This window comes from Streptomyces sp. NPDC001507, assembly GCF_042894765.1.
Classification (GTDB): Bacteria; Actinomycetota; Actinomycetes; order Streptomycetales; family Streptomycetaceae; genus Streptomyces.
Genome location: NZ_JBIAVV010000002.1, coordinates 453,949 through 510,315, shown reverse-complemented (window position 1 = coordinate 510,315; position 56,367 = coordinate 453,949). Strand labels below are relative to the sequence as shown.

Below are 56,367 nucleotides of genomic sequence, written 5' to 3'. Positions count from 1 at the left end.
CTTGCCCCGGTAGAGGCGGCCGTCGGGCGAGCGGGTGCCCTCCGGGTAGATGCCGAACAGCTCGCCGCGCTCCAGCACGTCTATGCCGCTCTGCACCGCGGCCTCGCCGGCGCCGCGCGCGCCGGAGCGGTCCACCGGGAGCTGGCCGACGCCCTTGAAGAAGGCGGCCGTGAGGCGGCCCTTCAGCCCGGGCGTGGTGAAGTACTCGGCCTTCGCGATGAAGGTGACCTTGCGGTCCAGCACCGCGGGCAGGAAGAACGAGTCCGAGAAGGACAGGTGGTTACTGGCCAGAATCGCCGGGCCCTCGGCCGGGACGTTCTCCAGGCCCTCCACCCAGGGCCTGAAGGTGACCTTCAGCGGTCCCCCGATAGCGACCTTCATCGCGCCGTACAACAACCGAGTGCCTCCTGTTTCCGTCGATCAGACCTTAACCCGGAGCGCCGGGAATGGGCCCGACGACCCTGGTCGGTGTCAGTGCCGTCGCGTACGGTGAAGCACAACTGGAGTCGTCGTCCACGGCTCCCGCAGTTCCGCCCCTCTCGAACGAACTCGAAATGAATTGGAGACCGAAGGTGCCGGTTCTCCCCGGAGCCGAGCCGTACCGCCATGCCGGCGGGGAGGCCGGCGTCCTCCTCTGCCACGGTTTCACCGGCTCGCCCCAGTCGCTGCGCCCCTGGGCGGAACACCATGCGGCACACGGCCTGACCGTGTCCCTGCCCCTGCTGCCCGGGCACGGCACGCGCTGGGAGGACATGGCGGTCACCGGCTGGCAGGACTGGTACGCGGAGGTCGACCGCGAGCTGCGGCTGCTGCGCGAGCGCTGCTCCCAGGTGTTCGTGGCGGGCCTGTCCATGGGCGGCACGCTGGCCCTGCGGCTGGCCGCGAGGAACGGTACGGGTGTGGACGGCGTGGTGATCGTCAACCCGGCGAACAAGGTACACGGTCTGTCGGCGTACGCCCTTCCGGTGGCCCGGCATCTCGTGCGGACGACGAGGGGCATCGCCAGCGACATCGCCAGGCCGGGCGCCGCCGAGGTGGGGTACGACCGGGTGCCGCTGCACAGCGCGCACTCGCTGCGGAACTTCTTCCGCCAGGTGGACAAGGAGCTGCCGCAGGTGACCCAGCCGCTGCTGCTCCTGCGCAGCGTCGAGGACCATGTGGTCCCGGCGGTGGATTCCGCCCGCATCCTGAGCCGGGTGTCCTCCACGGACGTAACGGAGGTCGTGCTGGAACAGAGTTACCACGTCGCGACGTTGGACCATGACGCGGACCGGATCTTCGAGGAGAGCCTCGCCTTCATCGGCCGGCTCGCACCCAGTGTCGGCAAGGAAGGGACGGCCGCAGTTGGCTGAGCACGACTCCGACCGCGGGGACCGCGAGCCGGACGAGACGGGGGTGCCCTTCGACGAGGAGGCCGCCTGGGCGGCGATCGTCGCGGGGTACGGCGACGAGCCGCCGGACCCCCCGGGCACGGCGCCCTACAAGCCGGTGAAGGACCTCGCGCTGCCCGCGATGGACGACGAGGACGAGACCGAAGCGGAGGCCGAGCCCGCCGGGACGGGGGCCGGGGCGGCCGGGGAGCAGCGGCCCGTGCAGCCGCTGGGCAGCTCGGTCTCCTTCGCGCCCGGGGTGGGCGGCCCGCGTGACTACACGGCGCCTGAGCCGTCCGAGGACGACTTCGACGAGGACGACGAGGGGCACTTCGTGCCGCCCGACCCGCCGCCGCTGCCGGAGTCCGACGCCACGGCCAAGTTCGCCTGGCTGGGCGTGGTGGGCGGCCCGATCCTGCTGCTGCTCGCGGTGCTGCTGGGCTGGGACATGACCTGGTGGCTGGCGACGCTGGGCATCGGCGGCTTCCTCGGCGGGTTCGTCACGCTGGTGACCCGTATGAAGACGGACGACGAGGACGACGGGGACCCGGGCCGGGGCGCCGTGGTCTGAGGCGTCGCGCCCGCTAGGACGCTGCCGGGACTCTGAGGGCGGCCAGGACCGGAAGGTGGTCCGTGGCCGCCCTCAGGTCTGCCCCGGTCACCCCGGGCAGGTGCTCGGGGACGCCGCAGCCGAGTACCTCGATGCCCTTCGTCGCGAAGATCGCGTCGATGCGCTGGTGCGGGTCGGTGGACCCGGAGGTGAACTCGCCGCCCCAGGGAGCCGCGGTACGGCAGTCCTGGTAGGCGTCGGCCAGGCGGCGGAAGGTGCGGCCGTCGGGGCGGTCGTTGAGGTCGCCGCCGGCGATGGCGTGCTCCACGCCCAGGCCGGCGACCCGGTCGAGGAGCATGCCGCCCTGCTCGTAGCGCTCGTCCTGCTGGAGGCTGAGGTGGAAGCTGGTGACGCCGAGGCGGGCGCCGCCGATGCGGACGACGGCGGTCGCGAGGCCGCGGCGGTGCAGGCCGGGGGTGAGGGGGAGGAGGACGTCCTCGGTGCGCTCGACGGTGGCGCGGAGGTCGCAGAGGATCGCCGGACCGGCCGCCGTGCCGCCCCCGGTGAGGATCACCAGCTCGGAGGCGGAGGCCAGGCGGGCGAGCTTCTTGCGCCAGCGGAAGAAGCGGGGGGCCTCCTGGACCAGGACCAGGTCGGGGGCGCAGGCCCTGATGACGCGGGCGAGGGCGTCGGTGTCGTCCCGCATGGAGCGGATGTTGTAGCTGAGGACGCGGACGACCGCGGAACCGTCGGGCTCGGTGTGCGAGTTGGGGAGCGACGCCATGGTGATCAATGTACGCCCCATGGCTCGGGGCGCGAGGTGGGTGTGCGACTGCCGGTGCGTGGTGGCTTGTCGCGCCCACGCGGCGGCAGCCGCACATGAATACAGCCCCGCGCCCCTGGGGAGTTGCGGTTGCTGCCGCATCCCGAGAAGTCCAGGGCGTTACATGATCGGGTCGGGCTCTCTCGCCAGGTCGGCGGCGCCCACCAGGCCCGCCTCGTTGCCCAGCTGGGCCGCGATGACCTCGGCCACCGGGCGCCAGTTGCCGCCCACCAGCCAGCGCTTGTAGGACTTGCGGATCGGGTCGAGGACCAGTTCGCCCTCGTCCGAGAGGCCGCCGCCGACGATGAACGCGGACGGGTCGAAGAGGGAGGCCAGGTCGGCGAGGCCGGCGCCGGCCCAGCGGGCGAGCTCGCGGTAGGAGTCGACGGCGACCGGGTCGCCCTGGCGGGCGGCCACGGAGATGTGCTTGCCCTCGATGCCCTCGGGGGTGCCGTCGCCGAGGGCGAGGAGCACCTCGGCGTTCTCGGGGGTGGCGTTGGCGCGCTGCTTGGCGTACCTGACCAGCGCACGGCCGGAGGCGTACTGCTCCCAGCAGCCCTGCGAGCCGCAGCCGCACAGCAGGCCGTCCGGGACCATCCGGATGTGCCCGAACTCGGCGGCGACGCCGAAGTGCCCGCGGCGCAGCTTGTTGCCGATGATGATGCCGCCGCCGAGGCCGGTGCCGAGGGTGATGCAGATGACGTTGCGGTGGCCCTTGCCGGCACCGAACTTGTACTCGCCCCAGGCGGCGGCGTTCGCGTCGTTCTCCACCACCACGGGGAGGCCGACGCGGGCCTCGACCTCGTCCTTCAACGGCTCCTGGCGCCAGTCGATGTTGGGCGCGAAGTAGACCGTGGAGCGCTGCCGGTTCACGTAACCGGCGGCTCCGATGCCCACGCCGACGATCTCGTGCCCGGCGCGGGCGCCCTCTACGGCGGAAGCAATGGCGTCCACGATGCCCTCGGGCGTGCCCGGGGTCGGCACCTTGTGGGTCGAGAGGATGTTGCCTTCCTCATCGACCACGCCGGCCGCGATCTTCGTGCCGCCGATGTCGACGCCGATGGTGAGTCCCATGAATCCCTCAGTTTCGGTCGAGCCCCGCTACGGCCAACGGTACCCGAGGCCCTGCCGTCGGGTTCCCGTCGTCCGCCCGGAGGGCGGGCCGGGCGGTGACGGTGGGGGTGCCCCCTCGCGCGTTTTTGTTCGAGCGTGGGGAGCGTGCAGTTGCAAGGCGCGAGGAGGGAGTCGACGCGGTGGGGGCACCGCCCGGCGGGCGGGAACCCCGCCGGCCGGGCCTTGGGGGGCTGTCAGTCGAGATCGATGCGTTCGCCCGGGCCGTCCTCGTCGCCCTTGTCGGGGCGGCCGGAGGTCCAGCGGGTCTCCTGGGTCTGGACCGCGGAGCGGTAGGCGGCGAGGAGCTCGCTGCCGGCCGCGGCCAGGTGGTCGAAAACGTCCGGGTTGCGCTCTATGACGGGCTCGACGGCGTTCTTCGCCTGCTGGACGACCTGCCGGACCACCTGCTGGGCGGCGGGTCCTGCGACCGCGCCGAGCAGCGGGGTCTGGATGCCGGAGAGCTTGTCGGCGACGGCGTCGACGAGTCTGCGCAGTTCCTCGGCGGCCGACCCGGGGGGCGGGCCGTACTGGGCACGGCGGCGGGCCTTCTCCGCCTCCAGGTCCTCGGCGCAGGCGGTGGCCCAGGCGTCGTCGTCCGTCGCCCGTACCTCGTCCGCGGCCTCGGAGGCGTCGGCTGCGGGGCGCTCTTCGCTCATGACGGACTCCTGACTACGGTTCGTCTCTCCGACGTTACCCGAACGGGCGTACCGGTTTCACCGTCAGCGCGGCCACAGCTCCGGGTCCGGCGTGAACCGCAGCCGCAGCTCGCCGTCGCGCAGGGCGGCCCCGGCGACGGTGCAGCGGCGCAGGGCCGACGGCAGGGCGACGATCCGGCGGAAGCCGCCCACGGTGATCACGACCTCGTCGCCGCGCCGGACGAGGTCGAGGTCGTCCCGTATCGCGCCGGGCAGCGGGATGTGCCAGACGAGGACGCCGTCCGCCTCGATCCGGTCGGCGACCGGCCACCCGACCGGGGCGGGCACGGTGTTGACACCGGGCACGGCGAGCACGGCGAGGTCGTCGGTGCCGCGCGGGTCGTGCCCGAGGTGGGCGACCTCGGTGACGTCGTACGCCTCCCCCCACTCCGCGAGGGCCTTGCGCTGCTGGGCGACGAGGGCGTGCAGCGGCGTGGCGTCGGGCAGCACGCGGTTGGCGACCAGGGCCGTGGCGGGCAGGCCGCGCAGGGCGAGGCCGAGCCGGGCGGTGCGGACGGCGTCGGCGCCGGCCGGGCCCGGTTCGGCGACCAGGCGTACGGCGGTGTCACGGTCGGCGAGGACGGCCTCCACGGCGGCCAGCTCGCTGTCCCAGCGGGCCGCGGTCTCGTAGAGCCAGTCGGCGGGCATGGGCACGCCGGCGAGACGGCCGAGGACGGGGCGCAGGGCGCGGGCCGCCTGCCGCTCGGGCGGGAGCAGGCGGCGCAGGTAGCGGCGGAGCTCCTCGGGGAGGGAGAGAAGGGCGAGCGCCTGCGGGGTGGGCGGCAGGTCCACGACGAGCAGTTCGCAGCGTTCGGAGAGGGCGGCGTCGCGCAGGGCGCGGAGGAAGGAGAGTTCCTCGGCGCCGGGCAGGGGGGTGAGCTCCTCGGCGTCCAGACGGGAGGCGCCGAGCAGGTCGAGGACGTTCGCGGCGCGGGTCTGGAAGGCGGTGAGATCCTCGCGGAAGCGGGCGGCGGCGTCGGGGCGCCAGGCGGTGAGGGTGGGAGTGACGCGGGTGGGCTCCGGTCCTGTCGCCGTGCCCAGGGCGGCACCGAGGGTGTCCGTGCGGTCGGCGCTCAGGACGAGGGTGGGGGTGCCCTCGCCTGCGGCGCGCAGGGCGGTGGCCGCGGCGACGGTCGTACGGCCGCTGCCGCCGGGGCCGGTGATCAGGAGGGTGCGCATGAGGGTGAACCGTAACCGAAGCGGGCCTTGCATGATCGGTGCCCGGCGCTGGGGGTGGGGGCGCTTACCGGCGCTCGCAGGGTGCCGCCGCGCCCACCCGTGCCGCCCCAGCGGCACGACTGCCCGCGGCTGAAGAAACCTGCGCGGGGAACTGCGCGACCAGCCACCGCGTACCCGCACCCGGCGTCCTACGCGTACCCCCGCGGCGCGTCCCTACCTCACTTCTCCCCCGACTCCACCCTCTTCTTCAGCCCCGCCAGCGCCCGGTCGATGATGACCTTCTCCGCCTTGCGCTTGATCATTCCGAGCATCGGGATCTTCACGTCCACCGTCAGCGAGTACGTGACCTCGGTCGAACCCGCGCCCGCCGGCTTCAGGAGGTACGAGCCGTCCAGGGAGCGGAGCATCTGGGACTTCACGAGCGTCCAGGAGACCTCGTTGTCGCCGGTCCAGGTGTACCCGAGGACCTGGTCGTCCTTGATCGCACCGGCGTCCATGACCAGGCGGACCTGCTCGGCACGGCCCTGGGCGTCGGTCTTCAGGACCTCCGCCTCCTTCACTTCGCCGGTCCAGTCCGGGTAACGCCCGAAGTCGGCGATGACCGCCATGACGTCGGCCGGGGCCGCCTCGATCGTGATGTTCGAGCTGGTGTGTTCCGCCATCGCCGTGGCTCCTCCAGATGCGGGCCGGTGGGACCGGTGGGACCGGTAAAGGGGGTCGGCGTGCGCGGGCGTGCGCACACGCGTGCCGCGTGAAGGCTACCGCGCGTCCGACCAGCCCACTTCACCCCCTGTCCGGGGTGGTCACCATTCCAGCGCCCAGGGCCTGCCGGTACCGGCGAAGTGCCCGACGTTCACGCACTCGGTGGCCCCGATCCGCATCCGCTTCACCAGCGGCTGGTGGACGTGCCCGAAGAGCGAATACCGGGGCCGGGTGCGGCGGATGGCGTCCAGCAGCGCCCGGCTGCCCCGTTCGAAACGGCGCGCCACCGTGTCGTACACCAACTCCGGCACCTCCGGCGGGATGTGCGTGCAGAGCACGTCGACCTCGCCGAGCGCCTCGATCTTCGCCGCGTACTCCTCGTCGGAGATCTCGTAGGGAGTGCGCATGGGCGTGCGCAGGCCGCCGCCGACGAAGCCGAAGACCCAGCCGCCGATCTCCACCCGCTCGCCGTCGAGGACCGTCGTGCCCGGACCGGCGTACTCCCGCCACAGCGGCGGCATGTCGACATTGCCGTACGTCGCGTACGTCGGCGTCGGGAACGCCGCGAACATCTCGGCGTACTGCTTGCGCACCGCCTTCTCGATCGCCGTGGCCCGGTCCATGCCGATCCCGCCCCACAGCCGGGCACCGAGTTCCCTGGCCTCCTCGAAACGGCGGGCGGTGCGGAGTTCGACGAGACGGTCGGCGTTCTCGACGCCGAACAGGTCGGGGAAGATGCCGCGGGAGTGGTCGGCGTAGTCGAGGAAGAGGACCAGGTCGCCGAGACAGATCAGGGCGTCCGCGCCGTCGCCGGCCCGGGCCAGGTCACGGGCGTTGCCGTGCACGTCACTGACCACGTGGACGCGGGTCCTTCGGACGCCGGAGGGTGTGGCTGCCATGGTGATCAAGGGTAGGCCTGTGCGGCAAACGTGAACAGGCGATGGCCGGGCCCGCGGTTACTGGTCAGTCACTAAAGCCGTGGACTACCGTACGCGGAGGAACACCAACCTGTGTGACGCACCGAACATCTCGCCGGACCCCCCTGTCGAAGAAGCCATACCGGCGGGTAACGTCCGGGCAGTCCAGTCGTGCTCAGGAATTCAACCAACGGATCTTCCAGCCCGTGGCGAAGCCCTGAGCACCTGCCCGAGCCTTGGACCGCACCGTCGCATCGCACAACGTCGTGGCGTCGGCGCCCTATGAGGAGCAGCAGTCTTGCGCGAGTTCAGCCTTCCGGCTTTGTACGAGGTCCCCGCGGACGGCAATCTGACCGACATCGTCCGCAGAAACGCCGCGCAGCATCCGAACGCAGCCGTGATGGCCCGCAAGGTCGGCGGTGTCTGGCAGGACGTGACCGCCACCGCCTTCCTGGCCGAGGTGCACGCGGCGGCCAAGGGCCTCATCGCCTCCGGCATCCAGCCGGGCGACCGGGTCGGCCTGATGTCCCGCACCCGCTACGAGTGGACGCTCCTCGACTTCGCGATCTGGAGCGCCGGCGCGGTGACCGTGCCGGTGTACGAGACCAGCTCGCCGGAGCAGGTGCAGTGGATCCTCAGCGACTCCGGCGCGACCGCCTGCATCGTCGAACTGGACGGCCACACGGCAGCCGTCGAGTCGGTGCGCGAGACGCTGCCCGCTCTCAAGCACGTCTGGCAGATCGAGGCCGGTGCCCTGGAGGAGCTCGGCAGACTCGGCCAGGGCGTCACCGACGCCACGGTCGACGAGCGCAGCTCGCAGGCGAAGGCGGACGACCCGGCGACGATCGTCTACACGAGCGGTACGACCGGCCGCCCCAAGGGCTGCGTCCTCACCCACCGCGCCTTCTTCGCGGAGTGCGGAAACATCGTGGAGCGGCTCCGCCCCCTGTTCCGCACCGGCGAGTGTTCCGTCCTCCTCTTCCTCCCGCTCGCGCACGTCTTCGGCCGCCTCGTCCAGATCGCCCCGATGATGGCGCCGATCAAGCTGGGCTGCGTCCCGGACATCAAGAACCTCACCGACGAACTGGCCGCCTTCCGGCCGACGCTGATCCTCGGCGTCCCGCGCGTCTTCGAGAAGGTCTACAACTCGGCGCGCGCCAAGGCGCAGGCGGACGGCAAGGGCAAGATCTTCGACAAGGCCGCGGACACCGCCATCGCGTACAGCAAGGCGCTGGACACGCCGTCCGGCCCGGCGCTCGGCCTGAAGATCAAGCACAAGACCTTCGACAAGCTCGTCTACAGCAAGCTGCGCGCGGTGCTCGGCGGCCGGGGCGAGTACGCGATCTCCGGCGGCGCCCCGCTCGGCGAGCGGCTCGGCCACTTCTTCCGCGGCATCGGCTTCACGGTCCTGGAGGGCTACGGCCTGACCGAGTCCTGCGCGGCGACCGCGTTCAACCCCTGGGACCGGACCAAGATCGGCACGGTCGGGCAGCCGCTGCCCGGCTCGGTGATCCGCATCGCGGACGACGGGGAGGTGCTGCTGCACGGCGAGCACCTGTTCAAGGAGTACTGGAACAACCCGGCCGCGACCGCCGAGGCGCTGGCCGACGGCTGGTTCCACACCGGGGACATCGGCACCCTGGACGAGGACGGCTACCTCAGGATCACCGGCCGCAAGAAGGAGATCATCGTCACCGCGGGCGGCAAGAACGTCGCCCCGGCCGTGATCGAGGACCGGATCCGCGCGCACGCGCTGGTCGCGGAGTGCATGGTGGTGGGCGACGGGCGGCCGTTCGTGGGCGCGCTGGTCACCATCGACGAGGAGTTCCTGGGCCGCTGGGCGGCCGACCACGGCAAGCCGGCGGGTGCCACCGCGGCGTCGCTGCGTGACGACCCGGATCTGATCGCTGCGATCCAGGACGCCGTCGACGACGGCAACGCCGCGGTGTCGAAGGCGGAATCGGTGCGGAAGTTCCGCATTCTGTCCTCCCAGTTCTCGGAGGAGTCGGGCCACCTGACGCCGTCCCTGAAGCTCAAGCGCAACGTGGTGGCGAAGGACTACGCGGACGAGATCGAGGCCATCTACCAGAAGTAGAGGGCCGCTCGGGGTTGCTCAGAAGTCCTCGGCGAGAACCCGTTCCATGGCCCGCTCGGCGAGCGCGGTGATGGTGACGAACGGGTTCACGCCGATGTTCCCGGGCACCAGCGAGCCGTCCGTGACGTACAGCTTCGAATACCCCTTCACCCGCCCGTAGTCGTCGGTGGCCTTGCCCAGCACGCAGCCGCCCAGCGGGTGGTAGCAGAAATCGTCGGCGAACACCTTGCCGGTCGAGCCGAACAGGTCGTACCGGTAGATCGTGGCGTTGGCCAGGTTGATCCGGTCGAACAGTTTCTTCGCCATGGCGACCGAGACCGCGCTCTGCGCCGCGGTCCAGCCCAGTTTCACCCCGTCGCTCGCCGCGTCGTAGCTGAACGAGGCCCGTTGCGGGTTCTTGGTGATCGCCAGGTACAGGCTCACCCAGGTCTCGAACCCGATGGGCAGCGGGGCGATCTCCGCGAAGACCGGGTTGGCGGTGTTGGCCCAGTCGTCGATGCCCATGACCGGCATGGTCGCCTGGTTGGCGCCGGTGGTGTCCCAGATGTGGTTGGCGCGCCCCAGCATGGTGTTGCCGTTGGTGCTCCAGCCCGCCCCCACACTGGAGTCGAGCGCGGGCAGCGCCCCGGTGTCCCGGGCCCGGACGAGCAGTTCGGTGGTCCCGAGGCTGCCGCCCCCCAGGAACAGATAGGTACAGCTGTACTGCTTGGTCTCGACGACGTTCCCGCTCGTGTCGATCCGGTCCACGCTCAGCACGTACGACCCGTCGCCCGCCCTGGTGACGGCCTTCACCTTCTCCAGGGTGTGGATGGTGACGTTCCCGGTGCCGAGGGCGGCGGCCAGGTAGGTCTTGTCGAGGCTCTTCTTGCCGTGGTTGTTGCCGTAGATGACCTCCTGGGCGAGCGCGGATCTGGTGGCGGTACCGGCGGCCTCCTGCTGCATGTACCCGAAGTCGTAGACGTTGGGTACGAAGGTGGTCCTGAGCCCGGTGTTGGCGGCGGCCTTCCTGGACGTCCGGGTGAACTGGTACCACTCGGTCGACTCGAACCAGGTGGCGTCGACGGTGTTGACGCCCAGCATGGTGCGGGCACGCGGGAAGTACGTGCCGTACATCGCGGTCGCGTCCACGGTCGGGAACTGCTCGGTGAAGTACGACTGGAGCGGGGTGACCGCCATCCCCCCGTTGACCAGCGACCCGCCGCCGACACCGCGCCCCACGTACACGGACATGTTGTCGAAGTGCACCCGGTCGAGGACTCCCGCATAGGAGTCGATGTCCTTGTTGACGACGTCCAGCCAGAGGAAGGTGGCGAGCGGGGCCTCGGTGCGGGTCTTGAACCACATGGACCGCTTGTCCGGGGCGGCGGTGGAGCAGAAGATCTTGCCGTCGGAGCCGGCCGTGTTCCACAGCTGCCCCATCTCGATCATGAGGGTCCGGACCCCGGCCTGCCCGAGCCGGAGTGCGGCCACGGCCCCGCCGTACCCCGAACCGACCACGATCGCGGGCGCGTTGTCGACGTCGGCCGCTTCCTCGGCGGCCTGCGCCGACTGGAGCCCGACCCGGGTGAGACCGGCCGCCGCGGCGGTCTGGAGGGCGATCATGCCCAAAATATGACGTCTCGTCAGCTGACGCTGCATCAGTTTTGCTGTCATGCGCGCAGCATGTGCGGATTTTCCGGTTCCGCCTAGAGGTAAAACAGAGTTGGTGACAGGCGCCCGGTAAGGGGCGCGGGGCTGTACTGGATATGCGGCTGCCGCCGCGTGGGCGCGATCAGCCCCCACCGGCCCGCAGCCGAAACTCGACCCAACCCTCTACAGCAACGCCTTCAACCTCTCCGCAAGGAGATCCCACCGCCACCGCTCCTCGACCCACAGCCGCCCCCGCTCCCCCATCCGCTGCCGCAGCTCGGCGTCTCCCAGGAGCGCCACGATCCGCTCGGCGGCCTCCTCGGGGGAGCCGCCCCGCACCACCCACCCGGTCTCCCCGTCGAGCACCGCGTCCGGCGCCCCGCCCGAATCCCCGGCCACCACCGGCAGACCCGTCGCCGAGGCCTCCAGGTACACGATCCCGAGCCCCTCCACGTCCAGCCCGCCCCGCCGGGTCCGGCACGGCATGGCGAACACGTCACCGGCGCCGTAGTGCGCGGGCAGCTCCGCCCACGGCACGGCGCCCGTGAAACGCACGGAGGCCTCGACGCCGGTCTCCTTCGCGAGGCGCCGCAGCTCCTTCTCGTACGGCCCCCCGCCCACGATCAGCAGCACCGCGTCCGGCTCGGCGGCCAGGATCAGCGGCATCGCGAGGATCAGCGTGTCCTGCCCCTTGCGCGGCACCAGCCGGGACACGCACACGACCACCGGCCGCTCGCTCAGCCCCAGCCGCGCCCGCACCTCGGCACCCCCCGACCCGGGGTGGAAGGTCTTCTCGTCCACCCCCGGCGGCAACTGCACCATCCGCCCCGCGGCCTCCGCACCGAGCGCGCCGGCGATCCGGGACCGCGTGTACTCGCCGAGATAGGTGATCGTGTCGGTCGCGTCCCCGATCCGCCGGAGCAGCTGCCGCGCGGCGGGCAGCTGGGCCCAGCCGGCCTCGTGCCCGTGGGTGGTGGCGACCAGCCGCTCGGCGCCCGCCTTCCGCAGCGCCGGCGCCATCAGCCCCAGCGGAGCCGCCGCCCCGAACCACACCGACGTGCACCCGTGCTCCCGCAGCAGCCCGACCGCCGTCCGGGTCGCCGCCGGCGTCGGCAGCAGCATCGTCGTACGGTCGCGCACGACGGTGAAGGGCTGCTCCGCGTCGAACGCGGCGGTGGCCTCGGCGCCCTCCCGGCCCCGCTTCCAGGTGGACGCGTAGACGACCAGCCGCTCGGGGTCCAGACGCAGCGCCATGTTGTGCAGGAAGGCCTGGATACCGCCGGGCCGGGGCGGGAAGTCATTGGTCACGACGAGGGTCTTGTTCATCGGCGCCGACCCTACCCGCACAGGGTGTCCGGCCGTGCTTCATGGCCCCCGCACAGGACGCCGGGAGATCATGTGGCCCACTCGACACGGCGATGCCGACGGACAGGGGCTCAGGTGGACAGGACGGGCGTGCGGCGTGCCCTGGCGTTGTTGCTGGTCACGTGGGGTGCCACCCGGCTGGTACTGCTGCTTTTCGTCCTGAAGGTGTTCGTCTTCCCCGGCGCGGACGTCACCAGCGACGTCTCCGTGATCTACCAGGGCTGGTACGAGGTCCTGCGGCACGGAACGTTTCCCCTGGACGACGTCACCTGGCAGTACCCGCCCGCCGCCGCCCTGCCGATCCTCTCCCCCGGCCTCCTTCCCTTCCTGGACTACCCGACCGCCTTCTTCGTCCTGGCCTGCCTCGCCGACCTGGGGGTCCTCGCCCTCCTCCTCTACACCGGCCCGCGCCCCGGCCGGACCCTGCGCGGCGCCTGGGTCTGGGTGCTGGGCGTCCCACTGCTCGGCCCGACCGTCTACGCCCGCTACGACCTGATGGTCACCGCCGTCGCCGTCGCCGCGCTGCTCGCCGGGGCCCGGCACCCCCGGCTCATGGGTGCGCTGGCGGGCTTCGGCGCGATGGTCAAGGTGTGGCCGGCGCTGCTCCTCGTGGGTGCCGTACGGCGGCGGGCCTGGGGGGCCGCGGCCGTCACTGCGGGCGCGGTCGGCACCCTGTTCGCGGTGGCCATGCCGGGCGCGTTCTCGTTCCTGGCCTTCCAGCGGGACCGGGGCACCGAGGTGGAGTCCCTCGGCGCGCTGGTCCTCCACATCGCCCGGCACTTCGGCTGGCACGGCGAGGTGCTGCTCAACTACGGCTCGATCGAATTCCTCGGCCCGCACGTGAAGGCGGTGAGCACGGCGGCGCTGCTGCTCACCGCGCTCGCCTTCGGCTGGCTGCTGCTGTGGCGGCTGTCGGCGGTCCGCTTCCGCTCCCACACGCTCGCGGACGCGGCCTTCACCGCCGTGCTGATGTTCACGGTCACCAGCCGGGTGATCAGCCCCCAGTACATGGTGTGGCTGGTGGGCCTGGCCGCCGTCTGCCTCTGCTTCCGCGCCAGCCGGATGACCTTCCCGGCCGTCCTGCTCCTGCTGGCGGCCTTCGTGACCGTCCTGGAGTTCCCGGTCGGCTTCTCGCACGTCGTGGTCAGCGACTGGTACGGCATCACCCTGCTCCTCCTGCGCAACGGCCTGCTGGTGGCGGCCACGGTCACGGCGGCCCGCGCCCTGTGGCGCTCCACGGTGACCGGGGACACCGCCGCCCCGTTCCCGTCTTTGGCGGCCCGGGCGAAGGGGACCGCGGTGTCCTCCTGAACCCGGCTACGCGGCTCAGCCGCCCAGCTGAGCCCGCACGTAGTCGCGCCAGCGGGTGGTGAAGGCCGGGAGGGTCGTGCCGAGTTGTGTCCTCAGGGCGTCCTCCACGGCGCCCGGGCGTGACGTGTGGGCGCCGACGGCGCGGTAGAAGGCGCCGAGCCTGTCCTCGCCCCAGTGGGCGGCGATCATCCGGCAGGCCAGCCAGCCGCCCTCGTAGGCCTGGGCCAGTCTGGTGGGGTCGTCGGTGAAGCCGAAGTCCTGGTCGGCGGGGAGGTCTTCGGGGGTGTCCCCGGCCTCGACGGCGCGGGCGAGTTCGGGAGCTACCTCGGTGGGCGTGCGGTCGGTGCCGAGGTAGCCGATCCAGTCGGCGTAGCCCTCGGAGAGCCAGAGCGGGGTGGCGGCCGTGGTGTGGGCGCGGGTGGCCACGTGCGTCGTCTCGTGGGTGAGGACGACCTGTCTGCCGACCGTGCCGAGGATCGCGTACGCCTCCGGGTTGAGGATGACCCGGTCCGCGGGTGCCTGGCCGGAGCCGCCCGCCTCGCCGGTGGTCACGGCGGCGATGCCCTTGTAGTTGGAGGCGGGGGCGCCCAGCAGGCCCGCCATGCCGTTCAGCGACCCGGGTACCAGCAGGACCACCCGCTGCGTCCAGCCCGTGCCCCAGGCCTTGGAGACCTCGGGGACGGCGGTGTCGGCGAGCCGGGCGTAGTCGCGCAGCGTGGCCGCGGGCTGGCCGACGCCGAGGACGAGGGCGTGGGCGGTCTTGACGGCGGTCACCTTGCCCTGGTCCCAGAGCTGCTGTCCGGACTTTCTGGCGGGCTTGTCGTATGTGACATACCACTGTCCGTCGGCCGTGCGGCTGAGGGTCAGTGCCCGGTCCGTCGTCACCGGTGCCTTGTCGTACCCCTGTATCCGGTAGCTGAGCTGTGCGTCGGCGGTGGCCCCGGCGCCGTCGGGGTGCAGGGCGGTGAGCCGGTAGCTCCAGGCCGCGAGCGGTACGGCCCGCAGGTCGGCGTACGAGCTCCGGGTGCCGGTCTCGGCGTACGCCTGCTCGTCGTGGCCGAGGACCGCGGCCGAGCGGCGGTCCAGGACCTGCTGCACCTCGGCCATCGCCGTGCCGGTCGGCGACGGCCCGCCGCCGCATCCGGCCAGCGGCAGGAGCAGCAGACACAGCCCCACCGCTCCTGAGCGCCACACCCGTCCACGACCAGCCACTTTCCGATCGTAAGGGCAGGAGCCCGGAAGTCAGGGCCGGGTGACGGAGGAGACCGGCATCATGCCGACCGGGTCGTAGCGGACCGGGGCGCCGGGGTAGGGGGCGTGGATGACCTGGCCGTTGCCGACGTACATGCCCACATGGCTGGCGTCGGAGCGGTAGACGACCAGGTCACCGGGTTGCGCCTGGGAGAGCGGGACCTGGTGGCCGGCGTAGCGCTGCTCCTGCGAGGTGCGCGGGAGCTGGATCCCGGCGTGGGCGTAGGACCACTGCATCAGGCCCGAGCAGTCGAAGCCGGAGGGGCCGTTGGCGCCCCAGACGTAGGGCTTGCCGAGGGCGGAGCGGGCGGCGGCGATCGCGGCGGCGGCACGGGCGTCGGGGACGGCGGCGCCGGAGAGGCCGGGCAGGTCGGCGCGGTCGTCGCCGCGGGAGGCGTGCTCGAAGGCGACGCGGTCGGCGGCGGGCATCGCGTTGAGCAGCCGCCGGGCCTTGGCGAGCTTGCGCTCCACCACGGCCTTGTGCAGCGCGACGGCCTTGCGGCTCTTCTCCAGCTCGGCGAGGTTCCCGGCGGCCTCGGTGCGCTCCTGGGCGAGTTCGCGCATCGCCGTCCGGAGCCGCCTGAGCTGCGCGGCCTGGCGGGCGTCCACGCGGTCGAGGAGGGAGGCCCGGTCGAGGTAGTCCTGCGGGTCGTCGGAGAACAGCAGGGCCACGGTGGGGTCGAGGCCGCCGGAGCGGTACTGGGCGCCGGCGAGCGACCCGAGCGCCTCCCGCATGGTGTTGATGCGCTGCTGCTGGCGGGCGATGCGGTCCTGGGACTCGTTGACCTCGCGGCGCAGCGCGCCGGCCCGCTCGTCGGCCTTGTCGTAGGCCTGGGTCGCCTCCTCGGCCTGCTGGTACAGCCGGTCCACCTCGGCACGGGCGTCGGCGTGCGGGGCGGCGCTCGCCGGTACGGCACCTAGTGCGGCGGCGGCGGCCGAAAGCACGCAGATTGCGGTACCGGCGCCCCGGTTGAACCCGGACGACGGTGCGAGACGGCGATGAGACCCCACGGCGGTCCTTCTGCTGGCGGACGGGAACCGCTTCCCCCGGCGCGGGGGACGGGGATGCCCCGGCGCCGGAGGAAACGCGCCGACAGTAGCCGCGCGACCGCGCCCCGGCCAAAGACCTCGGCGGCCACGGAACGTGACGCCCCGCCGCTGACGCAGGTCACCGGCGGGGCGTGGAGTCAGTTTCGGTTGCCGCGATTCGCCCGTTCGGGCGCCTCAGCGAGTTGATCTTCGGCCGTACGGGTGCCGCCGTAACCCGGTGGGGTCAGATCCGGACGCCGAACTCGAAGGTCATGTCGCTGATCGACTCGTAGCGCACGACGGCACCGGTGTGCGGGGCGTGCAGAACCTGGCCGTTGCCGGCGTAGAGGCCGACGTGGTGGTAGTCGCCGTAGAAGATGACCAGGTCGCCGACCTTGAGGTCGCTCTCGCTGTAGATGCGGGTGCCGGCGTTGGCCTGCGCCTCGGAGGTGCGCGGGATGGTGACGCCGGCCTGGGCGTAGGCCCAGGAGGTCAGGCCCGAGCAGTCGAAGGAGGACGGGCCGGAGGCGCCGTAGACGTACGGGGAGCCGATCACGGACTGGGCGGCGGCGAAGGCGGCGGCGGCCCGGCCGGAGGCGGAGCCCGTGTTGCCGAGGTCCACGCGGGAGGAGGCGCGGCTGGCGGCCTGGGCCTGCTCGGCGTCGAGGGCGGCCTTCTCCTTGGCCGTCAGCGTGTTGAGCAGCTTCTGCGCGTCGGCGAGCTTGGCCTGGACGGCCTTCTTCTGCTTGGCCAGCTCGGTGCGGGTGGCGGAGAGGTCCTTGAGCTTGTCGGAGGCCTCTGCCCGCTCCTGGGCGAGTTCGCGCTGTTTGTCCTGAATCTTCTTCAGGGCCTCGACCTGCTGGCTGCTCAACTGGTCGAGCGTGGACGCCTTGTCGAGGTAGTCGTCCGGGTTGGAGGAGAGGAAGAGCTGGACCGACGGGTCGATGCCGCCGGAGCGGTACTGCGCGGTGGCCAGCGAACCGAGGCTGTCCCGCAGCTTGTTGAGGTCCTCCTGCCCACGAGCCACGTTGTCCTGGATCGTGGATATCTCCTTCTGCAGCTTCTGCTGCTTGTCCTTGGCGCCGTCCAGCTTCTCGGTGGCCTGCTCGGCCTCCTGGTAGAGCTTGTCGACCTTCGCCTTGACCTCGTCCTTGGTCAGCTTCTCGCTGGGCGCCGCGTTGGCGGCGTTGGCGCTGAGGACTACGGCGGCGGCCGCTGCGGTGGTGAGCACGGTCACGCGCGCACGGCTCGGCTGCTTGGGTCGACGATGGGACGCCACGGAGACGGGCTCCTTCGTTTGAGTGATCACCCGTGTGGAGGTTCGAGGCCAGACAGTAGTGACCTACCTGTGATCAGTTCAAACCCAGCAGCCAAAAAAGTGGTCACGCAACGCACTCTTTGCACATAACTCACGAGCGGTAATGCTCGATTGACGCTACGTTGCGTGACGGTTCGGTCAATTCGGGCATTGCATATGCGGGTTGCACGTTCAGGACAGTCGCTTCAGAAGCATCGCAGAAGCGACCGGACGGGCCCCCGCCTTCGCGACCCCGTCGGCGACCTCGCGGTCGGTCGAGGCGACGATCACCGGGCGGCCCGGCGGCTCGGCGCGCACCAGCTGGCGGATCAACTCGTCGGCGGTGACGCCGGGCTTGGAGAAGAGGACCCGGACCCCGCGCGGCGGGGCGAGCAGCACCGGCGCGGCCAGTTCGGCGCCGTCGAAGACACAGGTGACCTCGGCGCCGGTCTGGGCGGCGAGCTGGGAGAGCTGGCCGAGCAGCCGCAGCCGCTGCTTCTCCAGGGGCATCTGCGGATAGCCGGTCTTGGTCACGTTGTAGCCGTCGACGACCAAGTGCGCCTGGGGCAGGGCGAGCAGCTGGTTGAGGATGGCGGGGTCGTGCTCGGACAGGGCGCGCGCCGCGATGTCCTTCGGGGTCATTCGTCCCGGTTCGACCGCGTCCACGGTCTCGGCGGGCCGCACCGACACCGGCGGCAACGCCAGCTCCCGGCGCAGCCCCTGGGCCGCGTCGAGGACGGTGTCGAGCAGCAGCCGCAGCCGCATGTCCTCGACGCTGCGCCCCTCACGGGCGGCCCGCCGGCTGGCCTCCAGGGCCGCCTCGGCCTCGCCGAGCCGGGCCTTGAGCCGCCGGCCCTCGCTCTCCGCGGCGGACAGCAGGGACTGCCCCTCGGCCCGCCCGGCCTCCAGCTCGCCCTGCAGCTTGCGCAGCGCCGCCTCGCCGCGCTTCACGTCGCTGAGAGCCGCCCGCAGCTTGCGGTGAAGCGATTCGGCTTCCTTCTTCGCCGCGTCCAGTTCGGCGCGCAGCCGCTCCGTCTCGGACCGGGTCTGCTCCCGGGCCCGGTCCAGCTCCTCGCGCAGCCGCTCCAGTTCGGCCCGGCTCTCCTCGTCGGCCCGCTCGGCGTCCGCCCGCTGGGCCTCCTCGCCGGCCGCCGCCACGAGCTTCACCCAGCCCGCGGGGCGCAGTACATAGGCCGCGGCCGCCACGTCGAGCGGGTCCGCGGCCGGGGGCGGGGAGCCGGAGTCCAGGGCGCCGGCCAGTTCCGGCTGGGCCTCTCTCAGCTTCTCCCCGATCCGCTGCCGGAAGAGGGTGTCCGTCTCCAGCGCGGCCGCCATGGCGTTCCCCGCGAACTTGGCCCGGCGATTCGGGGCGAAACGGGCGTACTGCCTTAGCTGTGCGGGCAGTTCGCCGAGGGTCAGGCCGCCGAACCCGTCCGACACGATCTGTACGACACGCCGTCGCACACCGTCGGGCAACGGACGGTCAAGCACCTCGGCGGTGCCGTCGCCCGGCCCCCCGCCTGTGGTCTCCACCATCCGTCACACCCCATCACCTGTACGGGGCCGGCTCCCGGCATCAGGAGTCGGCGCCCGGCCTGTCCACGAGTTCCACCTGGTCCACCGCGTTGCACCAGCGGCAGCGCACCGACTCGATGGTCTCACTGACCACCTCGCGCTCCTCGACCTTGGGCTCACCGGCCAGGTCGAGGTGGACGTACTCGACCACCTTCGACGAGCGGGTCACGTCGAAGCGCGTGAGGTTGCCGCAGAGGGTGCAGCGCCACCGCGTCGTGGCGGTCGGCAGGGGAACCGTCATCGTGGCTTGTTCGCTTCCTTCTAGTGTCCGTGACGCGCCGTCCCGACGCGTGTGGCTCGTAACCCTACGGCCTGGCGGGTACTCGACGCCGCCCTGTCCGCGGCGGCGAGGCGATCTGCACCAGTGCGTCCCGTTACGCCATGCTCTATGTCCATGATCGGCAACTGGAACACCACGGCGGCCCGGACCCTGCGGAGCCTGCGGGGCACGTCCGCACCCATGACGTACACCCTGATCGCCGTGTGCTGCCTGATCTTCGTGCTCGGCCCCGCCTCCGGCTTCACCCCCTCCTACGGCACCGGAGAGGCCCTCGCGGCCGCGCAGCGGGCGTATTTCCGGCACTGGGGGGTGGTCCCCGCCGACCTGTTCGACGGTCCGGCGCGGGAGGCGCTGACCCCGGCCACGGCGCTGTTCATCCACGGCAGCTGGGTGCACCTGCTCGGCAACATGCTCTTCCTCTTCGTCTTCGGGGCGATGACCGAGGAACGGATGGGCCGCGTGGAGTTCACTCTCTTCTACGTCTGCTGCGGCTATCTCGCGCTGCTCGGCTACGCGGTCGCCAACGCCACGTCCCCGCAGTCGCTGGTGGGTGCGTCCGGGGCGATCTCGGCGGTCCTCGGAGCGTTCCTGTACCTGTTCCCCAGCGCCCGCGTGACCAGTCTCCTCCCCTTCCTCTTCTTCCTTCCGCTCCGGTTCCCGGCCTGGGTCGTCCTCCCGTTCTGGGCGGCCCTCCAGTGGCTGGCCCTCGACCAGGCCCCCTCCGGTCCCGGCGTGGCCTACCTCGCGCACCTGGTCGGGTTCGGACTCGGGTTCGGCTACGCGTGGGTGCGGTACGGCCGTACCACTAAAGTGAAGGTCGCCCCAGCTCCGGCACCCGAGGGAGAGAACCAGCCGTGATCACCGCGATCGTCCTCATCAAGACCAGCGTGGACCGGATCCCCGAGATCGCGGAACAGATCGCCGCGCTGGAGAGCGTCAGCGAGGTCTTCTCCGTCACCGGTACGTACGACCTGATCGCCATGGTCCGGGTGCGCGAGCACGAGGATCTGGCGGAGGTGATCCCGGGCCGCATCAGCAAGATCCAGGGCGTGGAGGGCACGGACACGCACGTCGCGTTCCGCACGTACTCCCAGCACGACCTGGAGGCGGCGTTCGCGATCGGCCTGGACAGCTGAGCGCCCCGTAAGGGGCGCTGGGGGTACCCCCGGCCGAAGGCTGGGGGAGGAACTGCGCGACCAGCCCCCACCGGCCGGCAGCCGGGCACGAAGCGCCGTGGCCCCCCGCGGGTCCGTCGTGGCTGGTCGCGCAGTTCCCCGCGCCCCTGAAAACAGGTAAGTCAGCCCACCGCCGGGACGCAGCGGCCGTCCTCCGTGCGGTACGCCCACTTCGCGCCGTCGGTCACCAGTTCCCGTACCGCGTTCACGAAGCGCTCCACGTGCTCGTCCGGCGTCCCCGCCCCGAAGCTCACCCGGATGGCGTTGAGGGACTTCTCGCCCGGTGCCGCCTCCGGCGCCCCGCACTCGCCCTGGGTCTGGGGGTCGGAGCCCAGCAGGGTCCTGACCAGCGGGTGGGCGCAGAAGAGGCCGTCGCGGACGCCGATGCCGTACTCGGCGGAGAGGGCGGCGGCGAAGTGGGAGCTGTTCCAGCCGTCCACCACGAAGCTGATCACGCCGACGCGGGGGGCGTCGTCGCCGAAGAGCGAGAGGACCCGGACCTCGGGGACCTCGGCCAGCCCCGCCCGCACCTTCTCGATCAGGTACCGCTCGCGGGCGACCAGCGTGTCGAAGCCCGCCTCGGTGAGCGCCTTGCAGGCGGCGGCGATGGAGTAGGCACCGATGACGTTGGGCGACCCCGCCTCGTGCCGCGCGGCGCTCTCGTGCCACTCCACGGCCACTCCCCCGTCCTCGCGCCGGGTGACCTTGCGGCTGGCGCCGCCGCCCGCGAGGTAGGGCTCGGCGGCCTGCAGCCAGTCGGCGCGGCCGGCCAGGACGCCGGAGCCGAAGGGGGCGTACAGCTTGTGGCCGGAGAAGGCGACCCAGTCGACGTCCAGGTCGCGGACGGAGACGGGGTGGTGCGGGGCCAGCTGGGCGGCGTCCAGGACGATCCGGGCGCCGTGCGCGTGCGCTGCGGCCGCGAGCTCCCGGACGGGCCACAGCTCGCCGGTGACGTTGGAGGCACCGGTGACGCAGACCAGGGCCGGGCCGTACGGGTCGCGGTCGGCGAGGGCGCGTTCCAGGGTCTCGACGGCCTGGCGCGGGGTGCGGGGGGCGTCGAGGTAGGTGACGCGGGCGTCCTGCCAGGGCAGCAGGGAGGCGTGGTGCTCGGTCTCGAAGACGAAGACCTGGCAGCCGGCGGGGAGGGCACGGGCCAGCAGGTTCAGGGAGTCCGTCGTCGAGCGGGTGAAGACCAGCTGGTCGTCGGGGCGGCAGTCGAGGAACTCGGCGACGGTCCGGCGGGCGTTCTCGAAGAGGTCGGTGGAGAGCTGGGAGAGGTAGCCGGCGCCGCGGTGGACGCTGCCGTAGTAAGGCGCGTAGGCGGCGACGTCGTCCCAGACCCGCTGGAGGGCGGGGGCGCTGGCCGCGTAGTCGAGGGCGGCGTAGGTGACCTCGCCGCCGGTGACGAGCGGGACGGTGACATCCCGCCCCAGAACGGGCAGCGGGGCACAAACGGACTGGGCGGCGGCAGCGGTGGAGACGGACATGGGTGAACTCCCGTGTGAGCAGGTGAGATCCGCCGTGCGAGCGGATGCGCTCAAGCAGCGGCAGGGGAAAAGGGGGATGCGGAGGCGGGGCTCTGCGGCCCTATCGCATTCGCTTGCTCACGGGAGACTCCTCGACGACCAGGACCCCTGGTGTACGAGGGGTCCGCGCTTGCCGCAGACCTCGCTGCCTGCGGCCTGGTCTTCACCCGGGGCACCCCGCCACGGACGGAGGGTTGCCGGACAGTCGGCCGGGGCCTCATGACTGTCACTCATGACCTGGGAAGAAACGTAGGTGAAGTGATCGCAGCCGCGCAACTCCTGTCCGGATGACGGGACACCGCCAGGGGCCGAGGCCGGTCCCTTGGCATCGGCGCCGGTGCCGAAATCCTCTTTCCGCCGCAACGGCGATCAGCCGTCACGGCGATCAGCCGCGACGGTGGAGCCCGGCGGTGCCGGACTCCACCTCGGCCGGCTGGACCGGCCCCCTACTTGTTCGTCGCCGCCGCCCAGCGCTCCAGGACCCGCTTGGCCGCACCCGAGTCGATCGACTCGGCCGCCCTGGCCATGCCGGCGCGGAGCTGCTCGGCCAGGGTCCCGGCGGCCGGGTCGAGGGCCACCAGGGCCGCCGCGGAGTTCAGCAGCACCGCGTCCCGCACCGGGCCCTGCTCGCCGTCCAGCAGCCTGCGGGCGACCTCCGCGTTGTACGACGGGTCGCCGCCCCGCAGCGCCTCCACGGGGACCAGGTCGATGCCGACGTCACGGGGGTCGAAGGTCTCCTCGGTCACCTTGCCGTCGCGGACGATCCAGACGCGGGACGTGGCGGTCGTCGTCAGTTCGTCGAGGCCGTCGTCGCCGCGGAAGACGAGGGAGGAGTGGCCGCGTTCGGCGAAGACGCCCGCGACGACGGGGGCCATGCGGGGGTCGGCCACGCCGACCGCCTGCGCCCGCACCCGCGCGGGGTTGGTCAGCGGGCCGAGGATGTTGAAGACCGTGCGGATGCCCAGCTGGCCGCGCGCCGCGCCCGCGTGCCGCAGCGCCGGGTGGAACTTGATCGCGAAGCAGAAGGTGATGCCGGCCTCCTCGGCGACCTCGGCGACCCGCTGCGGGGTCAGGTCGAGGTTGACGCCGAGCTTCTCCAGGACGTCAGAGGCCCCGGACGCGGAGGACGCGGCCCGGTTGCCGTGCTTGACGACCTTCGCGCCCGTGCCGGCCACCACGAGCGCCGACATCGTGGAGATGTTCACCGTCTTCGCGCCGTCGCCGCCGGTGCCGACGATGTCGACGGTGCGGCCCGGTACCTCGATGACGTTGGCGTGCGCGTACATGGTGCGGACCAGGCCGTTGATCTCGTCGACCGTCTCGCCCTTGGCCCGCAGGGCCACGACGAAGCCCGCGATCTGGGCGTCGGTGGCCTGGCCGCGCATGATCTGGTCCATCGCCCAGGCCGTCGCGTCGGAGCTCTGGTCCTGTCCGTACAGCAGCGCGTTCAGTACCCCGGGCCAGGAACGGCCCGCCGCGGTGTCGCCTCCAGCGGGGGTCACAGCGCTCATAAAGCCGCTCCTGATCGTCGTACGGGCAACAGGGGTTCTCAGGGCTACCCTATCCAGCTCCGAGCACGGCGAAGGGCCCCCGTCCGTACCCCGGACGGGGGCCCTTCGCCGTGGCGTGGCGACGCGGTCGATCAGTGGTGGCCGTGGCCGCTCGTGATCTCCTTGTACTCCTCGACAGTCGGCTTCGGGATCTGGTTGTCCTCGCCGTAGTAGGCGTTGCTCAGCTTGGCGCGGAGCTTCTCGGAGCCCTTGATCTTGCGCTCGACACCGTTCTCGTCGACCGCCGGGCCGACCTGGGCCGGCTCGTACTGGTGGTGCGCCGTGAGGGTGTGCAGCTGCTCCTGCGAGAGCGGCTCGTGGACCTCGATGAACTCACCGTGCGGCAGCCGCTTGATGATGCCGGTCTCGCGACCGTGCAGCACCTTGTCGCGGTCCCGGCGCTGCAGGCCGAGGCAGATGCGCTTGGTCACGATGAACGCGATCACCGGTCCGGCGAAGAAGAAGATCCGGACGAACCAGGTCACGTCGTTGATCGACAGGTGGAAGTGGGTGGCGATGAGGTCGTTGCCACCACCGATCAGGCCCACCATGTACACGGTCACCCAGGCGACACCGAACCCGGTACGGGTCGGGGCGTTGCGCGGCCGGTCCAGGATGTGGTGCTCGCTCTTGTCACCGGTGACCCAGGACTCGATGAACGGGTAGACCGCGATCGCGCCCAGGACCAGACCGAACAGGACCAGCGGGATGAAGACGCCCAGGACCAGGGTGTGGCCCCAGAAGTTGATCTCCCAGCCGGGCATGTAGCGGATCAGGCCCTCGGCGAAGCCCATGTACCAGTCGGGCTGGGCGCCGGTGGACACCTGGTCCGGACGGTAGGGGCCCATGGCCCAGATCGGGTTGATCTGGGTGGTCGCCGCGATGGCCGCGATGACACCGAAGACCAGGAAGAAGAAGCCTCCGGCCTTGGCCATGTAGACCGGCAGCAGCGGCATGCCGACGACGTTCTTCTCGGTCTTTCCGGGGCCCGCGAACTGCGTGTGCTTGTGGTAGAAGACCAGGATCAGGTGGCCCACCATCAGGCCGAGCATGATGCCCGGCAGCAGCAGGATGTGGATCGAGTAGAACCGCCCCACGAAGTCGTGGCCGGGGAACTCGCCGCCGAAGAGGAAGTACGAGATGTACGTGCCGACGATCGGCATCGACAGGATGGCGCCCTCGGTGAAGCGGACACCGGTGCCGGAGAGCAGGTCGTCCGGGAGCGAGTAACCGGTGAAGCCGGTGAACATGCCCAGGACGAACAGCAGGAAGCCGAACAGCCAGTTGATCTCACGCGGCTTGCGGAACGCGCCGGTGAAGAACACGCGCATCATGTGCACGAACATGCCGGCGAGGAAGATCAGCGCGGCCCAGTGGTGGATCTGCCGGATGAGCAGGCCACCGCGCACGTCGAAGGAGATGTGCAGGGTCGAGTTGAACGCCTCGGACATCATCTGTCCCTGGAGCGGGACGTAGCTGCCGTGGTACACCACCTCGTTCATCGAGGGGTGGAAGAACAGCGTCAGGTACACACCCGTCAGGATGATGATGATGAAGCTGTACATGCACACTTCGCCCAACATGAACGACCAGTGGTCGGGGAAGATCTTGCGCATGTTGGACTTGGCCAGGGAGTAGATCCCGAGCCGTCCGTCGGCCCAGTCGGCGACGCGCTCGCCGGCCGGTGCCTTCCCGCGCTCGCGGGACTCGGTGTTCTCTGTAGTGCTCATCCGCGCTCCCAGAAGGCAGGACCGACGGGCTCGTCGAAGTCGCCGAGCGCCTGGAGGTAGCCCTCCTCGCTCACGCCGATGCGCAGCTGCGGCAGGGCGTGGCCGGCCGGGCCGAAGATCACTCGGGCTCCGTCGGAGAGGTCGAAGGTGGACTGGTGGCACGGGCAGAGCACGTGGTGGGTCTGCTGCTCGTACAGCGAGATCGGGCAGCCCACGTGGGTGCAGATCTTCGAGAAGGCGACGATGCCCTCGTGCGACCACTCGAGCTCGCGCTTGTCCTTGATGTTGTCCGGCTGCAGCCGGATGATCATCAGGGCCGCCTTCGCCATCACGTTCTGGAAGTCCTCCTGGGACTCCTCGACGCCCTCGGGCTTGGCGAAGGTCAGCGAGCCGACGGCGACGTCGGAGGGACGCAGCGGCTCGTTGGTGTTCATGTTGACGAGCAGCTTGCCCTTCGACCACGCCGTGTGACGCAGCGAGGTGCCGGGCAGCGGGCCGAGGTCGCGCAGCAGCACGACGCCGGAGAGCGGGACCAGGGTCAGCGCGCCGAACATCGTGGTGCGGATCAGCTTGCGCCGGCCGATCGCCGACTCCTTCGCGCCCTGCTTGAAGTCGGCCAGGACCTTGGCCTTGACCTCCGGCGGGGCCGAGATGGCGTGCCGCTCGTCGGCGACCTCCACGTCGGACATCAGGGTGCGGGCCCAGTGGACCGCGCCCGCGCCGATGCAGAACAGCGCCGCGCCGAGGGTGAGGCCCAGGGCGAAGTTCAGCGCGCTGATGTGACCGATCGGGAAGACGAAGATCGACTTGTCTTTGGGGATCGTCACGTAGGAGGCGATGAAGCCGACGGTGGCCAGCATCGACACCGTGAACAGCATGGCCACGACGCGCTCGGACCGCTTGGCGGCCCGCTCGTCGATGTCCTGGATCCGGTGCTCGTGCGGCGGCAGACCCGGGTCCGAGAAGGGGTCCTTCTCGTCCGCGACGCTCACGGCTCCGTGCGCGTGGTGGTCCTGCTCAGCAGGCAGGTTCTCTTCTGGAATGTCTTGGCTACTCATGACTTCTTGGCCTTTGCGGTCCGAGCGGCGACCCAGACGGCGACCGCGATCAGTGCACCGAGACCGAAGATCCAGGCGAACAGACCCTCGCTGACCGGCCCGAGGCCGCCCAGGTTGAGACCGCCGGGGTTCTCCGTGTTGCTGCTGTTGACCGCGTTCAGGTACGCGATGATGTCCTTCTTGTTCTTCTCCGTCAGCGTGGTGTCGGGGAAGGACGGCATGTTCTGCGGGCCCGTCTGCATGGCCTCGTAGATGTGCTTCGGGGCGACGTTCTCAAGAGTCGGAGCGAACTTGCCCTTGGTCAGCGCACCGCCCGAGCCCACGAAGTTGTGGCACTGCGCGCAGTTCGTGCGGAAGAGCTCGCCACCCTTGGCGATGTCGGCACCGTCCGGGCCGTACTGCTCCGAGGTCGGGACCTCGGGACCGGCGCCCAGCGAGGCGACGTACGCCGCGAGCTGGTCGATCTGGGCCTGGGTGTAGATGTTCTTCTTCTTGACGACCTGCGGGCCCTGCGAGGTGGCGGCCGGCATACGGCCGGTGCCGACCTGGAAGTCGACGGCCGCGGCGCCCACGCCCACCAGGCTGGGGCCGTCGGACGAACCCTGACCGCCGGTGCCGTGGCAGCTGGCGCAACCGACCGAGTAGAGCTTCTTGCCCTCCTCGATGGTCAGGGACTGGGATGTTTCATCGGCCTGCGCCTTGCCCGCGGGTGCGAACGCGGCGTACAGCCCCCCTGTGCATGCCAGCGCGAGGAGTAGGACGACGACCGCCGCCAGCGGATGGCGTCGTCGTGCGGAGAGCTTTTTCACGGATTACCCCGGTGTCAGGATCTTCTGCGTCGATGCTTCTGGAAAGTGCGCTTCTGCGGCGCGTGGTGCCGGCCCGGCTACTTGATCAGGTAGATCGTGGCGAAGAGGCCGATCCACACGACATCGACGAAGTGCCAGTAGTAGGACACGACGATGGCCGCGGTCGCCTGCTCGTGCGTGAACCTCTTCGCCGCGTAGGTGCGCCCCAGGACGAACAGGAAGGCGATGAGGCCGCCCGTCACGTGCATGCCGTGGAAGCCGGTGGTCAGGTAGAACACCGAGCCGTACGGGTCGGACGAGAGCGAGATCCCGTCCTTCTTGACCAGCTCGGTGTACTCGTAGATCTGACCGCCGATGAAGATCGCACCCATGATGAAGGTGACGATGAACCAGCCCCGGAGCTTCTTCACGTCCCCGCGCTCGGCGGCGAACACACCGAGCTGGCAGGTGAGGGAGGAGAGCACCAGGATCGTGGTGTTGGTCGCGGAGAACGGAATGTTGAGATGGCTCGCCATCTCCTTCCAGTGCGCCGGACCGGTCACCGATCGCAGGGTGAAGTACATCGCGAAGAGGGCCGCGAAGAACATCAGCTCGGAACTCAGCCAGATGATGGTTCCGACGCTGGTGAGGTTCGGCCTGTTGACCGACGGGTGCGCGTGCCCGGTATCTACTGTCGTTGCTGTCGCCACGACCGACATTATGTCGGTCGCTTATCTCGCGCTCACTCCGGGGGGTGCCGTTCGGAGTGTTCGCCCCGTGTGTAGTGCCCGGATGGCCCATCGAAGCGGTGTTCCAACAGGTGTTGACGAGGTGTTCAGGGGAGTAGCATCCGGCGCATCGGTCCTGTCCGTACGACGCTGACGTCTCGGAGGAACAATGCAGCCGACCGCCACGGTGCTGGTCTACAGCGACGACTCCAACACCCGCGAGCAGGTGCGGCTCGCCGCCGGCCGGCGGCCGGCTCCCGATGTGCCGTTCGTCGAGTTCGTGGAGTGCGCGACGCCCGCCGCGGTCCTCGCCGAGCTGGACAAGGGCGGGATCGACGTGTGCGTCCTGGACGGCGAGGCCGTGCCGATGGGGGGCATGGGCATGTGCCGGCAGATCAAGGACGAGGTGTTCAACTGCCCGCCGGTGCTGCTGCTGATCGGACGGCCGCAGGATGCGTGGCTGGCCACGTGGAGCCGGGCGGACGCGGCTGTGACGCTGCCTGTGGAGCCGGTGGAGTTCGCGGGGGCGCTGGCGTCCTTGTTGCGGCAGAAGAGGCTGCTGAGCGCCTAGGAGGGGGCGGGGCGCGGTGCGTGCGCGAGCGCGGGCCGGTGGGGGCCGTTCGCGCAGTTCCCCGCGCCCCTGACGGGGCGCTTGCCGCTGGGGGCGGTTCACAGTGCTGCCGGCTGCACCCTCGCCGCGTCCTCCGGCCTCGGGCCGTCCTGGGTGCCGCCCGTGAGGGCGCTGCCCTTGCGCCAGTTCTGCCAGGTGATGTTCCAGTCGCCGAAGCCGTTGCCGAAGTTCTCCATCGTCTTGCCGTTGGAGTTGACGACCTTCACCAGGTCGCCCGGGTGGATGGTGTCGAAGAACCACTCGGCGTTCGAGGTGCTCATGCCGGTGCAGCCATGGCTGACGTTCGCGTAGCCCTGGGAGCCCACCGACCAGGGCGCGGCGTGCACGTACTCGCCCGACCAGGTGACCCGGGTGGCGTAGTAGACCGGCAGGTCGTACGAGTCCGAGGTGCCCTCGGCGATGCCGACCGTGGTGCCGCGCATGCGTACGAAGTACTCCTTCTCCAGGACGACCTTGACGCCGTTGCGGGTCTCGAAGCCCGGTTTGCCGGTGGTGACGGGGATCTGGTTGATCTCCTTGTCGTCCTTGTAGACCGTCATCTGGTGGGCGGCGGCGTCCGTGACGGCGAGGAGCTTGTCGCCCGTCGTGAGCTTGAGGGGGGCGGCCGGGCCGCCCCACAGGCGGTCGCTGATCCGGATGCCGTCCAGGTTGCTGTGCACCTGGATGGTGGCGTGGGCGGGCCAGTAGTCCTTGGGCCGGTAGTGGAGTTCCTTGTCGCTCACCCAGTACCAGGAGCCCTCCACGGCCGGGACGGAGTCGACCCTGAGGGCGCGTTCGACGATGGCGCGCTGGGCCTTGTCCTTGATCGGGTGGTCGAGTTGGGCGGTGACCGGCTGGCCCACGCCGTACTCTCCCGCCTTGGGGCCGAAGGTGATCTTCAGCCGCTGCCGGGTGGTGGGCGTGCTGGTGTCGAAGGTGAGGGTCTTGCGGCCGGGTGCGCCGTTCTCGTCCTCTGTGCTGACCTGGACCGTGTAGTGGGCGTTGGCGGCCAGCGGGGAGGTGCTGTGCCAGCGGCGGCCGTCGGCGTCGAGTTCGCCCGCCACGAAGCGGCCGGTGGCGTCCTGGGCCGTGACGTCCGTGATGCGGTCCTCGTCGCTCTTGGCGACGACCTCCAGGGGCTTGTCGGGGTCGGCCCGCTTCCCCGTCCCGGTGGGCGTGTTGAAGGAGATCTGGTCCGCCGCGTCGTACGGCTTGTCCGCGAGGGGGTTGCCGTCCGAACCGCAGGCGGTGACGCCCGCTCCGAGGGCGATCACCAGCAGGGTGCAGCTGACGACGTTACGGGCGCACGGAGAGTGACTCATATTGTCACGCTATGAGATGTTTTCCGGACCGGCGCGGCGGTGGGCCCGAACGGGTGACGGGCGCTGCGCCGAAGGCGCGACGGGCCGGAAACGACGGGAGCCCGGACCCTCCTGACGGAGGGTCCGGGCTCCCGTGGTGTGCGGCGCGCGCTTACTGGGTGCGGTTCTCACCGCGGTAGTACTCGAACACCCAGCCGAAGAGGCCGATCATGATGATGGGCGCCGAGAAGTACAGCAGCCACCAGCCGACGGCAACACCGAGGAAGGCCAGCGCGCCACCGACGCCCAGGGCGAGCGGCTGCCAGCTGTGCGGGCTGAAGAAGCCGATCTCGCCGGCCTCGTCCGCGACGTCGGCCTCCTTGTTGTCCTGGGCGCCCGCGTCGACGCGCGAGGCGGTGAAGCCCAGGTAGAAGCCGATCATGATGCACAGGCCGAAGGCCAGGAAGAGCGCCGTGGTACCGGCCGGTTCCTTCGACCACACGCCATAGACGATCGCGATGACGAGGACGAAGACACTCAGCCACACGAACATGCGGCCCTGGATCTTCACTTGCCGGCCTCCTTGCTGCCCGCGACAGCGGCGACGGCCTGGCCGTGCTCCAGCTGCTCCAGGGCGGCGATCTCAGGGTGGTGCAGGTCGAACGCCGGCGATTCGCTGCGGATCCGCGGCAGGGTGACGAAGTTGTGCCGCGGCGGCGGGCAGGAGGTCGCCCACTCCAGCGAACGGCCGTAACCCCACGGGTCGTCGACGCCGACCGGCTTGCCGTACTTGGCCGTCTTCCACACGTTGTAGAGGAACGGCAGGATCGACAGGCCGAGCAGGAAGGAGCTGATCGACGAGATCGTGTTCAGGGTGGTGAAGCCGTCGGCCGCCAGGTAGTCGGCGTAACGACGGGGCATGCCCTCGGCACCGAGCCAGTGCTGGACCAGGAAGGTGCCGTGGAAGCCGATGAACAGCGTCCAGAAGGTGATCTTGCCGAGCCGCTCGTCGAGCATCTTGCCGGTCATCTTCGGCCACCAGAAGTGGAAGCCGGAGAACATCGCGAAGACGACCGTACCGAAGACCACGTAGTGGAAGTGGGCCACCACGAAGTACGAGTCGGAGACGTGGAAGTCCATCGGCGGCGAGGCCAGGATGACACCGGTCAGACCACCGAAGGTGAAGGTGATCAGGAAGCCGGTGGCCCACAGCATCGGTGTCTCGAAGGACAGCGAGCCCTTCCACATGGTGCCGATCCAGTTGAAGAACTTCACACCGGTCGGGACCGCGATCAGGAAGGTCATGAAGGAGAAGAACGGCAGCAGCACACCGCCGGTGACGTACATGTGGTGCGCCCACACGGTCACGGACAGACCGGCGATCGAGATGGTCGCCGCCACCAGACCCATGTAGCCGAACATCGGCTTGCGGGAGAAGACCGGGATGACCTCGGAGATGATGCCGAAGAACGGCAGCGCGATGATGTACACCTCTGGGTGTCCGAAGAACCAGAAGAGGTGTTGCCAGAGCAGCGCTCCGCCGTTCGCGGCGTCGAATACATGTGCCCCGAATTTTCGGTCCGCCTCAAGGGCGAACAGCGCCGCGGCGAGCACCGGGAAGGCGAGCAGGACCAGCACGGCGGTCAGCAGCACGTTCCACACGAAGATCGGCATGCGGAACATGGTCATGCCGGGCGCACGCATGCAGATGATCGTGGTGATGAAGTTGACCGCGCCGAGGATGGTGCCGAAGCCGGAGAAGGCCAGACCCATGATCCACATGTCGGCGCCGATGCCCGGCGAGCGGACCGCGTCCGACAGCGGGGAGTAGGCGAACCAGCCGAAGTCCGCGGCACCCTGCGGGGTGAGGAAGCCGCCGACCGCGATGGTCGAGCCGAACAGGTAGAGCCAGTAGGCGAACATGTTCAGCCGCGGGAACGCGACGTCGGGCGCACCGATCTGGAGCGGCATGATCCAGTTCGTGAAGCCGGCGAACAGCGGCGTCGCGAACATCAGCAGCATGATCGTGCCGTGCATCGTGAACGCCTGGTTGAACTGCTCGTTCGACATGATCTGCAGACCGGGGCGAGCGAGCTCGGCGCGCATCAGCAGCGCCATCACACCGCCGATCAGGAAGAACGCGAACGACGTGACCAGATACAGCGTTCCGATGGTCTTGTGGTCGGTGGTGGTGAGCCACTTGATGACCACGTTGCCGGGCTGCTTGCGCCTGACCGGCAGCTCATCTGCGTAAGTGCCTTCAGCTGCCGCGGCACCCTGGGGTTCGTTGAGGATGCTCACAGGTTGTTCGTCTCCCGGTTCTTCTCGTGGCTCGTCTGCGCGATGCCGGCGGGAATGTAACCGGTCTGCCCCTTCTTGGCGAGGTCCTTGAGGTGCTGCTGGTAGCGCTCGGGCGAGACGACCTTCACGTTGAACAGCATCCGGGAGTGGTCGACGCCGCAGAGCTCGGCGCACTTGCCGAGGAAGGTGCCCTCCTGGTTCGGAGTCACCTGGAACGCGTTGGTGTGACCCGGGATGACGTCCATCTTCATCAGGAACGGCACCACCCAGAAGGAGTGGATGACGTCACGCGAGGTGAGGACGAAGCGGACGGTCTCGCCCTTGGGGAGCCACAGCGTCGGACCGGGGTTGTGGGTCTCCGGGTTCTTCGTGCCCGGCGTACCGACGTCGTAGACGCCACCGGCGGCGGCCGGGAATTCGTTCTTGAACCGGTCCGGGATGGCGGCCAGGTTCGCGTCGGTCTTCGCGTCGCCGGTGACACCGTCGACGGGCGTGATGTAGTTGAAGCCCCAGCTCCACTGGAAGCCGACCACGTTGACCGTGACGTCCGGCTTCTTGTCGGTGAGGCTGAGCAGCTTCGTCTCGTCGCGCGCCGTGAAGTAGAACAGCACGGAGACGATGATGAGCGGCACGACCGTGTACAGCGCCTCGATCGGCATGTTGTACCGGGTCTGGGCCGGGACTTCGATCTTGGTGCGGCTGCGCCGGTGGAAGATGGCGCTCCAGATGATCAGACCCCACACCAGCACGCCGACGGCGAGCGCGGCGGCCCAGGAGCCCTGCCACAGGGAGAGGATCCGCGGAGCCTCTTCCGTGGTCGGGGTGGGCATACCAAGGCGGGGGAAGTCCTTGTATGTGCATCCGGTAGCGGATACCAGGACCAGGCCCGCGGTCATTGCCTGCAGCAGCTTCCGCCGCATCGGGCGCCGCGGCGAGCGGTCGGAGCCGTTGGGACTCACGTAGCGCCTTCCCGAGAGTCTCGCCCGCGCGGTCGGCTGCGGCCTTCTCGCTGGTCGGTCGCCGCCCTGCGTCGGGCAGGGGTTTGGATGTTTATGCGGACCAAACCCTAGCCGACGCGATTCGGGGGGTCGCGGGGAGGGGGGCATACGCGCCGCGGGTCACTCCGTAGGGGTGGGAATGGGCGCCTAATAGCTCGGGTTGGTGCGGTTTGCGTTGCGAGTGCGGGTGCGTGGGGGCTGGTCGCGCCCACGCGGCGGAGCCGCATATCGGCACAGCCCCGCGCCCCCGGGTTGGCTGTCCCTGAGGACGTTTTAACGTAGCTGCGTGTCCTACTTTGACGCTGCGTCCGCCGCTCCCCTTCATCCCGTCGCCCGTCAGGCGTTGTTGGCCGCTCTGGACGACGGGTGGGCCGATCCGTCCCGGCTGTACCGAGAAGGGCGCAAGGCGCGCATGCTGCTGGACGCCGCTCGGGAGGCGGCTGCCGAGGCCGTCGGCTGCCGGCCGGACGAGCTGACGTTCACTCCATCGGGCACACGGGCCGTCCATACGGGCGTCGCCGGGGCGTTGGCCGGTCGTCGTCGCGTCGGACGTCACCTGATCGTGTCGGCCGTCGAACACTCCTCGGTGCTCCATTCGGCCGAGGTGTTCGAGGCGGAGGGTGGACAGGTGACCCGGGTGCCGGTGGCGCGGACGGGAGCAGTTGACGTCAGCTCCTATGAGGCCGTTTTGCGGCCCGACACCGCGCTCGCCTGCCTGCAGTCGGCCAACCACGAGGTGGGGACCGTACAGCCGGTGGCGGCGGTGGCCGAGGTGTGCCGGGCGGCCGGGGTGCCGTTGCTGGTGGACGCGGCGCAGTCGCTGGGGTGGGAACGGGTGGCGGGCGACTGGTCGCTGCTGACGGCGAGTGCGCACAAGTGGGGCGGGCCGAGCGGGGTCGGGCTGCTGGTCGTGCGCAAGGGGGTGCGGTTCGCCGTCCAAGGGGCGTCGGACGAGCGGGAGTCGGGGAGGGCACCCGGCTTCGAGAACCTGCCGGCGGTCGTCGCGGCGGCCGCCTCGCTGCGGGCCGTGCGGGCGGAGGCCGAGCGGGAGGCGGAACGGCTGCGGTCGCTGACGGCACGGATCCGGGCGCGGGTACCGGAGTTGGTGCCGGACGTGGAGGTGGTGGGCGACGCGGAGCGGCGGCTACCCGGGATCGTCACCTTCTCCTGTCTCTATGTCGATGGAGAGACATTGCTGCACGAGCTGGACCGGGAGGGCTTTTCGGTGTCCTCGGGGTCGTCCTGCACGAGCAGCACGCTGACGCCGAGCCATGTGCTCAAGGCGATGGGCGTACTGAGCGAGGGGAACGTGCGGGTGTCACTGCCGGCGGGAGCGGCAGAGGGGGACGTGGAGCGGTTCCTGGGGGTGCTGCCGCGGGTGGTGGCCGGGGTGCGGGAGAAGCTGGGAGCGCCTACGCCGTCGGCGGCCGTACAGGAGGACGTACTCGTCGTGGACGCCCTCGGCAAACGCTGCCCGATCCCCGTCATCGAACTGGCGAAGGTCATCGGCAACGTGCCGGTGGGCGGCAGGGTGCGGGTCCTGTCCGACGACGAGGCGGCACGGCTGGACATCCCGGCCTGGTGCGAGATGCGCGGCCAGGAGTACGAGGGCGAGGAGAAGGCGGACAAAGGAACGGCTTACCTGGTCCGCCGGATCAGCTGAATTACTCAGGGGCGCGGGGAACTGCGCGACCAGCCCCCCACGCGCCCGCAGCCGGGACTCAGACCAGATGACCCCGGACTTCCTCGGCCGCCTCGTCCCCGTACGCCTTGGTGAACCGCTCCATGAAGTGGCCCCGGCGCAGCTGGTACTCCTGCGTGCCCACCGTCTCGATGACGAGAGTCGCCAGCATGCAGCCCACCTGGGCCGCCCGCTCCAGCGAGACCCCCCACGCGAGGCCGGAGAGGAACCCGGCGCGGAACGCGTCGCCGACGCCCGTCGGGTCGGCCTTGCGCTCCTCGTCGGGGCAGCCGACCTCGATCGGGTCCTCGCCCACCCGCTCGATACGGACGCCGCGCGCACCCAGCGTCGTGACCCGGTGGCCTACCTTCGCGAGGATCTCCTCGTCGCTCCAGCCGGTCTTCGTCTCGATGAGCCCCTTCTCGTACTCGTTGGAGAAGAGGTACGCCGCACCCTCCAGCAGTATCCCGATCTCGTCGCCGTTCATCCGGGCGATCTGCTGGGAGAAGTCGGCGGCGAAGGGGATGGACCGGGTCCGGCACTCCTCCGTGTGGCGGAGCATGCCCTCCGGGTCGTCCGCGCCGATCAGGACCAGGTCGAGTCCGCCGACCCGGTCGGCCACGGTCTTGAGCTCGATCAGGCGGGCCTCGCTCATCGCGCCCGTGTAGAAGGAGCCGATCTGGTTGTGGTCGGCGTCGGTCGTGCACACGAAACGCGCGGTGTGCAGGGTCTCGGAGACGCGGACGGAGTCCGTGTCCACGCCGTGCCGGTCGAGCCAGGCCCGGTACTCGTCGAAGTCGAAGCCCGCCGCGCCGACCAGGATAGGCCGGGTGCCGAGCTGTCCCATGCCGAACGCGATGTTCGCGCCGACGCCGCCGCGCCGCACGTCCAGGTTGTCGACCAGGAAGGACAGCGAGACCGTGTGCAGCTGGTCCGCGACCAGCTGGTCCGCGAAGCGGCCGGGGAACGTCATGAGGTGGTCGGTGGCGATGGAGCCGGTGACTGCGATGCGCACGGCTGGGACTCTCCTGAGGGGAGGCGTTATTGACAGTTAACGCTACCGGGTCCGTACGGGCGCCCTGAAGGTGCCAAAACTACCCGATAGTAGATCTTTCTTCGCGGCCCACGGCGTGCTTACCGTTCCGTCATGACGAACCTCAAGGTCCACGCCCCCGCTCCGGCCGACCTCGACGGCGACCTCGCGTCGCTGCGCGGGGACTGCGCCCGGATGGCTCCGCACTGGGCTGTTCCCGACCACAGCGATGCCCGTCCGGTGCCGCCTTCACTCATCCACGGGGTGACCGTGCCGAAGAAGTCCGCCAGACTCCTGGACGCGATGTCCGACTACGGCGACTGAGTTCCGCCCGGCGCGTTCCCCGGGAACCGTGCGCTCCCCTCCCGCGTCCCATCGCCGTCCCCCGTGAAGGGGAGGCGGGATACGACACGGCAAGGAGCGATGCGGTGAAGAGCGAGCGACCCGAGAACGACGACGACGCGGCCGCGGGCGGCACCGGGGAGTCCCCCGAGGCCCGGCAGGCCGCGGAGTCGCCGAAGGCTGCCGAGCCCGAGGTGGCCGCCGACGCCGATTCCGACGCCGACGCCGATGCCGACCTGCAGGTCACCGCGGAGGGCGGTGAGTCCACCGCGGGCGCCGAGGGCGCCGAGGCGCAGGTGCCGGAGCCGGAGCCGGAGGAGGCTCCGGAGCCGGAGGAGGCTCCCGTGACACCCGGGGCCGAAGCCGAAGCGGGCACCCGGGCCGGCACCCCGGCCGACGCCGACGCCGACGCCGACGCCGACGCCGGCACCGATGCCCCCGCCCCCCGCCGCCGCTCCCCCGCACTCGTCATCGCCTCCGTGGCCGCCGCCGTGCTCCTGGTCGGCGGCGGCAGTGCCTACCTCGCCGCGAACTCCGGCTCCGGCTCCGGCGGCGGTACGGCCGCGGGCGCGTCCGGCGGTGCCACTCCCCCGCCCCTCGCCCTGGACGGCTACTCCTCCGGCGGCGGCAACGGGATTGCCCCGGGCGAGCCCAACCCGTACGGGGTGACGTACAAGGCGAGCGGCACGCTCCCCGCCGGCCCCGGCTCGGCCGCCGTGTACCAGCCCTCCGGCGAGGTCTCCAAGGACCGGGTCGCCGTGCTGGCGAAGGCGCTCGGGATCGAGGGTGCCCCGGTCGCCGAGGGCCAGGTCTGGAAGGTGGGCACCGGCAACGACGGCTCGGGCGGGAGCCTCCAGGTGAACCGGACGGCCCCCGGCATCTGGACGTACAGCCGCTACGCCCCGGGCACCGACAACTGCAAGCGCGGCCTGGTGTGCACCCAGGACCCGGCGGCCCCGGCCGGTGACCCGGTGAGCGTCGGCGACGCCGAGCAGGCGGCGGCGCCGGTGCTGAAGGCACTCGGCCAGGACGAGGCGAAGCTCGACGCGAGCCAGGTGATGGGCGCCCAGCGGGTGGTGAACGCCGATCCGGTGGTCGGCGGGCTGCCGACGTACGGCTGGACGACCGGGCTGACCGTGAGCAGGCAGGGCGAGGTGGTCGGCGGCAACGGGATGCTCGCGACGCCCGCGAAGGGCGACACGTATCCGGTGCTGACCGCCGCGAAGACGCTGGAGCTGATGAACGCGGCGCCGCGCTCCGGCCACCGGATGGGCATCGGCGGCTGCGCCAGTCCGGTACCGCTGAAGGACCGGCTGGAGCAGCCGTGCGGTGCGTCGTCGGCGTCGTCGGCGTCGGCGTCGGCGTCGGCCGCGACCTCGGCCGTGGTCGAGAAGGCGGTGTTCGGGCTGGCCGCGCAGTCCGTCGCCGGGCGGCAGGCGCTGGTGCCGTCCTGGCTGTTCCAGGTGCGCGGGGCGGCGGACTCGTACACCGTGACCCGTCCGGCGGTGGACCCGACGTACCTGGCCTCCGCCTCGGCGAGCCCCAGCCCGTCCCCCGGTACCACGAAGAACGTGAAGGTGGACGGCTACACGGCGGACGGCCGTGATCTGACCGTCGCCTTCACCGGCGGGGTGTGCGCCGACTACAAGGCCACGGCGGACGAGGGTTCGGAGCAGGTGGTGGTGAAGGTGACCGCGACGCCCTGGCCGGACAAGATCTGCGTCATGATCGCCAAGCAGTACCACCAGACGATCCGCCTCGACGCGCCGCTGGACGGCCGGAAGGTGGTCGGCACCGACGGCGCCGCCGTCCCGAAGGAGAAGGCGACGACGCTGAACCCGCAGGTGGGCTGAGCACGCACACACGAAGGCGGCGGCCCCTCACCACGAGGGGCCGCCGCCTTCCTGCCGTGTGCCCTTCGGTTCAGCTGAAGGAGTCGCCGCAGGCGCAGGAGCCGGTCGCGTTCGGGTTGTCGATCGTGAAGCCCTGCTTCTCGATGGTGTCGACGAAGTCGATCGACGCGCCGCCCAGGTACGGGGCGCTCATGCGGTCGGTGACGACCTTGACGCCGCCGAAGTCCTTCACGACGTCGCCGTCGAGGGAACGCTCGTCGAAGAAGAGCTGGTAGCGCAGGCCGGAGCAGCCACCGGGCTGGACGGCGACGCGCAGGGCGAGGTCGTCACGGCCTTCCTGGTCGAGCAGGGCCTTGACCTTGGCCGCGGCGGCGTCGCTCAGAATGATGCCGTCGGTGGCGGTGCTGGTCTCGTCCGATACGGACATCTACATCTCTCCCGGGTTGTACGGAGACTGCTTGCCGACGAGTGCAACCGGCGGGTCCGCTGATTCATTCCGGGCCGGCATGCGCGTTCTCGCGTTTTCCTACCTCTTCATGCTCGCACATGCCCGAAGTGACGCACAGCAGTCGCCGTGGCCACCCACGGCGACCTGCGCACACGGGGACCACCCGGCGTCCACCCGGCGGTCACCCTCCCGTTCGGCGCCGGGATTGATGTCACATCGACGCTATGGCCATCGTCAAAGTGACGTGAAGCAGTTATGATAGATAACGTCAGAACGACGAAAAGTAGAAAGGGTGCGTGTCGTGACCACCGCCCAGACCACGGAGCTCGACGTACAGCCGACTCCGCTCGCCCTGCTGCTGCTCGGCCGTGAGGCCGACCCGAAGAGCGAGCGGGGTGTCGAGTGTCCCGGCGACCTGCCCTCGCCGTCCGACCCGGACCTGGTCGCGCGCGCCCGCGCGGCCAAGGAGAAGCTCGGCGACAAGGTCTTCGTCCTCGGCCACCACTACCAGCGCGACGAGGTCATCCAGTTCGCCGATGTCACGGGCGACTCCTTCAAGCTGGCCCGGGACGCCGCGGCCCGCCCGGAGGCCGAGTACATCGTGTTCTGCGGTGTGCACTTCATGGCCGAGTCCGCCGACATCCTGACCTCGGACGACCAGAAGGTGGTCCTTCCCGACCTCGCGGCCGGCTGCTCCATGGCCGACATGGCCACGGCCGAGCAGGTCGCCGAGTGCTGGGACGTGCTGACCGAGGCCGGGATAGCCGAACAGGTGGTTCCCGTCTCGTACATGAACTCGTCCGCGGACATCAAGGCGTTCACGGGCAAGCACGGCGGCACCATCTGCACCTCGTCCAACGCGCAGCGCGCGCTGGAGTGGGCCTTCGAACAAGGCGAGAAGGTTCTCTTCCTCCCCGACCAGCACCTCGGCCGCAACACCGCCGTCCGGGACATGGGCATGTCCCTGGACGACTGCGTGGTCTACAACCCGCACAAGCCGAACGGCGGCCTCACGGCCGACCAGTTGCGCGACGCGAAGATGATCCTGTGGCGCGGCCACTGCTCGGTGCACGGCCGCTTCAGCCTGGACTCCGTCAACGACGTGCGCGAGCGCATCCCGGGCGTGAACGTCCTCGTCCACCCCGAGTGCAGGCACGAGGTCGTGGCCGCCGCCGACTACGTCGGCTCGACGGAGTACATCATCAAGGCCCTGGAGGCCGCTCCCGCCGGCTCCAAGTGGGCCATCGGCACCGAGCTGAACCTGGTCCGCCGCCTCGCGAACCGTTTCGCCCCCGAGGGCAAGGAGATCGTCTTCCTCGACAAGACGGTCTGCTTCTGCTCCACCATGAACCGCATCGACCTCCCCCACCTGGTCTGGACCCTGGAGTCGCTGGCCGAGGGCAACCTGGTCAACCGGATCGAGGTCGACAAGGAGACCGAGGCGTTCGCCAAGCTGGCCCTGGAGCGGATGCTGGCGCTGCCGTAGCCGTACGGCGCCCGTGTCACCCCGGGTCGACGGGTTTGCGCTCGGGGTGCGCGGGGTCGAGGGTGAAGATCGTGCCGTCGGAGGTCGAGAGGACCAGCGCGCCGCGGTTGAACCAGACCGTGGGCAGCAGGCCGCTGTTGCCGAGCACCTCGGCGCGCGCGGCGGACTCCCACAGGACGGTGCCCTTCGCCGCGTCGAGCGCGACCACCCGTCCGCTCATGCCCGCCATGTACACCGTGCGCCCCTGGGCGTCCACCGAGGCCTGGCCCGGCGACTCCAGGGTCGTGTGGCTCTCCCACAGCCGGGCCCCGGTCGTGGGCGAGAACGCGGTGACCAGGCCGCTGGAGGTGGCAAGGTAGAGCGTGCCGTGGGCCAGGGTGGGCAGCCCGCCCCGGTACTTCTCGGGCAGCGGGGTCAGGGTGCGCTTCCCGGTGCCGGGGTCGACGCGCACGATGCGGTGGTAGATCAGGTCGGGGCCGTTCTCGACGTCCTGGTCGTCCGACTCCAGGAAGAGCAGCTGACCGGAGAGGATGCCGACGAAACTGGCCGTCTGGGCGGGCGAGTCCAGGGTGCGCACCGAGCCGTCGGCGGGGTGGACGACGTAGAACCTCGTGGCGTGGGAGCCGTCCGTCTGGTCGCCGCAGTCCACGTAGGGGAAGTCGCCCGCGGAGAGCATCGAGCAGAGCCAGCCACGGGGCACCGGGACGGTGCTGCGCACGCTGCCGTCGCGCGCCGAGCGGACGGTGAACGTGCTGCCGTCGCCCTCCTGGGTCAGGGTCACCCCGTCGCCGTAGGCCGCCCCCAGGCTGTCGGTGCGGACCGCGTGGGACCAGACACTGCTGCCGTCCTTGCCGTCGAGCGCCATGACGGACTGGGCCTTGCCCGCGCCGTTCTCGTCGGTGATCTGGAGTTCGACGAGGACCAGGCCGTCGTCCACGCCGAGGACGGTCGTGATGTAGCGGTCGGCCGGTACGCCCGCGGGGGCTATGCCGGCCCGCCAGAGCGTCCGGCCGGTGGTGGCGTCGACCCGGGTGGGCAGGAGGGCGGTGCCGCCGCAGTAGACGGACGAGCCGTCCGAGACGCAGGAGGGCGAGGTGTCGCCCTCGTAGCCGGGCGCCTTCTTCACCCCTTGTCCGGCGGTCGCGGACACCGTTGTCTGCCAGGGCTTCCAGCCGGTGGGGAGGGCGCCCCAGCGGGACGCCGAGGACGTCGAGGAGCCGGTGCGGGCCTCGCCGTCGCCGTTCCAGGGGCCCAGCAGGAAGTAGCCGGTCAGGGCCAGGGCGGTCACCGCGGCGGCGGCGAGCAGCACGCGGGGGGTGCGGCGGGGGCGGCGGCCGGTGACCGGCGCGGTGGCGGCGTCGGGGGCCTGGGCGTGGCGGCCGGGGTGCGTGGCGGGCAGCCGCAGGGTCATGGTCTGCGGTTCGGCGGCGGACGGCTCCGGCAGGGCCGCCCCGAACTGGCGGGCCAGGTCGTCGAGTGAGGGCCGGGCGTCGGGGTCCTTGGCCAGGCAGCGCTCCAGGACCGCGCGCAGCGGGCCGGTGACGCCGTCCAGGACGGGCTCGTTGTGGACCACCCGGTAGCCGGTGAGGTAGGGGCTGTCGGCGTCGAAGGGGCCGCGTCCGGTGACGCAGTACACCAGGAGCGCGCCGAGCGAGAAGACGTCGGAGGCGGGGCCCACGGTACGGGCGTCGGTGAACTGCTCCGGGGACATGAAGGGCGGGGTGCCGACCATCTGCCCTGTCTCGGTGAGGGTGTTGTGGTTCTCGGCGGCCCGGGAGATGCCGAAGTCGATGACGCGGGGCCCGTCCTCGGCCATCAGGACGTTGGCCGGTTTCAGGTCGCGGTGCACCACCCCCGCCCGGTGGATGTCCCGCAGCGCCTCCACCAGGCCGAGGGCCAGTGGCCGCAACTCGGTGACACGGAGGGCGCCGTGGGCCCGGATGCGGGCGGCGAGGGAGGGTCCTGGCACGTACTGGGTGGCCATCCAGGGCGCCGGCGCGTCCGGGTCGGCGTCCAGGACGGGGGCGGTGAAGGCGCCGCTGACCCGGCGGGCGGCCTCGATCTCCTGCCGGAACCTGGCGCGGAAGACGGGGTTTTCGGCGTACTGGGCGTGCACCACCTTGACGGCGACCTCGCGCCCGGAGCGCGACCGGCCCCGGTAGACGATGCCCATCCCGCCGGCCCCGAGCCGGTCGGCCAGCTTGTAGCCGCCGAGGGACCGCGGGTCGTCCTTGTGCAGCGGCACGCCGAAACTCCCCTTCCCCGCCGTGCAGTTCGCGGCGCCAGCATACGGAACCGGTACGCGCGGGCGGCCGGTTCCCGGTGGTGTTCCGGAAACCGGCCGCCGTTCGCGGGACCGTCACACGGCCGCGGGCTGCGGCTCCTCGGTGACGGGGGCGGACTCCGTGTCCCCCCGGCCGTTCTTCGCGGCCCGCTTCCCGGCCCGGCGCTCCTTGCGGAGTTCGACCATCGCGTACAGCGTCGGCACGAGCAGCAGGGTGAGCAGGGTGGAGCTGATCAGGCCGCCGATCACGACCACCGCGAGCGGCTGGGCGATGAACCCGCCCTCGCCGGTGACGCCGAGCGCCATCGGGAGGAGGGCGAAGATCGTCGCCAGGGCCGTCATGAGGATCGGGCGCAGCCGGTGCCGGCCGCCCTCGATCACGGCCTCGACGACGCCGTACCCCTGGCCGCGGTACTGGTTGACGAGGTCGATCAGGACGATCGCGTTCGTCACCACGATGCCGATCAGCATCAGCATGCCGATCATCGCGGGGACGCCCATCGGGGTGCCGGTGACGACCAGCAGGCCGAGCGCGCCGGTCGCGGCGAACGGGATGGAGACCAGCAGGATCAGCGGCTGGACCAGGGACCGGAAGGTCGCGACCAGCAGCATGAAGACGATCGCGATCGCCGCGAGCATCGCGAGGCCCAGGTTCTTGAACGCGCTGTCCTGGTCCGAGGTGACGCCGCCGATCGAGGCCGTCGCGCCCGCCGGGAGCTTCAACGCCTTGATCTTGGACTGGAGTTGAGTGCTGACCGCGCCGGTGTTGTCACCGGTGGGCTTGGCGCTGATGGTCGCGGCGCGCTGGCCGTCGATCCGGGTCATGGACACCGGCGCGTCCACCAGCTTCACGGTGGCGATGTCGCCCAGCTTCACCGGGCCCAGCCTGAGCGCGCGCAGCTGGGCCAGGGTCTCGGCCGGCTTGGCGGACTTCACGACGACGTCCCGCTCGGTGTCGTCGAGGGTCGCCTTCGCGGCCGTGGTGCCCTTCACCGCCTGGGTGACGGCGGCGCCCAGCGTCTGGTCGTCGAACCCGGCGGCCGCGGCCTTGGAGTTGGCCTTCACCGAGATCCGCGGCACGCTCTGCGCGAGGTCGCTGGTGACGTCGGTGACGTCGTCCAGCTTCGCGACCGTGGCCCGGACCTGCTCGGATGCCTTGCGCAGCACGTCGCCGTCGGCCGCCTTCACGACGACGCTCAGGTCCTGGCTGCCGAAGCCGTCACCGGCCGACACCGTGGTGGTACCGATGCCGGACAGCTTGTGCAGGCCGTCCTCGATGGCGTTCTGCACCCGGTCGTACGACTTCGCGTCGTCCAGCATGACCGAGTACGACGCCTGGTTGGTGTCGGTGCCGCCGCCGAAGGCCGCCATGAAGCCGGACGAGCCGACGGTGACCTGGTAGTCCTTGACGCCGTCGATCGAGGCGAGGAGCTTCTCGACCTTCTTCGCCTGGGCGTCGGTCGCGGCCAGGCTGGTGCCGGGCTTCAGCTCCTGCTTGACGGTGAGGACCTCCTGGTCGCCCTGGTCGAAGAAGTTGGTCTTCAGCAGCCCGGACATGCCGAACGTGACGACCAGTACGACGATCGCGATCAGCACGCTGGTGAGGCGGCGCCGGGTCGCGAAGCGCAGGACGGGGACGTACAGGCGCTGCAGGCGGCTGTTCGCCTCCTTCTCCTCGGCCTTGCGGCGGGCCTCCTCGGCATCCTCGGGGGTGCTCTTCGGGGCGCGCAGGAACCAGTACGAGAGGACGGGTACGACCGTCAGGGAGACCAGGAGGGACGCCAGCAGGGCCGCGGTGACCGTGAGGCTGAAGGGGCCGAACAGCTGGCCCACCATGCCGCCGACCAGGCCGATCGGGAGGAAGACGGCGACCGTGGTGAGGGTGGAGGAGGTGACCGCGCCGGCCACCTCGCGGACCGCGCCGAGGATGGCGGCCTTGCGCTCCTCGCCGTAGCCGAGGTGGCGCTTGATGTTCTCCAGGACCACGATCGAGTCGTCGACGACCCGGCCGATCGCGATGGTGAGCGCGCCCAGGGTCAGCATGTTCAGGGAGAGGCCGCGGGTCCACAGCACGATCAGCGTGAGGACCACGGAGAGCGGGATGGACACCGCCGTCACCAGGGTCGAGCGGACCGAGGCCAGGAAGACCAGGATGACGAGGACCGCGAAGAGCAGGCCGAGGGCGCCCTCGGTGGTCAGGCCCTTGATGGACTTGGAGACCGCCGGGCCCTGGTCGCTGACGACGGTGAGGGTGGCGCCGGAGCCGAGGTCCCGGCGCAGCTTCGGCAGCTTGTCCTTGACCGCGTTCGAGATGGAGACCGCGCTGCCGTCGTGGTCCATGGTGACGTTGACGGCGAGGCTGGGCCGGCCGTCGGTGCGGGTGATGGAGTCGGCCGGGGCCTCCTGCTCCTGCACCGTGGCCACGTCGCCGAGGCGCACGGGCTTCCCGGCGCCCTGCCCGGTGACCATCAGGTCCCTGATCTGCTGCAGCGAGGTGAGGCCGCCGCCGACCTGGACGGTGCGGTTGGCACCGTCCTCGTCGAAGGAGCCCGCCGGGACGGTCGCGCCGGCCGCCTGGAGCGACTGGGCGAGGGCGGCGGAGGTGAGACCGGCCTTCGCCAGCCCGGCGTCGTCGGGGGTGACGTCGACCTGGAGGTCCCGGACGCCGGTGACCTGGACGCGGCCGACGCCGTCGATGTCCTTGAGGGCCGGGACGACCGTCTTGTCGAGCTGGTCGGCGAGGGCCTGCTGGTCCTTGTCGGAGGTGACGGCGAGGACCACGGTCGGCATGTCGTCCGTGGAGCCGGAGATGACCTGCGGGTCGACGTCCTGCGGCAGCCGGGCGCGGTTGACGGCCAGCTGGACGTCGGCCACCAGCTGCTTGGTGTCGTTGCCGTAGTCGAAGGACGCCATGATCACGGCGTTGCCCTCGCTCGCGGTGGAGGTGACGCCGGTGACGCCGTCGACGCCTTCGAGGTTGTTCTCGATCGGCTCGACGATCTGCTTCTCGACGACGTCCGGCGAGGCGCCCTGGTACGGGGCGATGACCGACACCATGGGCAGGGAGATGGTCGGCAGCAGCTGCTGCTTGATCTGGGGGATGGCGATCGCCCCGAAGACGAGCGCGATCAGGGAGATGAGGCCTATCAGGGCCCGCTGCGCGAGGCTGAATCTGGACAGCCAGGACATGGGTCAGGGTCTCTTTTCGGTGAGCTGCTGTGAGCGGTGCCGCTGCGAGCGGAGGCTGCTGTGAGCGGCGGATGAACGGCACAGGGGGCGCCTGTGAGCGCCCACCGCACCACTCTCGCCCATGCGCGGACCCGCCCGGGTAGCCCCAGGGTGCCGTTCCCTTATCCGGCTCCTACTCCGCCCGCAGTACGCCCGGGTGGAGATCAGTCCATCCTCGGGCGGACCAGCCCCGACTCGTACGCGATCACCACGAGCTGCGCCCGGTCCCGCGCGCCCAGCTTCGCCATGGCCCGGTTGACGTGCGTCTTCACGGTCAGCGGGCTGACCTCCAGGCGCTCGGCGATCTCGTCGTTGGAGTGCCCGCCGGCGACCTGGACGAGGACCTCGCGCTCCCGTGAGGTGAGCGCGTCGAGCCGCTCGCCGCGGGCCGGGGCGCGGCCGTCGTCACCGAGGTCGCCCTGGGCGAGGAAGCGGGCGATCAGGCCCTTGGTGGCCGTCGGGGAGAGCAGCGCCTCACCGCCGGCGGCGAGGCGGATGGCGTTCAGCAGTTCTTCGGGCTCGCTGCCCTTGCCGAGGAAGCCGGAGGCGCCCGCGCGCAGTGCCTGGACCACGTAGTCGTCCACCTCGAAGGTCGTGAGGATCACCACCCGGACGTGGGCGAGGGCGGGGTCGGCGCAGATCAGCCGGGTGGCGGCCAGTCCGTCCGTGCCCGGCATCCGGATGTCCATCAGGACGACGTCGGCCTCGCGCTCCCCGGTCAGCCGCACCGCCTCGGCGCCGTCGGAGGCCTCGCCGACCACCTCCATGTCGGACTCGGAGTCGACGAGCACCCGGAACGCGCTGCGCAGCAGTGCCTGGTCGTCGGCGAGCAGGACACGGATCGTCATACGGAATCCCCCAGGGCGGCCGCACGGCCCTTGGCACGGCCGGTCGTACGGTCGCCCGTACGGTCGTCGGTGTCGGTCTTGACCGGCAGGATCGCATGGACGCGGAAGCCGCCGCCGTAGCGGGGGCCGGTGGTGAGGGTGCCGCGCAGCGCGGTGACGCGCTCCCGCATGCCGAGCAGGCCGTGGCCGCCGCCCTCCTCGGGGGCGGTGTCCTCGCCGGAGCCGTCGTCGAGGACGGTGACCTCGATGCGCGGTCCGACGCGTACGACGCTGACCTCGGCCTTGGCGGCGGGTCCCGCGTGCTTCTGCACGTTGGTCAGGGCCTCCTGGATGATCCGGTAGGCGGCGAGGTCGACGGCGGCCGGCAGGGTGGTGCCCTGGTCGGCGCGGGCGACCTCGACCTGGAGGCCGGCGTTGCGGAACGTGTCGGCGAGTTCGTCCAGGACGTGCAGGCCGGGAGCGGGCTCGGTCGGCGCCTCGGGGTCGCCGGACTGGCGGAGCAGGCCGACGGTGGCCCGCAGTTCGTTCAGTGCGGAGCGGCTGGCCTCGCGGACGTGGCCGAGGGCCTCCTTGGCCTGGTCGGGCCGCTTGTCCATGACGTGCGCGGCGACCCCGGCCTGCACGTTGACCAGGGCGATGTGGTGGGCGACGACGTCGTGCAGGTCCCGGGCGATGCGCAGGCGCTCCTCGGCGACCCGGCGGCGGGCCTCCTCCTCGCGGGTCCGCTCGGCGCGCTCGGCCCGCTCGCGGATGGCCTGGAAGACCGCGCGCCGGCTGCGGACGGCGTCCCCGGCGGTGGCGCCGATGCCGGTCCAGGCGAAGATCGCGAGGTTCTCCTGGGCGTACCACGGCAGGGGTCCGGCGGCCATCGCGGCGGCGGTGAGCACGGTCATGGTGAGCAGCCCGGCCCGCAGGGTGGTGCGGCGGTCGGTGGTGGCGGCGACGGTGAACAGGGCGACCACGGCCGCCATCGCGACGGGGGCGCGCGGGTCGCCGGTGACGCACTCGACGACGGAGGCGGCGCCGGTGACGGCCAGGACCGTCTTCGGGGCGTGCCTGCGGAAGACCAGGGCCGCGGCGGCGAGCGTCATGAGCAGCAGGCTGAGGGGGTCCGGGACGCGGATGCCCCAGGCGACGCCGTGCCCGCCGTGCGGTACGGCGAAAGAGCTCACGACCATGCAGACGAGGGCGCCCGCGGCGATGACCGCGTCCACGGCGAGTGGATGGGCGCCGGCTCTGCAGCGGGCTCTTTCGAGAGTGCTCACGCTGTGAACAGTACGGCTGGTTCGTGCGGGCCGGAACTGCCGGTTCGCACCGGTGCGCGCAGCCCGCGTCTCCCACCCGCACCCGACTCGGTCCGCTGAGAAGTTCAGCCCGGAATCAGGCCGTCGTCCCGGAGCAGCGCCCTGACCTGCTCCAGCGTCGCGTCCGGGGACGGCAGGATGAGGTCCGAGGGCTCCAGGGCGTCGTCCGGGAGTGGTGTGCCCAGCTCCCGGACCTTGTCCAGGAGGGCGGTCAGGGTGCGGCGGAAGGCTGTCTCGTCGCCGGACTCGGTCTCCGCGAGGAGCTCGTCGTCCAGCTTGTTCAGTTCGGCGAGGTGGCTGTCGGCCAGCCTCACCTGGCCCTCCCCCATGATCCTCACGACCATGTCGGCCATGTCGCCCTCCAGGCGTCGGCTACTGCTTGTCGAAGCGCGGGGTGTCCTGCGGCTGCTGCGACTGCTGGCCCTGGCCGGTGCCGCCCTCGATCGCCTGCTGGGGCGATCCTCCGGCGAGCTCGGCCTTCATGCGCTGCAGTTCCAGCTCCACATCCGTACCACCCGAGAGCCGGTCCAGCTCGGCGGCGATGTCGTCCTTGGCCGTGCCGGTCGGGTCGTCGAGGGCGCCGGAGGCGAGGAGCTCGTCGATGGCGCCGGCGCGGGCCTGGAGCTGCTGCGTCTTGTCCTCGGCGCGCTGGATCGCGAGGCCGACGTCGCCCATCTCCTCGGAGATGCCGGTGAAGGCCTCGCCGATGCGGGTCTGGGCCTGGGCGGCGGTGTAGGTGGCCTTGATGGTCTCCTTCTTGGTGCGGAAGGCGTCCACCTTGGCCTGCAGGCGCTGCGCCGCGAGGGTGAGCTTCTCCTCCTCGCCCTGGAGGGTGGCGTGCTGCGTCTCCAGGTCGGTCACCTGCTGCTGGAGGGCGGCGCGGCGGGAGAGCGCCTCGCGGGCGAGGTCCTCGCGGCCGAGGGCGAGTGCCTTGCGGCCCTGGTCCTCCAGCTTGGTGGACTGCTGCTGGAGCTGGTTCAGCTGGAGTTCGAGCCGCTTGCGGCTGGTCGCCACGTCGGCGACGCCGCGACGGACCTTCTGCAGCAGCTCGAGCTGTTTCTGGTACGAGTAGTCGAGGGTCTCGCGCGGGTCCTCGGCCCTGTCCAGGGCCTTGTTCGCCTTCGCGCGGAAGATCATCCCCATACGCTTCATGACACCGCTCATGGGCTTCGCGCGCCCCCTTCTGACGGACTCCAGCTCACAGATCCTGCGACAGAACCCACAGTACGGGCCCTGCCTCCATTACCGCACTGTTCGGGGACCGATGCGCTCATCCCCAAGGACGACTACCGACAGCTCCGCTCCGGCACAGGTAGTAGGTGTCCCCCCTGAGCGAAGCGCCTGCAACGTCCCCTCTGTCCCCCCATGGAGACGACTGGCGTTGCGGGATCGTTCCCCGCCGGACTAGGGCCCACACCCCGTGACCCCGTACCCTTGGGTTTTGTGTTCCGTAGCCGTGCCAAGGATGAGAAGGCCCCCGCCGACAAGGCGGTCGTGACCGACTCCAAGCAGACCCGTGACCCGCAGGCCCCGAAGGGCAGGCCCACGCCCAAGCGCAGTGAGGCCCAGTCCCAGCGGCGCAGCGTGGCCCACACGCCCACGACGCGCAAGGACGCCGCCAAGCGCCAGCGCGACGACCGGCGCGCCGCCATGGAGCGGCAGCGCCAGGCGCTGGCCACCGGCGACGAGCGGTACCTGCCGGCCCGTGACAAGGGCCCGGTCCGCAGGTTCGCCCGTGACTGGGTCGACTCGCGTTTCAACGTGGCGGAGTTCTTCCTGCCGCTGGCCGTGGTCATCCTGGTCATGAGCGTCGTCAACAACACGGCGATCAAGAACATCGCGCTGCTGCTGTGGCTGGTCGTGATCGTGCTGATCGTGCTCGACGCGGTGATCAGCGGGCTGCGGCTGCGCAAGCGCCTGGCCGAGCGCTTCCCCGACCAGAACAAGAAGGGCGCCGTCGCCTACGCCCTGATGCGCTCCCTCCAGATGCGCCGGCTCCGGCTGCCCAAGCCGCAGGTCAAGCGCGGAGAGCGGCCCTGAGCACAGAGCCGTTCTCCGGGGGTGCGGCGCAGGCGTGGCTGGACAAGCTGGGCGGGCTTCGTGATGTGGTACGGCAGCGGTTGGTGGCCCGTCAGCTCGACGAGCAGATAACCGGGCGTTTCCCGGTCGGGCAGCGGCTGCGGGTGCTCGACGTGGGGATGGGCCAGGGCACGCAGGCCCTGCGGCTGGCCCGGGCCGGGCACCAGGTGACCGGTGTCGAGCGGGAACCGACGATGATCGCGGCCGCGCGTGAGGCCCTGGCCGCCGAGCCGGACGGCATCCGCGAGCGGGTGCGGATCGTCCAGGGGGACGGGCAGGACACGGGCGTCCACTTCCTTCCGGGCAGCTTCGACGTGGTGCTCTGCCACGGGGTGCTGATGTACGTCCGGGAGCCGGACGCGCTGCTCGCCGGGCTGGGCCGGATGCTGGCCCCGGGCGGGCTGCTGTCGCTGCTGGTGCGCAACGCCGACGCGCTGGCGATGCGGCCGGGGCTGAGCGGTGACTGGGCGGGCGCCCTGGAGTCCTTCGACACCGTCTCCTACCGCAACCGGCTGGGCCTGGACGTCCGGGCCGACCGGCTGAGCACCCTGACCGGCGCCCTCGCCGGCATCGGCGCGCCGCTGCAGTCCTGGTACGGCGTAAGGGTGTTCACGGACACCGCCGCGGACGGCGCCGGGGCGCCGGCCGACCTGGAGACGCTGCTCGCAGCGGAGGAGCGGGCCGGGCGGACGGATCCGTACCGGTCGGTCGCGGCGCTGCTGCACCTGTGCGGGGTCCGCGGCTGACGCCGCCTCACCCGGTGCCGCTCGTTCGGGCCAGCAGCGCGAGCCGGAGCGTCACCGCGGCGGCGAGACTCGGGGCATGGACGCTTCCCCCGCCCGCCGGACCCTGCGTTCGGCCGCCGTGCTCGGTTCCTGCTGCCTCGTGCTGGCCTCAGGATGTTCCGCCTTCGACGGCGACGCGGCCGAGGACGCCTCGGCCGCCCGCGCCACGAAGGCGGCGGTCGTTCCCCTGGCGGCGACGGAGCTGCAGGACCGGTACCAGAAGGTGATCAAGGACGTCCTGCCGTCGGTCGTACAGATCCAGGCCAGCAGCGACCTGGGGTCGGGCGTGGTCTACGACGGCAACGGACACATCGTCACCAACGCGCACGTCGTGGGGAACGAGAAGAGGTTCAAGGTGACGACGGCCCACACCGAGGAACCGCTGACCGCGACGCTGGTGTACTCCTACCCCGAGCAGGACCTGGCGGTGATCAGGCTCGACAGGATCCCGGACGGGCTGAAGGCGGCCACCTTCGGCGACACCGAGAAGGTGTCGGTCGGGCAGATCACGCTGGCCATGGGCTCGCCGCTCGGGCTGTCGTCCAGCGTGACCGAGGGCATCGTGTCGGCGACCGGACGGACCGTCAGCGAGAACCCGGCGGGCGGCGGTACGGGCGCCACCATCCCCAACATGGTGCAGACCTCGGCGGCCATCAACCCCGGCAACAGCGGGGGCGCCCTGGTCGACCTGAGCGGCCAGGTCATCGGCATCCCGACGCTCGCCGCGAGCGACCCCGACCTCGGCGGCAGTGCGGCGCCGGGGATCGGGTTCGCCATCCCGGGGTCGATGGTGAAGACGGTCGCCGACCAGATCATCAAGCAGGGCAAGGTCACCGACTCGGGCCGGGCCGCGCTGGGCATCGCCGGGCGCACGGTGGTCGACGCGAACTACCAGCCGGCCGGGGTGGCCGTGGTGACCGTGAAGCGCGGCGACGCGGCCGACAAGGCGGGCATCCGGCCCGGGGACATCATCACCAGGCTGGGTGGCGACAGAATCACCACCATCACCTCACTGGCCGAGTCCCTCGCCGCGGACCGGCCGGGGCAGAAGACGACGGTGACCTACAGCCGGGACGGCATCGGCAGGACGGTGGACGTGACGCTGAGCGAGCAGTGAACCGGTGACCGGCGGGGCGGCCGGTGAGGGCCGCCCCGGACCGGCACGTCTCAGGACTCGTCCGCGTGCAGACTCATCGGCCCGTAGATCTCGGTGGCGTCCTCGTAGAGCCGCACCTGGTCGGCGCCGCCGGCCAGCAGTGCCTTCCACTGCTCGCCGATCCACGACTCGGCGTCGCCCTGGGTGGTGAACTCCTCGGGCTCCACCGCGGGCTGGACCTCCGTCCCGTCGGCCTTCTCGAACCGCCATGTCCATGCCGCCATGTAGGCCTCCTTTGATCCAACTGGTGCATCGTATAAGGGCGCCGACGAAAACTCCGCTGGTTGTGGGCTCGTGTGCGGGCCGGTGGGGGTTGAGCGCGCAGCAGGGGGCGTCGGCTGGAGCGAGAACCGTCAGGACGGGTGAGAATCGGTCCGTGGAAGTGACTTTGCTCGGTACCGGTGCTCCTGCGGGGCTGCCTCAGCCCGGCTGTTCCTGTGCGGCCTGTGCGACTGCCGTCGGGGAGGATGCGCGGGCCGCCACCGCGGTGCTCGTCGACGGGACGCTGCTGCTCGATCTGACGCCGGGGGCGGCGTTCGCGGCGGCCCGGTCCGGGCTGTCCCTCGGCGGAGTCCGGCAGGTGCTGCTGTCGCACCCGCACGACGGGCCCGCCGTCGAGGTGCCGCCCGGGCTGCCGCAGCCGGGGCGGGTGCCGGACGGGCGCGAGCTGGCGCTGCTGACGGGGCATCGGGTGCGGGCGGTGGCGATGGACGCGGGCGGCACCGGGTACGCGGTGACCGGGCCCGACGGGCAGCGGCTGCTGTACCTGCCGCCGGGCGGGGCGCAGGCCGGGCTGGAGAACGGGAACGGGGACGCGGACCCGTACCACCTGGTGCTCCTCGACGTCGTGGGGCGCCCGGACGCGCTGGCACGCCTCCGGGCGGTCGGCGCGGTCGGGCCGACCACGGACGTCGTCGCCGTCCATCTCGGCCACGACGTGCCGCCCGGCCCCGAGTTGCGCCGCCGGCTGGCCGCGGCCGGGGCGCGGGCGGTACCGGACGGGACGACGCTGACGGTCGGGGTGTACGAGGACGTGCCCGACGTACCGCGCCGGACGCTGGTGCTGGGCGGTGCCCGGTCGGGGAAGTCCGTGGAGGCCGAGCGGCGGCTGGAGTCCTTCCCCGACGTGCTGTACGTCGCCACCGGCGGTACGCGCGGCGGGGACACCGAGTGGGCGGCACGGGTGGCCGCGCACCGTGACCGGCGGCCGGGTTCCTGGCGTACGACGGAGACGTGCGACCTCGTGCCGTTGCTGGCGCAGGACGGGCCGGCGCTGCTCGTCGACTGCCTGTCGCTGTGGCTGACGGACGCGATGGACGCCGTCGGGGCGTGGGACGACACGGAGTGGGCGTCGGGCGGGGAGAAGGCCCTGCGGGAGCGGGTGCGGGAACTGACGGAGGCGGTGCGGGGGACGCGGCGGACGGTGGTGGCCGTGTCGAACGAGGTGGGGTCGGGGATCGTACCGGCGACCGCGTCCGGGCGCCGGTACCGGGATGAACTGGGGCGCCTGAACGCGGCGTTCGCGAGCGAGTGCGAGCAGGTGGTGCTGGTGGTGGCGGGGCAGGCGGTGGTGCTGAGGTAGTGCGGCGCCCCGTAGGGGGCGCGCGACCGGCCGTCAGCTTCCCTTCCTCGCGACGATCCGGTACGCGTTCGAGAACGGCGTCCGCCGCAGCAGCGGAGCCAGGGCGTGGTCGGCGAGCCTCGCGACGGCGACCAGCGGCGCCGCCCCGCGCAGCCACCGTTTCGGCAGGACCCGGCCCAGGAACAGGCCGAGCGCGGCCGAGATGTCGTACGGCGTGTGCGGCGACTTCCGGTCGGTTCGGAGGATCTGGCAGCCCTGCGACTCCAGCTCCGCCCGGAGGTTGGCCATCGGCATGAGGTGCAGGTGGCGGGGCTGGCCGTACGGGATCCACCACTTGCCGAGGAGCCGGGCGAACGCGCTGCGCGGGTTCGGGACGTCGATGAGGACGTGGCCGCCGGGGCGCAGCGCGGTGAGGGCGGCACGGAGTTCGGCTCGCGGGTCGGGCGTGTGCTGCAGGTGGTGGAGCATGCTGACGACGTCGTAGCGGCCGCGCAGCTGGGCCAGCACCTCCGGCATGGCCAGGTAGCCGCAGTGGGCCTCCTCGATGTGGCCCTCGACCTGGGCGCGCCCCACGCGCAGGGTCGGGTCGAGGCCGTCGAACGACGTGTAGGCGAAGAGTTCCTGCGCCGTGCGCGGGAAGTGGGCGTGGCCCGTGCCGACGTCCAGCCAGCTCTCCGGCTCCGGCAGCGCCTGCATCACGCGGGCGGCGGCGCGGTGCCGGCGGCGGCCCGCGCGGGTGGTGTGGAGGCGGTCGGTGTAGTCCTCCAGGCGGCCGTCGTAGAAGTCCCGGTGGTAGAGGGCGAGACCGGCCGGGGAGAGCCGGGGGTTCTGGAAGGTGTGGGCGCAGTCCCGGCACACGTCGACGGTGAAGGTGCCCGGCCGGTGGTGGAGGAGGTCGGGCGTGCGCAGGCGGGTGCGCAGCCGCCTGGAGCCGCACCAGGGGCAGTCCTCGCGGCGCGGCTCGTGGAACCGGTCGGGGCCCGCGGCGAGTTCGGGCGTGCGCGGCGGCATGGGCGGCTCCCTGTGCTCCCAGTACTCCCTGAACGCAATCCACTGCAAACCGGAACGTATGGGATACCGATCTTGCCTGCCAAGGCGCCGTGCGGGTGTGCTGGCGATCTGGCACCTGACTGTTGGTTCGGTGCCGGTACTGTTCGGCGAATGAGCTCGCTTAATCTCGACGACTTCACCGATCTGATCGAGCGCCCCGACGGCGGTGTGCGCCGTGACGCCGAGGCGCGCCGGGAGCGGCTGGCCGTGCCGCCCGGGTCGCTGGGCCGCCTCGACGACCTGGGTGAGTGGCTGGCCGCCGCGCAGGGTTCGGTGCCGGTACGGCCGGTGGAACGGCCGCGGGTGCTGCTCTTCGCCGGCGACCACGGCGTCGCCGAACTCGGCGTCTCCGCCCGGCCCGCGGGCAGCGCGGAGCTGCTGGTGCGGGCGGTCCTCGAGGGCGGCAGCCCCGTGGCGGTCCTCGCCCGGCGGCTCGGGGTGCCGGTGCGGATCGTGGACATGGCGCTGGACTGCGCCCCGGACACGCTGCCCGAGGAGGTCGTACGGCACCGGGTGCGGCGGGGCAGCGGCCGTATCGACATCGAGGACGCGCTGACCCTGGAGGAGGCGGAGGCGGCCTTCCGGGCGGGCGTCGCGCTGGCCGACGAGGAGGCCGACTCCGGGACCGATCTGGTGGTTCTCGGCGACGTCAGCGTCGGCGGCACGACGGCGGCCTCCACCCTGGTCGCGGCGCTGTGCGGGACGGATGCGTCGGTGGTGACCGGGCGGGGCGGGCTCGCCATCGACGACCTCGCGTGGATGCGGAAGTGCGCGGCGATCCGGGACGCGCTGCGGCGGGCGCGGCCGGTGCTCGGGGACCAGTTGCAGTTGCTGGCGACGGTCGGCGGGGCCGACCTCGCGGCGATGACCGGGTTCCTGCTGCAGTCGGCGGTGCGGAAGCTGCCGGTGGTATTGGACGGCGTGGTCGTGGCCGCGTGTGCGCTGGTCGCGCAGCGGATCGCGTTCCGGGCACCGGACTGGTGGCTGGCCGGCCACGACAGCGGGGAGCCGGGGCAGGCGAAGGCCCTGGACCGGATGGCCCTGGAGCCCCTCCTCGAGCAGGGCGTGAAGGTCGGCGAGGGCGCGGGCGCCCTACTGGCCCTGCCCCTGGTCCAGGCCGCGGCGGCCTTGGCGGCGGAGTTGCCGGAAAAGCCGGAGGCCGAGGAGAAGCCGGAAGACTAGCGGAGCCATTCGCCACGGCCGGGACGGCACCGCCGGTCTGCGCCGACCCGGCCGACCGCCGTCGCGGCGGAAAGAGGAGACCGGCGGAGGTGCAATGCCGACGCCAAAGAGGAACCGGCAAGAGGACGGCAACCGCAGCGCCCCGCCAGGGGCGCGAGGAACTGCGCGAGCAACCGTCACGACACGACACCCGACACGCGACCGCCACCGCCACCGCCACGGCCACCGCCACCGCCACCGGGCCTAGCGCCCCGCCAGGGGCGCGGGGAACTGCGCGAGCGACCGTCGCGCCGCGGCACCCGACACGCGACCGCCGCCGGCAACGGCGAGGCCCGCAGTCCGCGTAGGCGTCCTAGGGGTCAGGTGCGCGGTTGGCCGTTCCGGTGCGCGGTCGGTGTCGGCGGTGGGGTCTGCGGCCTGCGTGGGCGTCCGGCGGAAAAAGGGGGCGTGCGGCGGGGTTTGGGGTGAGGGCGCCCATATGATCGCTCTCCATGGGAGATGTCCGAATTGCCGTGGAGCGGTGTGAGGGACGTGGGCCGGGGCGGTGGGGTGGCGGGGTTTCCCGGCGGGCCGCCGCCTTCGCCGTCTGGTATTTGCGGGCCGTCGCCTTCGTCAATTTCCTCAGCGCGGTGTGGCTGTCGCTGGGTCAGGACGTGCGGCGGCACAACCAGGAGAACTTCTTCACCCCGTACCTCCTGACGGCCGGCTTCGCCTCCGGTGTGTTCACCGCGTTCCTCGCGATCACGATGCGGCGGCGGAAGCGGGCCGCGTGGATCCTGAACCTGGTGCTGAGCGGGCTCTTCCTCGCGCTGTTCGCGTTCGCCATGGCGTTCCCGGAGATCCGGCGGTACGCGCAGAACTGGATCTCGATCGTGCTGACCGCCGCCTTCGTCGTCGCCCTGCTCGTGGGGCGGCGGGAGTTCTACGCGAAGGGCGACCGGTCCAACCCGCGCCTCGCCGCCACCGTCGCGGTCGGCGGCGGTCTCGTCGCCTCACTGCTCGCCGCCCTCCTCGTGACCGTCACCGACCAGGCGCCGCACGCCGCGCGTTCGACGTTCCTGGAGCGCTGGCACTACGGCA

Annotated in this window: 51 protein-coding genes and 1 riboswitch (2 of these 52 cut by a window edge); of the genes, 17 read left to right on the top strand and 34 right to left on the bottom strand. The window is 71.1% G+C overall.

Annotation, left to right across the window (positions count from 1 at the left end):
- Positions 1–381, bottom strand: partial view of a lysophospholipid acyltransferase family protein gene (locus ACFY0K_RS08455; protein WP_390639174.1) — the 5' portion only. It extends 342 nt beyond the left edge of the window; only the first 381 of its 723 coding nucleotides appear in the window; it begins with the start codon at positions 379–381; its stop codon lies beyond the left edge, outside the window.
- Positions 382–572: 191 nt separating this feature from the next.
- Here ACFY0K_RS08455 and ACFY0K_RS08450 point away from each other — a divergent pair, with 191 nt between their 5' ends.
- Positions 573–1,352, top strand: a complete 780-nt coding sequence (locus ACFY0K_RS08450) for an alpha/beta fold hydrolase (protein ID WP_351954509.1) — start codon at positions 573–575, stop codon at positions 1,350–1,352.
- Positions 1,345–1,941, top strand: a complete 597-nt coding sequence (locus ACFY0K_RS08445) for a hypothetical protein (protein ID WP_390639173.1) — start codon at positions 1,345–1,347, stop codon at positions 1,939–1,941. The genes ACFY0K_RS08450 and ACFY0K_RS08445 overlap by 8 nt, the downstream gene beginning before the upstream one ends.
- Before the next feature lie 13 nt (positions 1,942–1,954).
- Here ACFY0K_RS08445 and ACFY0K_RS08440 read toward each other — a convergent pair whose 3' ends face one another.
- From ACFY0K_RS08440 to ACFY0K_RS08415, 6 genes are all read right to left on the bottom strand, one after another.
- A complete protein-coding gene (locus ACFY0K_RS08440; RefSeq protein ID WP_390639172.1) occupies positions 1,955–2,704 on the bottom strand; it encodes an endonuclease/exonuclease/phosphatase family protein in 750 nt (249 codons plus the stop codon).
- Between the two features lie 159 nt (positions 2,705–2,863).
- The gene (locus ACFY0K_RS08435) at positions 2,864–3,817 is read right to left on the bottom strand and encodes an ROK family glucokinase (protein ID WP_093504006.1); all 954 of its coding nucleotides are present in this window, start codon (positions 3,815–3,817) and stop codon (positions 2,864–2,866) included.
- Positions 3,818–4,050: 233 nt separating this feature from the next.
- The gene (locus ACFY0K_RS08430; RefSeq protein WP_390639171.1) at positions 4,051–4,512 is read right to left on the bottom strand and encodes a DUF5304 domain-containing protein; all 462 of its coding nucleotides are present in this window, start codon (positions 4,510–4,512) and stop codon (positions 4,051–4,053) included.
- Positions 4,513–4,575: 63 nt separating this feature from the next.
- Complete coding sequence (locus ACFY0K_RS08425; protein ID WP_390639170.1) at positions 4,576–5,730, bottom strand: ArsA family ATPase; 1,155 nt, start codon at positions 5,728–5,730, stop codon at positions 4,576–4,578.
- Positions 5,731–5,948: 218 nt separating this feature from the next.
- Positions 5,949–6,392 carry an SRPBCC family protein gene (locus ACFY0K_RS08420; protein ID WP_093503999.1) on the bottom strand — a complete coding sequence of 148 codons (444 nt, stop codon included), beginning with the start codon at positions 6,390–6,392 and terminating at the stop codon, positions 5,949–5,951.
- 141 nt (positions 6,393–6,533) lie between these two features.
- The gene (locus tag ACFY0K_RS08415; protein ID WP_382725374.1) at positions 6,534–7,331 is read right to left on the bottom strand and encodes a metallophosphoesterase; all 798 of its coding nucleotides are present in this window, start codon (positions 7,329–7,331) and stop codon (positions 6,534–6,536) included.
- 316 nt (positions 7,332–7,647) lie between these two features.
- Between ACFY0K_RS08415 and ACFY0K_RS08410 the strand changes: the two genes are divergently transcribed.
- Complete coding sequence (locus tag ACFY0K_RS08410; RefSeq protein WP_390639169.1) at positions 7,648–9,444, top strand: AMP-dependent synthetase/ligase; 1,797 nt, start codon at positions 7,648–7,650, stop codon at positions 9,442–9,444.
- 18 nt (positions 9,445–9,462) lie between these two features.
- Here the strand turns inward: ACFY0K_RS08410 and ACFY0K_RS08405 are convergent, their stop codons facing one another.
- Positions 9,463–11,046, bottom strand: coding sequence for a GMC oxidoreductase (locus tag ACFY0K_RS08405; protein ID WP_390639466.1), 1,584 nt, complete (start codon positions 11,044–11,046; stop codon positions 9,463–9,465).
- Positions 11,047–11,256: 210 nt separating this feature from the next.
- Positions 11,257–12,399: a glycosyltransferase family 4 protein gene (locus ACFY0K_RS08400; RefSeq protein WP_390639168.1), complete on the bottom strand. Its 1,143-nt coding sequence runs from the start codon at positions 12,397–12,399 to the stop codon at positions 11,257–11,259.
- Between the two features lie 114 nt (positions 12,400–12,513).
- Here ACFY0K_RS08400 and ACFY0K_RS08395 point away from each other — a divergent pair, with 114 nt between their 5' ends.
- A complete protein-coding gene (locus ACFY0K_RS08395; RefSeq protein WP_390639167.1) occupies positions 12,514–13,749 on the top strand; it encodes a glycosyltransferase 87 family protein in 1,236 nt (411 codons plus the stop codon).
- Between the two features lie 15 nt (positions 13,750–13,764).
- On the opposite strand, the gene ACFY0K_RS08390 is transcribed toward ACFY0K_RS08395, so the two are convergent.
- From ACFY0K_RS08390 to ACFY0K_RS08370, 5 genes are all read right to left on the bottom strand, one after another.
- The gene (locus tag ACFY0K_RS08390) at positions 13,765–14,961 is read right to left on the bottom strand and encodes a hypothetical protein (protein WP_390639166.1); all 1,197 of its coding nucleotides are present in this window, start codon (positions 14,959–14,961) and stop codon (positions 13,765–13,767) included.
- 30 nt (positions 14,962–14,991) lie between these two features.
- Positions 14,992–16,011, bottom strand: coding sequence for an NlpC/P60 family protein (locus ACFY0K_RS08385; protein ID WP_390639165.1), 1,020 nt, complete (start codon positions 16,009–16,011; stop codon positions 14,992–14,994).
- 262 nt (positions 16,012–16,273) lie between these two features.
- Positions 16,274–17,308, bottom strand: a complete 1,035-nt coding sequence (locus tag ACFY0K_RS08380) for an NlpC/P60 family protein (RefSeq protein ID WP_390639164.1) — start codon at positions 17,306–17,308, stop codon at positions 16,274–16,276.
- Positions 17,309–17,518: 210 nt separating this feature from the next.
- Positions 17,519–18,862 (bottom strand): NYN domain-containing protein, encoded by a 1,344-nt coding sequence (locus ACFY0K_RS08375; protein ID WP_390639163.1) that lies wholly within the window; start codon positions 18,860–18,862, stop codon positions 17,519–17,521.
- Between the two features lie 40 nt (positions 18,863–18,902).
- The gene (locus ACFY0K_RS08370) at positions 18,903–19,142 is read right to left on the bottom strand and encodes a hypothetical protein (protein ID WP_009309707.1); all 240 of its coding nucleotides are present in this window, start codon (positions 19,140–19,142) and stop codon (positions 18,903–18,905) included.
- Positions 19,143–19,295: 153 nt separating this feature from the next.
- Between ACFY0K_RS08370 and ACFY0K_RS08365 the strand changes: the two genes are divergently transcribed.
- Complete coding sequence (locus ACFY0K_RS08365; protein ID WP_390639465.1) at positions 19,296–20,039, top strand: rhomboid family intramembrane serine protease; 744 nt, start codon at positions 19,296–19,298, stop codon at positions 20,037–20,039.
- On the top strand, positions 20,036–20,317 hold the full coding sequence (locus ACFY0K_RS08360; RefSeq protein ID WP_093503977.1) for an Lrp/AsnC family transcriptional regulator: 282 nt from the start codon (positions 20,036–20,038) through the stop codon (positions 20,315–20,317). The genes ACFY0K_RS08365 and ACFY0K_RS08360 overlap by 4 nt, the downstream gene beginning before the upstream one ends.
- A 161-nt stretch (positions 20,318–20,478) precedes the next feature.
- Here the strand turns inward: ACFY0K_RS08360 and ACFY0K_RS08355 are convergent, their stop codons facing one another.
- From ACFY0K_RS08355 to ACFY0K_RS08330, 6 genes are all read right to left on the bottom strand, one after another.
- Positions 20,479–21,843, bottom strand: a complete 1,365-nt coding sequence (locus ACFY0K_RS08355) for an aminotransferase class V-fold PLP-dependent enzyme (protein WP_390639162.1) — start codon at positions 21,841–21,843, stop codon at positions 20,479–20,481.
- Between the two features lie 160 nt (positions 21,844–22,003).
- A riboswitch (SAM riboswitch) is annotated at positions 22,004–22,120 on the bottom strand.
- 208 nt (positions 22,121–22,328) lie between these two features.
- Positions 22,329–23,393: an anthranilate phosphoribosyltransferase gene (trpD, locus tag ACFY0K_RS08350; RefSeq protein ID WP_390639161.1), complete on the bottom strand. Its 1,065-nt coding sequence runs from the start codon at positions 23,391–23,393 to the stop codon at positions 22,329–22,331.
- A gap of 131 nt (positions 23,394–23,524) precedes the next feature.
- Positions 23,525–25,162 (bottom strand): cytochrome bc complex cytochrome b subunit, encoded by a 1,638-nt coding sequence (locus tag ACFY0K_RS08345; RefSeq protein WP_390639160.1) that lies wholly within the window; start codon positions 25,160–25,162, stop codon positions 23,525–23,527.
- Entirely contained in the window at positions 25,159–26,220 is a 1,062-nt protein-coding gene (locus ACFY0K_RS08340) for a Rieske 2Fe-2S domain-containing protein (RefSeq protein ID WP_351954528.1), read from the bottom strand. The genes ACFY0K_RS08345 and ACFY0K_RS08340 overlap by 4 nt, the downstream gene beginning before the upstream one ends.
- Complete coding sequence (locus ACFY0K_RS08335; RefSeq protein ID WP_390639159.1) at positions 26,217–27,029, bottom strand: c-type cytochrome; 813 nt, start codon at positions 27,027–27,029, stop codon at positions 26,217–26,219. The genes ACFY0K_RS08340 and ACFY0K_RS08335 overlap by 4 nt, the downstream gene beginning before the upstream one ends.
- Before the next feature lie 77 nt (positions 27,030–27,106).
- The gene (locus tag ACFY0K_RS08330) at positions 27,107–27,727 is read right to left on the bottom strand and encodes a heme-copper oxidase subunit III (protein ID WP_351954530.1); all 621 of its coding nucleotides are present in this window, start codon (positions 27,725–27,727) and stop codon (positions 27,107–27,109) included.
- A gap of 178 nt (positions 27,728–27,905) precedes the next feature.
- Here ACFY0K_RS08330 and ACFY0K_RS08325 point away from each other — a divergent pair, with 178 nt between their 5' ends.
- Complete coding sequence (locus ACFY0K_RS08325; protein ID WP_093503963.1) at positions 27,906–28,307, top strand: response regulator transcription factor; 402 nt, start codon at positions 27,906–27,908, stop codon at positions 28,305–28,307.
- A gap of 98 nt (positions 28,308–28,405) precedes the next feature.
- Here ACFY0K_RS08325 and ACFY0K_RS08320 read toward each other — a convergent pair whose 3' ends face one another.
- The 4 genes from ACFY0K_RS08320 to coxB form a co-directional block, all read right to left on the bottom strand.
- Positions 28,406–29,668, bottom strand: coding sequence for an Ig-like domain-containing protein (locus ACFY0K_RS08320; RefSeq protein ID WP_390639158.1), 1,263 nt, complete (start codon positions 29,666–29,668; stop codon positions 28,406–28,408).
- 151 nt (positions 29,669–29,819) lie between these two features.
- The gene (locus ACFY0K_RS08315) at positions 29,820–30,218 is read right to left on the bottom strand and encodes a cytochrome c oxidase subunit 4 (RefSeq protein WP_093503960.1); all 399 of its coding nucleotides are present in this window, start codon (positions 30,216–30,218) and stop codon (positions 29,820–29,822) included.
- The gene (gene ctaD, locus ACFY0K_RS08310; protein WP_093503956.1) at positions 30,215–31,948 is read right to left on the bottom strand and encodes a cytochrome c oxidase subunit I; all 1,734 of its coding nucleotides are present in this window, start codon (positions 31,946–31,948) and stop codon (positions 30,215–30,217) included. Before ctaD ends, ACFY0K_RS08315 begins: the two co-directional genes overlap by 4 nt.
- Entirely contained in the window at positions 31,945–32,907 is a 963-nt protein-coding gene (coxB, locus tag ACFY0K_RS08305) for a cytochrome c oxidase subunit II (RefSeq protein ID WP_390639157.1), read from the bottom strand. Before coxB ends, ctaD begins: the two co-directional genes overlap by 4 nt.
- A gap of 325 nt (positions 32,908–33,232) precedes the next feature.
- Here coxB and ACFY0K_RS08300 point away from each other — a divergent pair, with 325 nt between their 5' ends.
- Complete coding sequence (locus tag ACFY0K_RS08300; RefSeq protein WP_390639156.1) at positions 33,233–34,609, top strand: cysteine desulfurase/sulfurtransferase TusA family protein; 1,377 nt, start codon at positions 33,233–33,235, stop codon at positions 34,607–34,609.
- A gap of 58 nt (positions 34,610–34,667) precedes the next feature.
- On the opposite strand, the gene ACFY0K_RS08295 is transcribed toward ACFY0K_RS08300, so the two are convergent.
- Positions 34,668–35,642: a carbohydrate kinase family protein gene (locus ACFY0K_RS08295; RefSeq protein ID WP_390639155.1), complete on the bottom strand. Its 975-nt coding sequence runs from the start codon at positions 35,640–35,642 to the stop codon at positions 34,668–34,670.
- A gap of 132 nt (positions 35,643–35,774) precedes the next feature.
- Here ACFY0K_RS08295 and ACFY0K_RS08290 point away from each other — a divergent pair, with 132 nt between their 5' ends.
- Both ACFY0K_RS08290 and ACFY0K_RS08285 read left to right on the top strand, forming a co-directional pair.
- Complete coding sequence (locus ACFY0K_RS08290; RefSeq protein ID WP_093503947.1) at positions 35,775–35,984, top strand: hypothetical protein; 210 nt, start codon at positions 35,775–35,777, stop codon at positions 35,982–35,984.
- Positions 35,985–36,088: 104 nt separating this feature from the next.
- Positions 36,089–37,855 (top strand): hypothetical protein, encoded by a 1,767-nt coding sequence (locus ACFY0K_RS08285; protein ID WP_390639154.1) that lies wholly within the window; start codon positions 36,089–36,091, stop codon positions 37,853–37,855.
- Between the two features lie 70 nt (positions 37,856–37,925).
- Here the strand turns inward: ACFY0K_RS08285 and ACFY0K_RS08280 are convergent, their stop codons facing one another.
- Complete coding sequence (locus ACFY0K_RS08280) at positions 37,926–38,282, bottom strand: iron-sulfur cluster assembly accessory protein (protein ID WP_030951236.1); 357 nt, start codon at positions 38,280–38,282, stop codon at positions 37,926–37,928.
- Between the two features lie 322 nt (positions 38,283–38,604).
- Between ACFY0K_RS08280 and nadA the strand changes: the two genes are divergently transcribed.
- Positions 38,605–39,789: a quinolinate synthase NadA gene (nadA, locus tag ACFY0K_RS08275; protein ID WP_351954537.1), complete on the top strand. Its 1,185-nt coding sequence runs from the start codon at positions 38,605–38,607 to the stop codon at positions 39,787–39,789.
- Between the two features lie 16 nt (positions 39,790–39,805).
- Here the strand turns inward: nadA and ACFY0K_RS08270 are convergent, their stop codons facing one another.
- From ACFY0K_RS08270 to ACFY0K_RS08245, 6 genes are all read right to left on the bottom strand, one after another.
- Complete coding sequence (locus ACFY0K_RS08270; RefSeq protein WP_390639153.1) at positions 39,806–42,034, bottom strand: PQQ-binding-like beta-propeller repeat protein; 2,229 nt, start codon at positions 42,032–42,034, stop codon at positions 39,806–39,808.
- 114 nt (positions 42,035–42,148) lie between these two features.
- Positions 42,149–45,262: an efflux RND transporter permease subunit gene (locus ACFY0K_RS08265; protein ID WP_390639152.1), complete on the bottom strand. Its 3,114-nt coding sequence runs from the start codon at positions 45,260–45,262 to the stop codon at positions 42,149–42,151.
- 203 nt (positions 45,263–45,465) lie between these two features.
- Positions 45,466–46,149, bottom strand: a complete 684-nt coding sequence (locus ACFY0K_RS08260) for a response regulator transcription factor (protein WP_351954540.1) — start codon at positions 46,147–46,149, stop codon at positions 45,466–45,468.
- A complete protein-coding gene (locus ACFY0K_RS08255) occupies positions 46,146–47,414 on the bottom strand; it encodes a histidine kinase (protein ID WP_351954541.1) in 1,269 nt (422 codons plus the stop codon). Before ACFY0K_RS08255 ends, ACFY0K_RS08260 begins: the two co-directional genes overlap by 4 nt.
- 104 nt (positions 47,415–47,518) lie before the next feature.
- Complete coding sequence (locus ACFY0K_RS08250; RefSeq protein WP_352363761.1) at positions 47,519–47,797, bottom strand: hypothetical protein; 279 nt, start codon at positions 47,795–47,797, stop codon at positions 47,519–47,521.
- A 28-nt stretch (positions 47,798–47,825) separates the two neighbouring features.
- On the bottom strand, positions 47,826–48,617 hold the full coding sequence (locus ACFY0K_RS08245) for a PspA/IM30 family protein (RefSeq protein WP_093503936.1): 792 nt from the start codon (positions 48,615–48,617) through the stop codon (positions 47,826–47,828).
- A 201-nt stretch (positions 48,618–48,818) separates the two neighbouring features.
- Between ACFY0K_RS08245 and ACFY0K_RS08240 the strand changes: the two genes are divergently transcribed.
- The 3 genes from ACFY0K_RS08240 to ACFY0K_RS08230 all read left to right on the top strand — a co-directional run bounded on the left by ACFY0K_RS08240 (position 48,819) and on the right by ACFY0K_RS08230 (position 51,434).
- Positions 48,819–49,493 (top strand): DUF3043 domain-containing protein, encoded by a 675-nt coding sequence (locus ACFY0K_RS08240; RefSeq protein WP_390639151.1) that lies wholly within the window; start codon positions 48,819–48,821, stop codon positions 49,491–49,493.
- Between the two features lie 83 nt (positions 49,494–49,576).
- Entirely contained in the window at positions 49,577–50,278 is a 702-nt protein-coding gene (locus ACFY0K_RS08235) for a class I SAM-dependent methyltransferase (protein ID WP_390639150.1), read from the top strand.
- Positions 50,279–50,354: 76 nt separating this feature from the next.
- Positions 50,355–51,434, top strand: a complete 1,080-nt coding sequence (locus tag ACFY0K_RS08230; RefSeq protein ID WP_390639149.1) for a S1C family serine protease — start codon at positions 50,355–50,357, stop codon at positions 51,432–51,434.
- A 50-nt stretch (positions 51,435–51,484) separates the two neighbouring features.
- Here ACFY0K_RS08230 and ACFY0K_RS08225 read toward each other — a convergent pair whose 3' ends face one another.
- Positions 51,485–51,697 (bottom strand): hypothetical protein, encoded by a 213-nt coding sequence (locus ACFY0K_RS08225; RefSeq protein ID WP_234542644.1) that lies wholly within the window; start codon positions 51,695–51,697, stop codon positions 51,485–51,487.
- Positions 51,698–51,849: 152 nt separating this feature from the next.
- Here ACFY0K_RS08225 and ACFY0K_RS08220 point away from each other — a divergent pair, with 152 nt between their 5' ends.
- Positions 51,850–53,055: a bifunctional adenosylcobinamide kinase/adenosylcobinamide-phosphate guanylyltransferase gene (locus tag ACFY0K_RS08220; RefSeq protein ID WP_390639148.1), complete on the top strand. Its 1,206-nt coding sequence runs from the start codon at positions 51,850–51,852 to the stop codon at positions 53,053–53,055.
- A 33-nt stretch (positions 53,056–53,088) separates the two neighbouring features.
- Here the strand turns inward: ACFY0K_RS08220 and ACFY0K_RS08215 are convergent, their stop codons facing one another.
- Positions 53,089–54,066, bottom strand: coding sequence for a class I SAM-dependent methyltransferase (locus ACFY0K_RS08215; protein WP_390639147.1), 978 nt, complete (start codon positions 54,064–54,066; stop codon positions 53,089–53,091).
- Positions 54,067–54,216: 150 nt separating this feature from the next.
- Between ACFY0K_RS08215 and cobT the strand changes: the two genes are divergently transcribed.
- Together cobT and ACFY0K_RS08205 are read left to right on the top strand one after the other, a co-directional pair.
- Entirely contained in the window at positions 54,217–55,287 is a 1,071-nt protein-coding gene (cobT, locus tag ACFY0K_RS08210) for a nicotinate-nucleotide--dimethylbenzimidazole phosphoribosyltransferase (protein ID WP_390639146.1), read from the top strand.
- Between the two features lie 491 nt (positions 55,288–55,778).
- Positions 55,779–56,367, top strand: partial view of a phosphatidylglycerol lysyltransferase domain-containing protein gene (locus ACFY0K_RS08205; RefSeq protein ID WP_390639145.1) — the 5' end (the start) only. The gene runs 1,208 nt beyond the window's last position; only the first 589 of its 1,797 coding nucleotides appear in the window; the start codon lies at positions 55,779–55,781; the stop codon falls past the right edge of the window.

Bases quoted from the DNA above. Each gene is read 5' to 3' on its own strand.
- ACFY0K_RS08280 (WP_030951236.1), bottom strand. From the start codon at position 38,282: ATGTCCGTATCGGACGAGACCAGCACCGCCACCGACGGCATCATTCTG.
- ACFY0K_RS08355 (WP_390639162.1), bottom strand. From the start codon at position 21,843: ATGTCCGTCTCCACCGCTGCCGCCGCCCAGTCCGTTTGTGCCCCGCTG.
- ACFY0K_RS08260 (WP_351954540.1), bottom strand. From the start codon at position 46,149: ATGACGATCCGTGTCCTGCTCGCCGACGACCAGGCACTGCTGCGCAGC.
- ACFY0K_RS08440 (WP_390639172.1), bottom strand. From the start codon at position 2,704: ATGGCGTCGCTCCCCAACTCGCACACCGAGCCCGACGGTTCCGCGGTC.
- ACFY0K_RS08370 (WP_009309707.1), bottom strand. From the start codon at position 19,142: ATGACGGTTCCCCTGCCGACCGCCACGACGCGGTGGCGCTGCACCCTC.
- ACFY0K_RS08265 (WP_390639152.1), bottom strand. From the start codon at position 45,262: ATGTCCTGGCTGTCCAGATTCAGCCTCGCGCAGCGGGCCCTGATAGGC.
- ACFY0K_RS08245 (WP_093503936.1), bottom strand. From the start codon at position 48,617: ATGAGCGGTGTCATGAAGCGTATGGGGATGATCTTCCGCGCGAAGGCG.
- ACFY0K_RS08415 (WP_382725374.1), bottom strand. From the start codon at position 7,331: ATGGCAGCCACACCCTCCGGCGTCCGAAGGACCCGCGTCCACGTGGTC.
- ACFY0K_RS08250 (WP_352363761.1), bottom strand. From the start codon at position 47,797: ATGGTCGTGAGGATCATGGGGGAGGGCCAGGTGAGGCTGGCCGACAGC.
- trpD (WP_390639161.1), bottom strand. From the start codon at position 23,393: ATGAGCGCTGTGACCCCCGCTGGAGGCGACACCGCGGCGGGCCGTTCC.
- ACFY0K_RS08400 (WP_390639168.1), bottom strand. From the start codon at position 12,399: ATGAACAAGACCCTCGTCGTGACCAATGACTTCCCGCCCCGGCCCGGC.
- ACFY0K_RS08240 (WP_390639151.1), top strand. From the start codon at position 48,819: ATGGAGACGACTGGCGTTGCGGGATCGTTCCCCGCCGGACTAGGGCCC.
- ACFY0K_RS08320 (WP_390639158.1), bottom strand. From the start codon at position 29,668: ATGAGTCACTCTCCGTGCGCCCGTAACGTCGTCAGCTGCACCCTGCTG.
- ACFY0K_RS08435 (WP_093504006.1), bottom strand. From the start codon at position 3,817: ATGGGACTCACCATCGGCGTCGACATCGGCGGCACGAAGATCGCGGCC.
- ACFY0K_RS08375 (WP_390639163.1), bottom strand. From the start codon at position 18,862: ATGGTGGAGACCACAGGCGGGGGGCCGGGCGACGGCACCGCCGAGGTG.
- ACFY0K_RS08425 (WP_390639170.1), bottom strand. From the start codon at position 5,730: ATGCGCACCCTCCTGATCACCGGCCCCGGCGGCAGCGGCCGTACGACC.
- ACFY0K_RS08340 (WP_351954528.1), bottom strand. From the start codon at position 26,220: ATGAGTAGCCAAGACATTCCAGAAGAGAACCTGCCTGCTGAGCAGGAC.
- ACFY0K_RS08290 (WP_093503947.1), top strand. From the start codon at position 35,775: ATGACGAACCTCAAGGTCCACGCCCCCGCTCCGGCCGACCTCGACGGC.
- cobT (WP_390639146.1), top strand. From the start codon at position 54,217: ATGAGCTCGCTTAATCTCGACGACTTCACCGATCTGATCGAGCGCCCC.
- ACFY0K_RS08430 (WP_390639171.1), bottom strand. From the start codon at position 4,512: ATGAGCGAAGAGCGCCCCGCAGCCGACGCCTCCGAGGCCGCGGACGAG.
- ACFY0K_RS08365 (WP_390639465.1), top strand. From the start codon at position 19,296: ATGATCGGCAACTGGAACACCACGGCGGCCCGGACCCTGCGGAGCCTG.
- ACFY0K_RS08325 (WP_093503963.1), top strand. From the start codon at position 27,906: ATGCAGCCGACCGCCACGGTGCTGGTCTACAGCGACGACTCCAACACC.
- ACFY0K_RS08215 (WP_390639147.1), bottom strand. From the start codon at position 54,066: ATGCCGCCGCGCACGCCCGAACTCGCCGCGGGCCCCGACCGGTTCCAC.
- ACFY0K_RS08405 (WP_390639466.1), bottom strand. From the start codon at position 11,046: ATGATCGCCCTCCAGACCGCCGCGGCGGCCGGTCTCACCCGGGTCGGG.
- ACFY0K_RS08230 (WP_390639149.1), top strand. From the start codon at position 50,355: ATGGACGCTTCCCCCGCCCGCCGGACCCTGCGTTCGGCCGCCGTGCTC.
- ACFY0K_RS08330 (WP_351954530.1), bottom strand. From the start codon at position 27,727: ATGTCGGTCGTGGCGACAGCAACGACAGTAGATACCGGGCACGCGCAC.
- ACFY0K_RS08420 (WP_093503999.1), bottom strand. From the start codon at position 6,392: ATGGCGGAACACACCAGCTCGAACATCACGATCGAGGCGGCCCCGGCC.
- ACFY0K_RS08345 (WP_390639160.1), bottom strand. From the start codon at position 25,162: ATGAGCACTACAGAGAACACCGAGTCCCGCGAGCGCGGGAAGGCACCG.
- ACFY0K_RS08225 (WP_234542644.1), bottom strand. From the start codon at position 51,697: ATGGCGGCATGGACATGGCGGTTCGAGAAGGCCGACGGGACGGAGGTC.